This window comes from Wenzhouxiangella indolica (genome assembly GCF_042310355.1).
Taxonomy (GTDB): domain Bacteria; phylum Pseudomonadota; class Gammaproteobacteria; order Xanthomonadales; family Wenzhouxiangellaceae; genus Wenzhouxiangella.
This window is the reverse complement of sequence record NZ_JBHJMR010000008.1, coordinates 1-56857: the sequence shown is the minus strand read 5'-3', so window position 1 is coordinate 56857 and position 56857 is coordinate 1. Positions and strand designations below refer to the sequence as shown.

The 56857-nt window shown below is 66.2% G+C and carries 49 protein-coding genes (1 of these 49 cut by a window edge); 25 read left to right on the top strand and 24 right to left on the bottom strand.

Annotation, left to right across the window (positions count from 1 at the left end):
• On the bottom strand, positions 1–388 hold the start of the coding sequence (locus tag ACDC67_RS10195) for a choice-of-anchor J domain-containing protein (RefSeq protein WP_376692829.1). Its footprint begins 2393 nt before the window's first position; only the first 388 of its 2781 coding nucleotides appear in the window; its start codon is at positions 386–388; the stop codon falls past the left edge of the window.
• Positions 389–642: 254 nt separating this feature from the next.
• Here ACDC67_RS10195 and ACDC67_RS10190 point away from each other — a divergent pair, with 254 nt between their 5' ends.
• The gene (locus ACDC67_RS10190; RefSeq protein WP_376692827.1) at positions 643–2034 is read left to right on the top strand and encodes a hypothetical protein; all 1392 of its coding nucleotides are present in this window, start codon (positions 643–645) and stop codon (positions 2032–2034) included.
• 46 nt (positions 2035–2080) lie between these two features.
• Here ACDC67_RS10190 and ACDC67_RS10185 read toward each other — a convergent pair whose 3' ends face one another.
• Positions 2081–2938, bottom strand: coding sequence for an NAD(P)-dependent oxidoreductase (locus ACDC67_RS10185; protein WP_376692825.1), 858 nt, complete (start codon positions 2936–2938; stop codon positions 2081–2083).
• Between the two features lie 572 nt (positions 2939–3510).
• Positions 3511–5373 carry a biosynthetic arginine decarboxylase gene (gene speA / locus ACDC67_RS10180; RefSeq protein ID WP_376692824.1) on the bottom strand — a complete coding sequence of 621 codons (1863 nt, stop codon included), beginning with the start codon at positions 5371–5373 and terminating at the stop codon, positions 3511–3513.
• Positions 5374–5450: 77 nt separating this feature from the next.
• Between speA and speE the strand changes: the two genes are divergently transcribed.
• Entirely contained in the window at positions 5451–6287 is an 837-nt protein-coding gene (gene speE / locus ACDC67_RS10175; RefSeq protein WP_376692822.1) for a polyamine aminopropyltransferase, read from the top strand.
• 888 nt (positions 6288–7175) lie between these two features.
• Here the strand turns inward: speE and ACDC67_RS10170 are convergent.
• From ACDC67_RS10170 to ACDC67_RS10150, 5 genes are all read right to left on the bottom strand, one after another.
• Positions 7176–7610 (bottom strand): DUF3617 domain-containing protein, encoded by a 435-nt coding sequence (locus tag ACDC67_RS10170; RefSeq protein ID WP_376692820.1) that lies wholly within the window; start codon positions 7608–7610, stop codon positions 7176–7178.
• Between the two features lie 179 nt (positions 7611–7789).
• Positions 7790–9571 carry a M56 family metallopeptidase gene (locus ACDC67_RS10165; RefSeq protein ID WP_376692819.1) on the bottom strand — a complete coding sequence of 594 codons (1782 nt, stop codon included), beginning with the start codon at positions 9569–9571 and terminating at the stop codon, positions 7790–7792.
• Positions 9568–9969 carry a BlaI/MecI/CopY family transcriptional regulator gene (locus ACDC67_RS10160; RefSeq protein ID WP_376692817.1) on the bottom strand — a complete coding sequence of 134 codons (402 nt, stop codon included), beginning with the start codon at positions 9967–9969 and terminating at the stop codon, positions 9568–9570. The genes ACDC67_RS10165 and ACDC67_RS10160 overlap by 4 nt, the downstream gene beginning before the upstream one ends.
• Before the next feature lie 87 nt (positions 9970–10056).
• Positions 10057–12513 carry an ATP-dependent helicase HrpB gene (gene hrpB, locus ACDC67_RS10155; protein ID WP_376692816.1) on the bottom strand — a complete coding sequence of 819 codons (2457 nt, stop codon included), beginning with the start codon at positions 12511–12513 and terminating at the stop codon, positions 10057–10059.
• A gap of 160 nt (positions 12514–12673) precedes the next feature.
• Positions 12674–13231: a thioredoxin family protein gene (locus ACDC67_RS10150; protein WP_376692814.1), complete on the bottom strand. Its 558-nt coding sequence runs from the start codon at positions 13229–13231 to the stop codon at positions 12674–12676.
• A gap of 235 nt (positions 13232–13466) precedes the next feature.
• Between ACDC67_RS10150 and ACDC67_RS10145 the strand changes: the two genes are divergently transcribed.
• Positions 13467–16289 (top strand): endonuclease/exonuclease/phosphatase family protein, encoded by a 2823-nt coding sequence (locus tag ACDC67_RS10145; protein WP_376692812.1) that lies wholly within the window; start codon positions 13467–13469, stop codon positions 16287–16289.
• A gap of 6 nt (positions 16290–16295) precedes the next feature.
• Here ACDC67_RS10145 and ACDC67_RS10140 read toward each other — a convergent pair whose 3' ends face one another.
• Positions 16296–17195 (bottom strand): LysR family transcriptional regulator, encoded by a 900-nt coding sequence (locus ACDC67_RS10140; RefSeq protein ID WP_376692811.1) that lies wholly within the window; start codon positions 17193–17195, stop codon positions 16296–16298.
• Between the two features lie 140 nt (positions 17196–17335).
• Here ACDC67_RS10140 and ACDC67_RS10135 point away from each other — a divergent pair, with 140 nt between their 5' ends.
• The gene (locus tag ACDC67_RS10135) at positions 17336–17938 is read left to right on the top strand and encodes an FMN-dependent NADH-azoreductase (RefSeq protein ID WP_376692810.1); all 603 of its coding nucleotides are present in this window, start codon (positions 17336–17338) and stop codon (positions 17936–17938) included.
• A 22-nt stretch (positions 17939–17960) separates the two neighbouring features.
• Positions 17961–18830 carry a pirin family protein gene (locus ACDC67_RS10130; protein ID WP_376692809.1) on the top strand — a complete coding sequence of 290 codons (870 nt, stop codon included), beginning with the start codon at positions 17961–17963 and terminating at the stop codon, positions 18828–18830.
• A gap of 17 nt (positions 18831–18847) precedes the next feature.
• Here ACDC67_RS10130 and ACDC67_RS10125 read toward each other — a convergent pair whose 3' ends face one another.
• Positions 18848–19195, bottom strand: a complete 348-nt coding sequence (locus ACDC67_RS10125) for a c-type cytochrome (protein WP_376692807.1) — start codon at positions 19193–19195, stop codon at positions 18848–18850.
• Between the two features lie 248 nt (positions 19196–19443).
• On the opposite strand from ACDC67_RS10125, the gene ACDC67_RS10120 reads away from it, so the two are divergent.
• From ACDC67_RS10120 to ACDC67_RS10100, 5 genes are all read left to right on the top strand, one after another.
• A complete protein-coding gene (locus ACDC67_RS10120; RefSeq protein WP_376692805.1) occupies positions 19444–20514 on the top strand; it encodes a COX15/CtaA family protein in 1071 nt (356 codons plus the stop codon).
• A 348-nt stretch (positions 20515–20862) separates the two neighbouring features.
• Positions 20863–21339 (top strand): hypothetical protein, encoded by a 477-nt coding sequence (locus ACDC67_RS10115; RefSeq protein ID WP_376692804.1) that lies wholly within the window; start codon positions 20863–20865, stop codon positions 21337–21339.
• 81 nt (positions 21340–21420) lie between these two features.
• Complete coding sequence (locus tag ACDC67_RS10110; RefSeq protein WP_376692802.1) at positions 21421–22989, top strand: M20/M25/M40 family metallo-hydrolase; 1569 nt, start codon at positions 21421–21423, stop codon at positions 22987–22989.
• A 76-nt stretch (positions 22990–23065) separates the two neighbouring features.
• Positions 23066–24292 (top strand): threonine ammonia-lyase, encoded by a 1227-nt coding sequence (gene ilvA, locus ACDC67_RS10105; protein ID WP_376692800.1) that lies wholly within the window; start codon positions 23066–23068, stop codon positions 24290–24292.
• 29 nt (positions 24293–24321) lie between these two features.
• Positions 24322–24687: a DUF488 domain-containing protein gene (locus ACDC67_RS10100; protein ID WP_376692799.1), complete on the top strand. Its 366-nt coding sequence runs from the start codon at positions 24322–24324 to the stop codon at positions 24685–24687.
• Between the two features lie 402 nt (positions 24688–25089).
• On the opposite strand, the gene ACDC67_RS10095 is transcribed toward ACDC67_RS10100, so the two are convergent.
• Entirely contained in the window at positions 25090–25395 is a 306-nt protein-coding gene (locus ACDC67_RS10095; protein WP_376692797.1) for a zinc-finger domain-containing protein, read from the bottom strand.
• Between the two features lie 161 nt (positions 25396–25556).
• On the opposite strand from ACDC67_RS10095, the gene ubiM reads away from it, so the two are divergent.
• Together ubiM and ACDC67_RS10085 are read left to right on the top strand one after the other, a co-directional pair.
• Positions 25557–26771: a 5-demethoxyubiquinol-8 5-hydroxylase UbiM gene (ubiM, locus tag ACDC67_RS10090; RefSeq protein WP_376692796.1), complete on the top strand. Its 1215-nt coding sequence runs from the start codon at positions 25557–25559 to the stop codon at positions 26769–26771.
• Entirely contained in the window at positions 26768–27355 is a 588-nt protein-coding gene (locus ACDC67_RS10085) for an NAD(P)H-dependent oxidoreductase (RefSeq protein ID WP_376692794.1), read from the top strand. The genes ubiM and ACDC67_RS10085 overlap by 4 nt, the downstream gene beginning before the upstream one ends.
• Here the strand turns inward: ACDC67_RS10085 and ACDC67_RS10080 are convergent.
• Positions 27317–28990 (bottom strand): hypothetical protein, encoded by a 1674-nt coding sequence (locus ACDC67_RS10080; RefSeq protein ID WP_376692792.1) that lies wholly within the window; start codon positions 28988–28990, stop codon positions 27317–27319. The two genes, ACDC67_RS10085 and ACDC67_RS10080, sit on opposite strands and share 39 nt — an antisense overlap.
• Positions 28991–29099: 109 nt before the next feature.
• Positions 29100–30413 (bottom strand): META domain-containing protein, encoded by a 1314-nt coding sequence (locus ACDC67_RS10075; protein WP_376692790.1) that lies wholly within the window; start codon positions 30411–30413, stop codon positions 29100–29102.
• Between ACDC67_RS10075 and ACDC67_RS10070 the strand changes: the two genes are divergently transcribed.
• Genes ACDC67_RS10070 through ACDC67_RS10060 form a run of 3 tightly spaced genes read left to right on the top strand, consistent with a single transcriptional unit; the run spans position 30412 to position 34317 of the window.
• Entirely contained in the window at positions 30412–31557 is a 1146-nt protein-coding gene (locus ACDC67_RS10070; protein WP_376692789.1) for a trypsin-like peptidase domain-containing protein, read from the top strand. The two genes, ACDC67_RS10075 and ACDC67_RS10070, sit on opposite strands and share 2 nt — an antisense overlap.
• 58 nt (positions 31558–31615) lie before the next feature.
• Positions 31616–33067 carry an FAD-binding oxidoreductase gene (locus ACDC67_RS10065; protein WP_376692787.1) on the top strand — a complete coding sequence of 484 codons (1452 nt, stop codon included), beginning with the start codon at positions 31616–31618 and terminating at the stop codon, positions 33065–33067.
• Positions 33058–34317 (top strand): FAD-dependent oxidoreductase, encoded by a 1260-nt coding sequence (locus tag ACDC67_RS10060; protein ID WP_376692786.1) that lies wholly within the window; start codon positions 33058–33060, stop codon positions 34315–34317. The genes ACDC67_RS10065 and ACDC67_RS10060 overlap by 10 nt, the downstream gene beginning before the upstream one ends.
• Before the next feature lie 28 nt (positions 34318–34345).
• Here the strand turns inward: ACDC67_RS10060 and ACDC67_RS10055 are convergent, their stop codons facing one another.
• Positions 34346–35527, bottom strand: a complete 1182-nt coding sequence (locus ACDC67_RS10055) for a hypothetical protein (RefSeq protein ID WP_376692784.1) — start codon at positions 35525–35527, stop codon at positions 34346–34348.
• 93 nt (positions 35528–35620) lie between these two features.
• On the bottom strand, positions 35621–36724 hold the full coding sequence (locus ACDC67_RS10050) for a GGDEF domain-containing protein (protein WP_376692783.1): 1104 nt from the start codon (positions 36722–36724) through the stop codon (positions 35621–35623).
• 134 nt (positions 36725–36858) lie between these two features.
• On the opposite strand from ACDC67_RS10050, the gene ACDC67_RS10045 reads away from it, so the two are divergent.
• Entirely contained in the window at positions 36859–38058 is a 1200-nt protein-coding gene (locus ACDC67_RS10045; protein WP_376692782.1) for an aminotransferase class V-fold PLP-dependent enzyme, read from the top strand.
• Positions 38059–38098: 40 nt separating this feature from the next.
• Here the strand turns inward: ACDC67_RS10045 and ACDC67_RS10040 are convergent, their stop codons facing one another.
• Positions 38099–38617, bottom strand: coding sequence for a protein tyrosine phosphatase family protein (locus tag ACDC67_RS10040; protein ID WP_376692780.1), 519 nt, complete (start codon positions 38615–38617; stop codon positions 38099–38101).
• Complete coding sequence (locus ACDC67_RS10035; protein WP_376692779.1) at positions 38610–39737, bottom strand: hemolysin family protein; 1128 nt, start codon at positions 39735–39737, stop codon at positions 38610–38612. Before ACDC67_RS10035 ends, ACDC67_RS10040 begins: the two co-directional genes overlap by 8 nt.
• Before the next feature lie 252 nt (positions 39738–39989).
• Between ACDC67_RS10035 and ACDC67_RS10030 the strand changes: the two genes are divergently transcribed.
• Positions 39990–41231, top strand: a complete 1242-nt coding sequence (locus ACDC67_RS10030) for a DUF1611 domain-containing protein (RefSeq protein WP_376692778.1) — start codon at positions 39990–39992, stop codon at positions 41229–41231.
• Complete coding sequence (locus tag ACDC67_RS10025) at positions 41228–42337, top strand: alanine/ornithine racemase family PLP-dependent enzyme (protein ID WP_376692776.1); 1110 nt, start codon at positions 41228–41230, stop codon at positions 42335–42337. The genes ACDC67_RS10030 and ACDC67_RS10025 overlap by 4 nt, the downstream gene beginning before the upstream one ends.
• Positions 42338–42350: 13 nt before the next feature.
• On the opposite strand, the gene ACDC67_RS10020 is transcribed toward ACDC67_RS10025, so the two are convergent.
• Entirely contained in the window at positions 42351–43121 is a 771-nt protein-coding gene (locus ACDC67_RS10020; RefSeq protein WP_376692775.1) for an SDR family oxidoreductase, read from the bottom strand.
• Between the two features lie 49 nt (positions 43122–43170).
• Between ACDC67_RS10020 and ACDC67_RS10015 the strand changes: the two genes are divergently transcribed.
• Positions 43171–45084, top strand: a complete 1914-nt coding sequence (locus ACDC67_RS10015) for a DUF294 nucleotidyltransferase-like domain-containing protein (protein WP_376692773.1) — start codon at positions 43171–43173, stop codon at positions 45082–45084.
• Positions 45085–45088: 4 nt separating this feature from the next.
• Positions 45089–45808 carry a 3'-5' exonuclease gene (locus ACDC67_RS10010; protein ID WP_376692772.1) on the top strand — a complete coding sequence of 240 codons (720 nt, stop codon included), beginning with the start codon at positions 45089–45091 and terminating at the stop codon, positions 45806–45808.
• 106 nt (positions 45809–45914) lie between these two features.
• Here ACDC67_RS10010 and ACDC67_RS10005 read toward each other — a convergent pair whose 3' ends face one another.
• Together ACDC67_RS10005 and ACDC67_RS10000 are read right to left on the bottom strand one after the other, a co-directional pair.
• Positions 45915–47090 carry an alginate export family protein gene (locus ACDC67_RS10005; protein WP_376692770.1) on the bottom strand — a complete coding sequence of 392 codons (1176 nt, stop codon included), beginning with the start codon at positions 47088–47090 and terminating at the stop codon, positions 45915–45917.
• 80 nt (positions 47091–47170) lie between these two features.
• On the bottom strand, positions 47171–47899 hold the full coding sequence (locus ACDC67_RS10000; protein ID WP_376692768.1) for a helix-turn-helix domain-containing protein: 729 nt from the start codon (positions 47897–47899) through the stop codon (positions 47171–47173).
• 231 nt (positions 47900–48130) lie between these two features.
• Between ACDC67_RS10000 and fabA the strand changes: the two genes are divergently transcribed.
• Both fabA and ACDC67_RS09990 read left to right on the top strand, forming a co-directional pair.
• Positions 48131–48658: a bifunctional 3-hydroxydecanoyl-ACP dehydratase/trans-2-decenoyl-ACP isomerase gene (gene fabA / locus ACDC67_RS09995; RefSeq protein ID WP_376692767.1), complete on the top strand. Its 528-nt coding sequence runs from the start codon at positions 48131–48133 to the stop codon at positions 48656–48658.
• Positions 48655–49875, top strand: a complete 1221-nt coding sequence (locus ACDC67_RS09990) for a beta-ketoacyl synthase N-terminal-like domain-containing protein (RefSeq protein ID WP_376692765.1) — start codon at positions 48655–48657, stop codon at positions 49873–49875. The genes fabA and ACDC67_RS09990 overlap by 4 nt, the downstream gene beginning before the upstream one ends.
• A 19-nt stretch (positions 49876–49894) precedes the next feature.
• On the opposite strand, the gene ACDC67_RS09985 is transcribed toward ACDC67_RS09990, so the two are convergent.
• The 3 genes from ACDC67_RS09985 to ACDC67_RS09975 all read right to left on the bottom strand — a co-directional run bounded on the left by ACDC67_RS09985 (position 49895) and on the right by ACDC67_RS09975 (position 52203).
• Positions 49895–50401: a helix-turn-helix transcriptional regulator gene (locus tag ACDC67_RS09985; protein ID WP_376692764.1), complete on the bottom strand. Its 507-nt coding sequence runs from the start codon at positions 50399–50401 to the stop codon at positions 49895–49897.
• A gap of 108 nt (positions 50402–50509) precedes the next feature.
• Positions 50510–51145, bottom strand: coding sequence for a 7-carboxy-7-deazaguanine synthase (gene queE / locus ACDC67_RS09980; protein WP_376692763.1), 636 nt, complete (start codon positions 51143–51145; stop codon positions 50510–50512).
• Positions 51142–52203: a 6-carboxytetrahydropterin synthase gene (locus ACDC67_RS09975; RefSeq protein ID WP_376692761.1), complete on the bottom strand. Its 1062-nt coding sequence runs from the start codon at positions 52201–52203 to the stop codon at positions 51142–51144. The genes queE and ACDC67_RS09975 overlap by 4 nt, the downstream gene beginning before the upstream one ends.
• Before the next feature lie 883 nt (positions 52204–53086).
• Here ACDC67_RS09975 and ACDC67_RS09970 point away from each other — a divergent pair.
• A complete protein-coding gene (locus ACDC67_RS09970) occupies positions 53087–53434 on the top strand; it encodes a helix-turn-helix domain-containing protein (RefSeq protein ID WP_376692759.1) in 348 nt (115 codons plus the stop codon).
• Entirely contained in the window at positions 53394–54356 is a 963-nt protein-coding gene (locus ACDC67_RS09965; RefSeq protein ID WP_376692757.1) for a reverse transcriptase family protein, read from the top strand. Before ACDC67_RS09970 ends, ACDC67_RS09965 begins: the two co-directional genes overlap by 41 nt.
• Positions 54357–54863: 507 nt before the next feature.
• Here ACDC67_RS09965 and ACDC67_RS09960 read toward each other — a convergent pair.
• Entirely contained in the window at positions 54864–55694 is an 831-nt protein-coding gene (locus ACDC67_RS09960) for a hypothetical protein (protein ID WP_376692755.1), read from the bottom strand.
• 677 nt (positions 55695–56371) lie between these two features.
• Between ACDC67_RS09960 and ACDC67_RS15905 the strand changes: the two genes are divergently transcribed.
• Positions 56372–56587: an FDXHR family putative zinc-binding protein gene (locus ACDC67_RS15905; protein WP_459117372.1), complete on the top strand. Its 216-nt coding sequence runs from the start codon at positions 56372–56374 to the stop codon at positions 56585–56587.
• Positions 56588–56857: the final 270 nt, after the last annotated feature.

Below are 56857 nucleotides of genomic sequence, written 5' to 3'. Positions count from 1 at the left end.
CCTTGGGGCTGTAGACGTAGAGCCTTGCGCCCTCGGGCAGAAAGACATCGTCGAAGCCGAAGTTGAGAAGCACGGCTTCCTCGGCGCTGACGGCGATGCGCCAGATGGCGGTGTCGCCGTCGACTTCCCAGCGACCGGCGTCGGCCGTGCGGACACTGGTCTCGCGCGGAATGGCGAAGCGCGGCGGCTGGCCCATGGCTTCGCGCCCGGCGTCCTCGGCGGCGATGGCTTCGAGGTCGAGGGCGTCGTAGCGCAGGGTGTCGAGCTGGCGGATGTCGGCCAGGGTGTCGCGCTCCAGCGCCCAGCTGGCGGGCGGCGGGCGCTCACCGGCCGCCACTGCGGTGGTGGTCAGAATGGCCATCAGGATGGCCGCAAGTATTCGAGTCATGGCTGGTACTCCCTGTGTGCTTGTGTCCCGAACACGTTCGTCCCCCCGGCCAGGGTTCGGGTGTAATGATGTGTTTTGCGGGCTATCGTCACATTGAGGCGGATTTAATGGAACCGCTGATACTATCGAATCGTGTCGCTTGTTGCACGCTGGATCCCCAAATCCAGTACAAGCGCCGGGCAAGGCGCACGAGCGTCATGCCGTTCACGCGGGTGAACCAGAAGAGGGACAATCCGAATCCGGAGGGAGGATGCATGCACCAATCTCTTGTACATCGAATCGTCGCTGCGGCAGGCGCCGTATGCCTGTTTTGCACGTCCGGGGCCTCCGCGATCGAGCGCTCGGACGACGGCGCCGGCCAGTACCTGATCGTGCCGTTCGCAATTGCCAACAGCAATAACGAGTCGCTGGTCGAGATCAGCGACTCGACCGAGGAATCAGCCGCGCGGGCCCTGAAGCTGCGGGTGCTCGACCGCGACGGCGAGCCACGACTGACCGCCAATCTCTATCTCGCGCGGGGCGCGACCTGGGCCGGTGGCCTGACGCGGCAGGACGACGCAGCGCGGCTGCTGACTACGTCGGACTCTTGCTTGTTGGTCGAAGGCACGGACGGCATCGAGGCGACGGATGAGGTGGGCTTCGAGTTCAGCGCGGGTTCGCTGGAGGTCGTGGAAATGGGCATCGTGGTCGACCCGCCGCTGGCCGCGCACGTGAATGACCGCGACTGCGAGGCGATCGTGGATCTGTGGAACGACGATGCCTGGACGCCGGATGCCGCGCTGGCCCCGCCTGCCGGCGATATCCGGGCCGGTGCGCGGATCGTCAACGTGTCGAAAGGCACGCTCTACGGGGTTCCGGTCACGGCCCTGAAGAATTTCAGCAACATCGTCCAGCACAGCGGGCCGGGCGATGCCCAGCCGGACCTGGCCTCGACGCATGACGAAGGCACCTCTTCCGGGCAGACCCGCTCGGTGGTCTGCGTCGATGGCGAGTGCATCGAGGACTTCTGGGAGAACCCGATCGACGCGGCCTCGGCGGCGCTGATGACCTACACCGCCCGAGCGTCCTACGATATCTCCGAGTCGCTGAATGCCCGGAGTGAGTGGACTGTGACGCTACCCGCGGCAAGCGCGTATCCGGAAAGCCATGCGCTTTCGTCCGCCTCGGTCTCCATGCTGATTACCGAGCGGTCGGGCAGGTCGTGGACGGGGGTCAGCATTCCCACGCCGCCGGCCCTGCCTTTCTTCAACACGACGACGCTCTGGCTGGACTATGAAGCTGTCGTCAATCTTCTGGATTTCACCACCACGGTTTCGGAGGTCGGGTCGGTGCAGGACTCGCGGCTATTCGGCCTCAGTCATCTCGTCCAGTCGCCGGGAGAAGACCTGGACCAGATGAGTCCTTCGGCCACCGAGCGCCTGCCGGAAAACGGCCAGGCGAGATTCGGCTTTGACTGCGGCGACGGCGCCCCGGTCCTGGTCGCCTCCTCGGGCCGCAGGTATTGGGGCTGTCCGGCCATCGTGACGACCTTTGCCGAGTACACCAACGGTGTCCTGCCCGGCGAGGGCGGTGTGCCGCAACGCGCCAACTACGGTTCATCCGGAGCGGTGTCTACAAGCGTGCGCATCGACGCGACGGAAGACTGAAGCGCTGCATCCATCCATCCGCGCCGGGCGGCGCGGCTCGCCGGGTTCAGGCACGTTTTTGCCGGAACAGGGCCGAGATATCGCGGCCGGTTTCGCCGGCGTCGACGAGGGCCTGGTAGTCGGTCAGCGCCTGGGTGAGTACGGCCGAGTCGTAGCCGGCTTCCCGGCACAGGTGGTCGCAGATCTTCAGGTCCTTTAGCAGGAGTCTAGGGGCGAAGCCGGTCTCGAAGGAATCCTCGAGCATGGTGCGGCCGCGCTTGTCGAGGAACCAGTTACCGGCCGCGCCGCCGCCGAGCAGCTCCAGCATCGCTTCGCGCGGCAGCTCGAGCCGTTCCATCAGTGCGAGCGATTCGCACACCGCCTCGGCGATGCCGGCGACCATCAGCTGGTTGACCGCCTTGGCCGACTGGCCGGCGCCCGCGGGGCCCAGGTGGTGGACGAGGCGGGCGTAGCTGTTCATGACCGGCCGGGCTTTTTCGACTGCCTCGGCCTCGCCCCCGGCCATGACGGCCAGTTGTCCGTTCTTGGCGCCCTCCACGCCGCCGGTGACCGGTGCGTCGATAAAGGCGACGTCCAGTGCGGCCAGTTGCTCGGCGAGCTCGCGGGCGGTGGCGGGTGCGACCGTGGAGTGGTCGATCACGATCTGGCCGGCGCGCAGGGAAGCGCGCATTGCGGCGACGACCTCGCGCAGGTCGTCGTCTGCGGACACGCACAGGCAGACGACCTCGACCGCCGCGGTCAGCTCGGCCGGCGACCCAGCGGCTGAAACGCCCTCGTGCCCGGCGGCGAAAGCCTCCGACTTCTCTGCGCTGCGATTCCACACGGCCGCGAGATGGCCGTGGTCGTGAAGATGGCCCGCCATGGGCCAACCCATGGCGCCGAGTCCGATCCAGCCTGTTTTCATGGTGTCTCCTGTTTGGTCGTTATCCATATATTGAACCGCAGATCAACGCAGATGAACACAGATTGTGAGAAGGATGTGTGGCGCGCCAGCGCAATGCATGGTCTTCCGGCGTTGGATGATGCGTTACGGCCCTTCGGGCCTCCACGCATCCTACGATTTCATGTTCGATCGCTGGTGGGGCGCTCAATTGTCCGTAGGATGTGTGGAGCGTCAGCGCAACGCATCGTTTCCGGCGTTGGGATGATGCGTTACGGCCCTTCGGCCTCCACGCATCCTACGATTCCACGCCCGTTCGCCGGTGGGGCGTTCAATTGTCCGTAGGATGCGTGGAGCGTCAGCGCAACGCATCGTTCTTCCGGCGTTGGGATGATGCGTTACGGCCTTCGGCCTCCACGCATCCTACGCTTCCACGTTCGGTCGCCGGCTGGGCCACCGATCATCCGTAGGATGTGTGGAGCGTCAGCGCAACGCATCGTTTCCCGGCGTTGGGATGATGCGTTACGGCCTTCGGCCTCCACGCATCCTACGATCCTCGAGTCCCGAGTCCCGAGTCCCGAGTCCCGAGTCCCGAATCAAGTCTCCAGATACGTATACGCCGACAGCCCCTCCGCCAACAAGCGCTCGAGCGCGTCGGCTTCGTCGCGTGGCAGGCCGGCGGCGGCGACGCGGGCGCGGCAGGCGGTCATGAGTTCGCGCGGGTTGTAGCCGACCAGTTCCAGCAGCATGTCGGCGCTGTCGCCGGCGCGGGCGTTGTCGAGGCGGAAGCCGCCGTTGTCGAGGTGCACATCGATGCTGTCGGTGTCGCCGAAGAGGTTGTGGATGTCGCCCAGGGTTTCCTGGTAGGCACCGGCCAGGAAGATGCCCAGCAGGTAGGTCTCGTCGGGGCCGATGCGGTGGACCGGCAGGGTCGGTTCGAGCAGGCCGCGATCGACGTACTGGTCGATTCTACCGTCGGAATCGCAGGTCAGATCCTCGAGCACGGCGCGCTCGGTCGGTTCCTCGTCGAGCCGGCTCAGCGGCACGATGGGAAAGACCTGGTCGATGGCCCAGATATCGGGCAGCGACTGGAAGATCGACAGATTGATAAAGTACTTGGCCGAGAGCCGGTAGCGGATGCGCTCGCCGAGCTCGCGGTGGCGGCGATGCTCGGGATCGAGCTGCAGGGCGACACGCTCGAGGACGGCGTTGTAGATGGGTTCCAGGCGGGCCCGGTCGGGCAGCGGCAGGTCGCCGTAGAGAAACAGGTTGCGGCCTTCCTCGAGCAGGTGTTCGGCCTCGAGAAAGCTCTCCTCGGGTTCGCGCTCGTCGGCCTGGGCCAGCACCTCGGCCAGGCCGCGGATGACGGGCGGGTCGTCGGCGCTGCAGCCCTCGGCGTCGCGCGGCAGGGTCTCGGTCTCGGTGACGTTGGTGACCAGCACGGCGTGGTGCGCGGTCAGCGCCCGGCCGGATTCGGAGACCAGGTCGGGCATGGCCAGCTCGTGCTCACGGCACAGCTCGGCGATGCCGCCGACGATGGCGTGCGCGTACTGGCCGACCGAGTAGTTCATCGAGCAGAAGCTGCGCGTGCCGCCTCCCTCGTAGTCCACGCCCAGGCCGCCGCCGATGTCGAGGCGGCGGATGTCGATGCCGGCGTGGACCAGCTCGACGAAGTAGCGGCCGGCTTCGCGAACGCCGCGCTGGATGTCGCGCAGGTTGGAAATCTGCGAGCCCATGTGGAAGTGCAGCAGGCTGAGCCAGTCCAGGCAGCCGGCCTCGCGCATCGCCTCGGCCAGGCCCAGCACCTGGCTGGCAGCCAGGCCGAACTTGGCGCGCTCGCCGCCGGTGTTCTGCCAGTTGCCGCTGCCCAGCGAGGACAGGCGCAGGCGCACGCCGACTTCCGGGCTCACGCCCAGGCGCTCGGCCTCGCGCCGGATCAGCGGCCATTCGCCGGGTTTTTCGATCACGATGACCGGCTTGAGCCCCAGCCTGAGACCGCTCAGGGCCAGGCGGATGTAGGCGGCGTCCTTGTAGCCGTTGCAGATGATCAGCGTGCCCGGCCGGCTCACGGCCAGGGCGGTGATCAGTTCGGGCTTGCTGCCGACCTCCAGGCCCAGGCCGTCCACCCGGGAGAGCGTGCGAACCACGCTGGCCTGCTGGTTGACCTTGATCGGGTAGACCAGGGTGTAGCGGCCGCCGTAGTCCTGCTCGTCGATTGCGTTTTCGAAGGCCTCGCGCAACTGCCCGGCGCGCGCGCGCAGGATGTCGGGAAAGCGCAGCAGCATGGGCAGGCGCAGGCCGTCGGCGCGGGCGCGCTCGACGATGTCGGCCAGTGCGAGCCGCTGCGCCCGGTCGGGGCGCGCGAGCAGTTGCCCGTGGTCATCGAGATCGAAGTAGCCCTCCGACCAGCGGTCGATGGCGTAGCGGCGGCGGGCGCGGGCGATGGAGTCGTCAGTCATGGCGTCGATTGTAACGGGCAACCGTGGCGGCCATTCGGGTTAACATCGATGGTCGATTCCAGCCTGATCAAGACGCCATGCTTCCGACCGACCGCAAATGGTTTACCGAGGCCTGTTCCGAGGCCGGCAGCGCCCAGTCCTGGGCGATCGAATCCCGCCTGGCGCACGAGGTGACCGACTACCAGACCATCGACGTCTACCGCACCAGCCAGTGGGGCAACCTGATGGTCATCGACGGCTTCGTGATGCTGACCACGCGGGACAACTTTCTATACCACGAGATGATGAGTCACCCGGCGCTGTTCTCGCATCCGGCGCCCAAGCGCGTGCTGATCATCGGTGGCGGCGACTGCGGCACGCTCAGGGAAGTGCTGGCGCACGAGGCGGTCGAGCGCTGCACCCAGGTCGAGATCGACGAGCAGGTCACCCGCCTGGCCGAGAAGTTCTTTCCCGAGTTGTGCGAGCGCAACGACGACCCGCGCGCCGAGCTGGTCTTCGACGACGGCCTGGCGCACGTGAAGAACCTCGAGCCCGGCAGCATGGACGTGATCATCGTCGACTCGACCGACCCGATCGGCCCGGCCGAGGGCCTGTTCGGGCCCGAGTTCGTCGCCGACTGCCATTCGGCCCTGGCCGAGGGCGGCCTGTTCCTGCAGCAAAGCGAGTCACCCCTGCTGCACCGCAAGCTCATCGCCGGCATCCGCGACAACATGGAACGGGCCGGCTTCACCACGATCCGCACCCTGGGCTTCCCTCAGCCCTGCTATCCCTCGGGCTGGTGGTCGTTGACCCAGGCGCGCAAGGGCGGCGAGATCGAGGCGGTCACACCCGAGCGCTTCGAGGCGTCCGGCATCAAGACGCGCTACTTCAATCACGGGGTGCATGTGGGGGCGCTGGCGACGCAGTTGCCGTAGGTCGGGGTCGCGTCGCCGACGGACGACTTCACGCCCTGGGGCAGTGGGTGGGATGGCGCCCACCGGTCGCTGTGCGGGCCTCGACACGTCAACTGCGGTTTCGCCCGGCCTGCTTCGCAGGCTCTTTCGGCGAGTACCTTTTTTCCAAAGCGAAAAAAGATACGAAAAAGCGCTTTTCAAAGTCAAAGTCCCACGATCCGGGGTTTCAGGACTTGAGCCGCGAGGTGGCTGGCCCCTTCGTGGAGCGGGCTTCGCGAAGACTCGGTCGGAGGATCTGGTGGCGTTTGCAGGAATGGGACGAAGCCCGCACGAGGACGGCACGGCTTCGAAGGTGGCGCGCTGCGCGCGCGGAGGCTCGATCCAGATGCGTAGGATGCGTGGAGGCCCGTAGGGCCGTAACGCATCGGCTGATGCGTTGCGCTTCGCTCCACGCATCCTACGCTTCTCCGCAGCCGAGCAGATGGCGCGCGCTCAGCGCGCGGGGGTCAATCCGGAGCGTAAGCCAAAGATCCCGCCCATGGCCACTTTCGGAAATTATCCAGCGCACCACGCGATCAGCCGGGCCGTCGCGAAGCCCGCTCACCGAAGGGGCCAGCCCGCACAGTCGCCAAGCTCCTGAGATAACCGAGCGTTGGACTTTGACGTTGAAGCGCGTTTTTTGGTTACTTTTTTCGCGCGGGAAAAAAGTTACTCGCCGCAAGAGCGCAAAGCGCCGGGCGAAACAGAATTTGACTTGTCGAGGCCCGCACCGCGGCCGGTGATGCCAACCCACCCCACGCCCGACTCGTGAAGCACCCCGAGCACAACGGCGCCCGCCCGGTGGTCACCAACAAAAAAGCCGGGCGGTGCCCGGCTTCTTGCTGACTGACTCGGCTTGTTGGCGCCGGGTTACTCGGCCGGGCAGTCGCCGATGCGCTCGCCGGTGACGGTGATGGTCATCTGCATGGCGCCCATCGGGGTTTCCATGGTGCCGTCGATGGTGCCGTTGGCGGTGGTTCCGGCAAAGGCCATTTCGGCGTCCATGGTCATCTCGGTGCCGTCGGGCTGGGTGCACAGCATGGAGTAGTTCATGCCGTCGCGCCGCAGGTCCTTGTGCGTGATTTCGCATTCGTCGACGTCGTCGAGAAAGGCATCGCCCTCGGCGATATCCTCGGCGGTGACGCATTCCTCGCTGGTCTGGTTCTGGTCAGGAATCGGCACGTCGCCGGAGAACGTCATGCTGTTTTCGTATTTCCACAGGCCGGGCTCGATGTTGGGCGTCTCCGCGACGGCAACGGTGGCCAGGCCAAGCGCCAGGGCGGCGGCAAGGGTACGTACGATCATTGGTCACTCCTCGGTTTGGGGAATGCCGGGCCGGGCCCGGCGGTCTTCTTCGGCACGAATTACTGATTGGCGAAAGCTATAACGCAATTGGCCATCCAGTCATGCCACCCGCGCAATTGTACCGTGGCCGGTCGCGGCAACCTGAGCGGCGGCTGAATGCAATCTACATTGCCGCCGGGTTAATAGCAGCGCGGGATGCGCGATCCGGTTTCCCTGCGGCACTCGCCGCCGGCTTCGTCGCCCAGGTCGAACGCGAAGCCCAGGCGCATGCGGTGCTCGACGGGCTGGCCGTCCTGCTGGAAGGGCTCGAACCGCCAGTCGCTAACGGCCTCGCGCGCGGCCTCGGCGAAGGACTGGCCGCGCGGCGATTCGTCGAGCACGCGTACGTCGCGAACTTCGCCGCTGCGCGTCACCAGGAACTCCACTTCGACGCTGCCGTCGATGCCGCGCCGCATCGCGCGCGACGGGTACTCCGGTTCGATGCGTTCGATCAGCTTGCCGCCGGACAGACCGGGTTTCTGCCCGGCCGGTGCCGCCTTACGCGCGGGCGGCTCGGGCAGCATGGGGATGGTGAGGGCCGGCTGTGCCAGCATGGCCAGTTCCCGTTCGGCCGCGGGTTCGATCAGTTCGGATACCGGCGGCAGCCGGTCGGTTTCCATCTTTGGCAGGGCGGGCGGTTCGCTTGCTGCCGAAGCCGTGCCGGTGTCGTCGGTGGTTTCGGCTTGCTCTGCCGTCGGCTCGGGCAGCGGAGCGACCGCCGCTGCAAGCGAGCGGGTCGGTTGCGCCTGTTCTGTCGCGCTCGGCCGCTCGGCGCGGTCGATGGCGGCGGGTTCCGGTGCCTCGGCTACAGGGGCCGAGCCTTGCTGCTCCGGGTCCGGCTCGGGCTTGGGCTCCGGCTCCGGCTCCGGCCCTGTCTCCGACGGGGACGCTTCCGCAACGGGTTCGGCTTCCGGTTCGGGCGCTTCAGCTTCCGGCTCGACGAAATGCAGGCCGCCGGCGGTTGCAAGGATCAGCGCGAGCAACAGCGCCGGCCCGGCCAGGCCCAGCTGGCGGCCGGGCCGGCCGCGCTCGACCAGCCGCCGGATGCGGCTGAGGACTTGTCCGTCGTGCACGGCCAGCGCCAGCTTCGGCCCGCGGTAGCGCAGCTTCTCGATCGAGGCCAGCATTTCCACGTAGCTGAGGCGATCGCCGGTGACGGCCACCGCCAGGTCGTCGCAGGCGTTTTCGCGCTCGGTCCGGATGCGGCGAGAAACCCAGCGAACGACCGGGTGATAGAAAAGCGCCGTCTCGACGACGGTCTGGCCGAGGTTGACCAGGTGGTCGAGTCGGCGCACGTGGGCCAGTTCATGCGCCAGCACCATCTCGAGCTGGCGGGTCGGCAGGCCGAACAGGACCGCCGGCGGCAGCAGCACCAGCGGCTTCAGAAAGCCGATGACCACCGGGGAACGGATGCCGGCCGATACCGCGACGGCCGCGGGGCGGCCCAGCGCCAGTCGCCCGGCCAGCGCCCGAAGCAGGGGGCGCAGCGAGCGCGCCGCGTCGAAGTCGGCGCTGCGTCGCAGCTGGCGGAGGAAGCGCCAGCCGATCAGCAGGCGGGCGCTGAGGACGGTGACACCGGCCAGCCAGGCCATGACCACCCAGTGCGCGAAGCCGGCCCCGTCGCCCGTCGCCGGGACTGCGCCCGTTCCGAACCCGACCAGGACGCCCGCATCGACTGCGCCGGCGGCGGGCGCCGCGGCGGCGCCCGGGTTCGCGCCCAGCAGCAGCGCCAGCGTGATCGGTGGTGCCAGCGCGAGCAGGGCCAGGGTGGCAACGGCCACGAGGTAGCGCGACTGCGCCGAGCTAGCGCGCATCAGCGGCAGCGATGCGGCATAGAGCAGGCCGATGAGCGCGCCCTGCCAGAGAAAGTGGAGCAGCGACAGGCCGAGTGCGTCGACCAGGGCATGGTCAAGCCAGTTCATGTCCGGTCGCCCCCGCCGGTTTCGTGGCGCAGGCGCTGGACGAGCCGTTCAATCTCGGCGAGCTCATCCGCGCTGGCGGGTTTCGAGGTGCCCAGCGCCTGCAGCACCAGCTGCGAAGCCGATCCTTCGTAGACGCGATTCATGAAGTCGTCGAGCATCGCGCGCTGGGTGGACTCCTCGCCGCAGGCCGGCTGGAACACGTGGGCGCGCTGCGAGTCGTCGCGGCGGAGCAGGCCCTTGCCGTGCATGATCTGCATCTGCTTGAGCGTGGTGGTATAGCTGTGGCCGGCGTCGACGCCGATGGCTTCGTGCACGGCGCGCACGGTCGACGGACCCTGCTGCCACAGGTGCTTGAGGATCTTCAGCTCCGACGGCGTCGGCTTCGGGGGTTGGCTCATCGTGGACTCCCTGCGGGATACGGTGCCTTCGAATTCTGACGAAGCGATTCGTACGACGTTCCAATCTAGTCAACGGCCCGCGCGCTGTCAATCACCGCGCCGGCGCGTGCTTTCCGTGGGCCGTGCCGCGAGCGGATCTTCCGGCCAGGGGTGCTTGGGGTAGCGGCCGCGCATGTCGGCGCGTACGTCGCGGTAACCGTTGCGCCAGAAGCTGGCCAGGTCGGAAGTGACCGCCAGGGGGCGCCCGGCGGGCGAGAGCAGGTGAAGCGTCACGGCCACTCGTCCGCCTGCGATCGAAGGCGTCTCATGGCAACCGAACATCGCCTGCAACTTGATATTGAGTGCGGGCGGGTTCTCGGCCAGGTAGTCGAGGGTCGCCTGTCGACCGGTCGGGAGGGTCAGCCGCGCGGGTGCCAGTTCGCGCAGTCGTCGGGCCCGGTCGTGGCCGAGCAGGTTGGACACGATGGCGACCAGATCCAGGGCGTTCAGGTCCTGCCAGCGGCGCATGCCGGCCAGCCAGGGCGCGAGCCAGTCGTCGAGCGAACCGGACAGGGTGTCGTCGTCCACGGCCGGCCAGTCGTCCGGCCACAGCGAGCGCAGCAGGGCGACGCGGGCCTGGAGCTGGCGCGCCGCGGTATTCCAGGGCAACGCATCCAGCCCCTTTCGGCGGACCGCGGCCAGCAGGCCGGCCTGAAGCGTCTCGGGGCCGGGGCGTTCGAGCTCCGCCGACTCGAGCACGAGGGCGCCGAGACGACGCTCGCGCCGGGCCACGACCGTTCCGCGCCGCTCGTCCCAGTCGGCCGACTCGGCCGTCCGTATACGCGGTCCGAGCACCGATTCGATTTCGGCCCGGCTGACCGCCGCGGCCAGGTAAACGCGCGCCTCGCGCGCCTGCCCGTCGAGGTCACAGGCCACCAGGAATTCGCTGCCGGCCAGCGGGTCGGCGGCATCGACGACGGCGCCGCGGCCGTTGCTGAGCAGGAAGCGGCCGCGCTGGCGCGAACGTGCCTGCCCGACGCGATCGGGCCAGGCCGCGGCGAGAAGCGCGCCGATACCCAGGTCCGCGGCGGGGTCGTCGCGCCGGCCGCCGCTGATCCGCTCGGCCGCCCGGCGGATGCGCCCGAGCGGCCCGCCTGCGCGCTGCCCGGCCTGGCGCAGTCGCGCCAGGCGCAGGCCGATGTCCACCTCGTCGAACCCGCCGATGTCGCGTTCGCTGAGCAGGGCGGCCAGTTCGCCGGCGCTTCGGGGCAGGCCCAGGCGGCGCCCGGTCAGCACCATGTGTGCCAGGCGCGGATGAAGGCCCGGCTTGAGCATCGCCCGGCCCTCCGGGGTGATCCGGCCCTCGCCGTCGAGGGCGTCGAGGCCCTGCAGGAGTTCGACGGCCTGGTTCCAGGCGGCCGCCGGTGGCGGGTCCAGCCAGGCCATGCCGGACGGGTCGGTCACGCCCCACTGCGCCAGTTCCAGCACCAGCGGCGCCAGGTCTGCGGAGGCGATTTCCGGTGAGGCCTGCGGCTGCAGTCGGTCGTGTTCGGCCTGGCTCCACAGGCGGAAGCATCGGCCGGGCTCGAGACGCCCGGCGCGGCCGCGGCGCTGCTCGGCCGAAGCCTTCGAGACCCGATCGGTGACCAGGCGGGTCATGCCGCTGTTGGGGTCGAAGCGCGCCCGCCGCTGCTGCCCGGCGTCGACCACCAGGCGGATGCCCTCGATCGTCAGGCTCGACTCGGCGATGGCGCTGGCCAGAACGATCTTGCGCGAACCGGACGCTGCCGGGCGGATGGCCTCGTCCTGCTCGCGCGCGCCGAGCTGGCCGTGCAGCAGGTGAAGCTGCGTGTCCTTCGGCAGTCGGCCCTCGAGGCGTTCGGCCACCCGGCGAATCTCGCGCATGCCGGGCAGGAAAACCAGCACCGAGCCGGGCTCGTGCTCGAGCGCCTCGCGCACGGTGGTGGCGGTGTGCGCCTCCAGGCTGCGTTGTCGCTCGGGTGGGCGGTAGCTGACCTCGACCGGAAAGCTGCGCCCCTCGGCGACGACGGTCGGGCAGTGGTCGAGCAGGGCGGAAAGTCGTTCGCCGGGCAGCGTCGCCGACATGACCAACAGGCGCAGGTCCTCGCGCAGCGCCTGCTGCGATTCGCGCGTGAGCGCCAGCCCGAGGTCGGCCTGCAGCGAGCGCTCGTGGAACTCGTCGAAGATGACGGCGGCGTAGTCCGACAGCGCCGGGTCGGACTGGATCAGGCGCGTGAGGATGCCCTCGGTGACGACCTCGACTCGGGTCTCGGCCGACACGCGCGTGTCCAGCCGCGTGCGGTAGCCGACGGTGGCGCCGGCCTGCTCGCCCAGCCCGGAAGCCATGAAGCGCGCGGCCGAGCGCGCCGCCAGCCGTCGCGGTTCGAGCATGAGAATCCGGCGATCACCGCGCCAGCCGGCATCCAGCAGGGCCAGCGGCACCCGCGTGGTCTTGCCGCTGCCGGTCGGGGCCTGGAGCAACGCGGTTGAATGCTCTTCGAGCGTCGCGAGCAGCTCCGGGAGGACGGCGTCGATGGGGAGCATCGTTATTAAGGTTTCAGGGTTCAGGTTTCAGGGGCGCCGGGGTATATCTGAGCAGCGGTGGGCGGACAAGCCGCGCGAGGCCGCCTGGCTTCCCGAGCCCCGAACACCAACCCCTGTCTTGTTTTCCTGAAACCTGAAACCTGAACCCTGAAACCTTCTTTCACTCTCTCCACTTGATATTGCAGCCGATCGAGGGCTTCTGGTCTTCGGTGATCGGCAGTCCCGCCAGCAAGGCATCCAGGGCGGCGCGGACGTCGCGGCCGGTGACGGGTTTGTCGTTGCCGGGGCGCGAGTCGTCGAGCTGGCCGCGGTAGACCAGGCGGCGGTCGGCGTCGAAGACGTAGAACTCCGGCGTGCAGGCGGCGCTGAAGGCGCGCGCGACGTTCTGCGACTGGTCGAACAGGTAGGGGAAGGGGAAGCGCTTCGAACGGGCCAGCTCCGCCATTCGCTCGGGCCGGTCCTGCGGGTAGCCGGTGACGTCGTTGCTGCTGATGGCGACCACGCCCACCTGGTTGCGGTCGTAGTCGTTGCCCAGGCGCACCAGCTCTTCGAGCACGTGCTTGACGAAGGGGCAGTGGTTGCAGATGAACATCACCAGCGTGGCGTGCGTGCCGGCGATGTCTTCGAAGCTCAGCGTCTCCTGGCTGACGGTGTCGGGGAGCCGGAAGTCGGGCGCCGGCGTGCCCAGCGGGAGCATCGTGGATTCCGTTCTCGCCATGTCGTTCCCTATTGGTGATGGGTTGCATCCTCGGCCGGCGGACTTGCCAACCGGCTCTCGACAGTTTACAACCTGCAGCGCATGCGCCGGTACCAGCACGTTGAAACACCCCGGTCATGTGCGCGCAACCGTCCTGTCAGCCGATCCTGACATCATTGCGCTCCAAACGCTCGTGGCCGCGACCGGGAGGGTCCGCGGTGCCGGGTCTGTGCGAATCACAAGACAGGAAAAATCGATGAGAGCCATTCTTGCTGCGGCGTTGCTGTGCCTTGCCATCCAGGCCAGCGCGCAAACCGAGACCATTGCCTACTGGGCGCAGAACGCCAACGACCTGCCCGGCGGCGGGTTCGGCTTTACCACCACCAGCTTTCCGCAGGCCGCCGACGAGGGTGTCGGCGAACTGTCGCTGGCGAATTTCGACACTTCCGATACCGACGGCGTCTACGACTGCATTGCCAGCTTCGGCGGTACCAGCGACAACGCGCTGGGCGGCTATGGCTCGGGCGGCTCGCTCTCGCCGCAGGGCTGCTCGGGTCAGAGCAACAACGGCATGCACATCGATCTGGCCGTCGATACCAGCGGTTACGAGGATGTCGTCGTCAGCTGGGCGCAGCGGGGAACGAGTACCGGCTTCGACAGTCGCCAGGTTTCCTATTCCGTCGACGGCGGTTCCAGCTTCACGCCGTTCGAAACCGATTCGGGCGCGCTCGGCAGCAGCTGGAGCGTCGTCAGCTACGACTTCTCAGCCATCGGTGCGCTCGAAGGTAACAGCCAGGCCGTGATTCGCATCACGCTCGACGGCGCCAGTTCGAGCAGCGGCAACAATCGATTCGACAACATACTGATCGAGGGCACGCCGGGCACCGGGGGCGGCGGCCTGACGCTGAGCAAGACCGGCCCGGCAAACGTCGAGCCCGAAGAGACCCTGGTCTACGACATCTCGGTGGGTAATACCTCGGTCGAGAACGACATCACCGGCCTGGTCGTGACCGACACGCTGCCAGCCGATGTGAGCTACGTTTCCGACACCAGCGGCGTGACCCCGACCAATCCCTCGGCGGGCGTCTACGAATGGGATTTCGGTACGCTCGCGGCCGAGGGCAGCATCGACTTCTCGCTCACGGTCGAGGTGGCGGCCGGCGCCAGCGGCGACCTGACCAACCAGATCGAGGCGGCAGGCACGCTCAACGCCGAATCCGTAACGGCCAGTGACCAGCACGTCACCGGCGTGATCGCGCCGCTTTCGATTCACCAGGTCCAGGGCGAGGGCCTGCGCTCGCCCTTCGCGCCCGCCAGCGGCAACGGCGACGGCGATTTCGTTGCCCTCGACGACAACATCGTCACCGCCCTGGCCGACAACGGCTTTTTCCTGCAGATGCCCGACGATCGCGATTCCAGCGACCTGCCGCTGGCCTCGCGCGGCATCTTCGTCTACACCGCCGCCGCGCCGACCGTGGCCGTCGGTGACCGCCTGACGCTCGGCGGCAACGTCGCCGAGTTCTTCGACAGCACGCAGATCACCAATCCGACGGGTATCGATGTCCTCGCCTCGGGCGAGGCCTTGCCGGAAGTCGTCGACTTCGACGCGCAGCTGCCTTCGCCGGATCCGGAATCGCCCAGCTGTGGCGTCAACAACTTCGAATGCTTCGAGGGCATGCGCGTTCGCGTGGCCGACGCCTTCGTCACCGCGCCCAACCAGAGCTTCGGCACCGACCCGGTGGCCGAGGCGGTCATCACCGCCTCGGGCGAGCGCTCGCTGCGCGAGCCGGGCGTCGAGTACCCCGGCCTGGGCGGCACATGCCCGCAGTGCGCCGTCTGGGACGGCAACCCGGAAGCGTTTGAAATCGACTTCGACCGCCTCGGGCTGGCCAACGCCGAGGTCACGGGTGGTACGCGCCTGGAGGCGACCGGTGTGCTCGGCTACGAGTTCAGCGACTACGAGATCTGGCCGACGAGCTACCAGATCCTCGAGGAGCCGAGCCTGCCGGTGCCCGCGCCGGTTGCCGCGGCCGATCAGGTCAGCATCGCCTCCTTGAACGCGCTGAACCTGTTCGACACCGTGCAGGACGGCCCGCGTCCCATTCCCACCTGCGACGCCGGCTACATCGCCGAAGACCGCGAGACGCCCTCGCAGGCCGAGTACGACGCCAAGCTCGACAAGGTCGCCGGCACGATCATCGACGGCCTGGGCCTGCCCGACGTGATCGCCTTCCAGGAAGTTGAAAGCGCCGACGTGCTCGACGACCTGGCCGCGCGCATCGATTCGCTGGCTGCCAGCCCGGTCGGCTACGAGTCCTACCTGGTCTTCGGCAACGACCGCGGCAACATCAACAACGGCTACCTGGTCAATCCGGCCCGCGTGGCCGTCGACAATGTCGAGCCCATCGATCTTGACGCCTGCCTGAGCTCGGACAACACGCCGCTGCACGACCGCCCGTCGCTGCAGCTCGAGGCGCGCTTCATCGCCGACGGCGCCGACTGGCCCTTCGTGGTGATCAACAACCACATGCGTTCGCTCGGCGGCATCGAGGACGAGACCCGCACGCGCCTGAAGCGGCACGAACAGTCGCAGTCGGTCGCCGCGCGCATCCAGGCCCTGCAGACCGGTGATCCCTCGCTGCCGGTCGTGGTCATCGGCGACATGAATGCCTTCCAGTTCAGCGACGGCTACGTCGACGTCGTCGGTCTTCTGTCGGGCACCTCGGTGATCGACGAGAACCTCGTCAACATCGAGAACGACGGCGTGCCCGGATTCGACCCGGCCAACCAGGTCGACCCGGTCCTGCACAAGCCGATCGAGAGCCTGCCCGTCGGTGAGCGTTACTCCTTCATTTTCCGGGGTGTTTCGCAGGCCCTGGACCACGCGCTGCTCAGCGATGCGGCGCAGTCGCACCTGGCCGCCTTCGGCTACGCGCGCGGCAACGTCGATGTCGCTGAAGCGGCCGCGGAGGATGATTCCAACGTGCTGCGCAGCTCCGATCACGACGGCCTGGTGGTGATCCTGGATCCGGCCGGGATGGCCGATCGGATCTTCTCCGATCGCTTCGCGGCCGACTGATACCGTTCAGGCGGGTTTGCAATCAACCACCGCCTGGCCGAGCAGCTCGGCCAGGCGGCGGGTTCCGGGCCCGGCACCGTCGGCGTCGGCGAATACGAGGTAGAGGGTCGCGAATCGTTCCCGGCCCGTCTCCAGCGGCAGCGGCACAAGCTGCCCGCTGTCGAGTTCGCGCCGGATGATGTCCTCGGCGTACCAGGCAAAACCCAGGCCCATGCAGGCCGCTCGAATGGAGGTGGCCTTGCTGGTCACCGTCCAGCGCCGTTCGCTCACCCGGTAGGCCTCGCCGGCCGCCGGTTGGCTGCCGCTGTCCCGGACCACCAGGTGGCGGTGGGCGCGCAGGTCGTCGAGCGTCAGGCTGCGGCCCAGCTGGTGCAGATGGTGATGCGGTGCGGCCGCGGCGATGAAGCGCACCCGCATCAAGGGGTCGCCGACGAAGCCCGGCGGGATCGAGGAGGCGATGGCCAGGTCCACCGCCCCGCGGGTGAGCAGCTCGGTCGTGCCGCCGAGCACCGATTCATGCAGCTGGATGCGCATTTCCGGGAAGTCGCCCGAGAGCGCGTCCAGGCATTCGAGCAGCAGCCAGGTCGGGAAGATGATCTCGGCGGCCAGCCGCAGCTCGGCCTCCTCGCCGGCCGCAAGCCGGCCCGCCAACCGCTCGAGCTGCCCGGACTCGTCCAGCAGGGCCTTCGCACGCCGGTAAAGCGTCCGTCCGGATGCCGTGAGGACGGCCCGGCGTCCCTCGATTCGAAACACCTCCAGCCCCAGCAGTGTCTCGATGCGGTCGACGGCGTAGTTGAGCGTCGAGGCCGACTTGCTGACCGCCTCGGCCGCCGCCGCGTAGCTGCCGGCCTCCACCACCGCCACCAGCGCGCGCCACTGCTCCAGTGAAATCCTCGCGTGCGCCATGTTCGAACAGTTCGAATGAATCAGCCGTAATTCTGCGCTTTTTATCCGCCCCAGGCAAACGTATCGTGTAGTCCGTAAACCGTAAACCGTAAACCGGAACCCGGAACCCGGAACCCGAAACTCACACCGGAGTCAGCACCATGAAGACCCTACTCGTCATCAAATCGAGCCTGTTCAACGGCCAGGGCCAATCGAGCCAGCTGGCCGATGCATTCGCCGCGCGCTGGCGCGAAAACAACCCGAACGGCCGGGTTCTCTGCCGCGACCTCGCACTCGAGACCGTGCCGCACCTGGACGCCGAGGCCTTCAAGGGATTCCAGGCCGACCCGGCCGAGCGAACGCCGCAACAGCACGCGGCCGTGGCGGTGTCGGACTCGCTGATTGCCGAGCTCAGGTCCGCCGACGAGCTTGCCCTGGGCCTGCCGATGTACAACTTTTCGGTGCCCTCGACGTTCAAGGCCTGGATGGACCACGTCGCGCGCGCCGGGGTGACCTTCCGCTACACCGAGAACGGCCCCGAGGGCCTGATCGACGACAAGCCGCTGTACGTTTTCGCCGCCCGCGGCGGCCAGTACCAGGGCACGGAAATGGACACCCAGACGCCGCTGGTGCGCATGTTCTTCAGCATGCTGGGTATCCGCGACATTCGCTTCACTTATGCCGAGGGCCTGGCAATGGGGCCCGAGCAGGCCGAACAGTCCCGCGCGCAAGCGGTCGAAGCCATCGAACGACTGGCGGCCTGAAGGCCGCAGAGGAGAACGCATCATGACCACGACACGTACGCTCGAACGCATCATCGAATCGCTGCCGACTTCCGACGGTGCCGGCGTCAAGCTCCGGCGCAGCCTCGGCCAGCAGGCCAGCGACGCGGTGCGGCTCGATCCCTTCCTGATGCTCGACGAGTTCTATTCCGACAATCCGGATGACTATCTCTCCGGCTTTCCGCCGCACCCGCATCGCGGTTTCGAAACCGTGACCTATATGCTCGAAGGCCGCATGCAGCACAGCGACCACCTGGGCAACACCGGCGACCTCGGCCCCGGCGGTGTGCAGTGGATGACCGCCGGGCGCGGTGTGATCCATTCCGAGATGCCGCAGCAGTCGTCAGGCGGCATGCGCGGCTTCCAGCTGTGGATCAACCTGCCCGCGGCCGAGAAGATGAAGCCGGCCGACTACCGCGATATTCCGTCCGAGGCCATTCCGACGGTCGAGCTGTCCGCCGGCGCGGTTCGCGTCATCGCCGGTCGCCTGGCGCTGGACGGGCGCAGCATTGCCGGTCCGGTCAACGGCGAGGCCGGTCGCATGGCAACCGACCCGCTGTATCTCGACGTCCACCTCGAGCCCGCCGCCGAGATCGAGCTACCGGTCACGTCGGGACACAGCGCCTTTGTCTACCTGTACGAAGGCGGTGCGGAAATTGCCGGGAAGACCTTGCCCCATCGTGCCGCCGGTATCCTGGGCGACGGCGAGCGCGTTCGGATTGCCGCGGGCGGCCAAGGCGCGCGGTTGCTGCTGCTGGCCGCACGCCCCATCGGCGAGCCCGTGGCCCAGTACGGACCCTTCGTGATGAATACGCGCGAGGAAATCGAGCGCGCCGTGGCGGACTACCGTTCGGGTCGGCTGACGGAAGCCTGAGTGCCCGTTCGGGGCTCTCAGTCGTCGAGGCTGCGGATGTAGGCGACCAGGTTGTCGATGTCTCCATCGCCCAGGTGACCGAAAGCGGTCATCATCGGCGACAGGCCGACGGCCGGGCCGCCCTCGGTGATGACGGTGCGAATATGCGCGTCATCAACCGATTCCTGCCACTCGCTGCTGCTCAGGTCGCGCGGCTTGGGGTTAAGGCTGGCCGAAGCGGGTCCGTCGCCTTGTCCCGAAGGTCCGTGGCAGGTGGCGCAAAGCTGCTTGAACTGGGTTTCGCCGGCAGTCGCGTCGGCCGCGAGCGCAGAATCGGCCAGCAAGATGCCGGCGGACAGTACCAGGACGATCATCGGAATGCGCATTTCGATTCTCCTCATCTAGATGGTTTAGTGAATGCTTATATATTGTACGCCCAGTCGAGGCCCGGCAATCGCGGTCGTCGGGGTCGCCAATACATTCATTTAATATACAAGATAAGGCCCGGCGCCGGGAAGGCGATGGCTCGAGGCGCGAAACCTGCGCGGCGTGGACATGCCCCGACTTATAATCGCGAGCCTGCAAGCTTGCACGAGTTTGCGCACCCGACCACAGGCAGGAAGGCGCTTTTGCAATGAACTTGATCGAACAACATCATCAACGGCGCATCGGCATCTGGCTGATGGTCTGCTGCCTTGTGCTCTTCTTGCTCGTGATGCTGGGCGGTGCCACGCGGCTGACCGGCTCCGGGCTTTCCATGGTCGAGTGGGAGCCAGTCACCGGCGTGATCCCGCCGACCACCGAAGAGCGCTGGATGCGCGAGTTCGATGCCTACCGTGCCAGCCCGGAGTACCAGCAGGTCAATCGCGGCATGTCGCTCGACGCGTTCAAGGTGATCTACTGGTTCGAGTTCGGGCACCGCTTGCTGGCTCGTTCCCTGGGCCTGGTCTTCGCCCTGCCGCTGGCGTGGTTCTGGTGGCGGGGCTGGATTCCGCAGCGGTTGCGCTGGCCGCTGCTGGGCCTGTTGGGGCTGGGTGCGCTCCAGGGCTGGATGGGCTGGTACATGGTGCAAAGCGGGCTGGTCGACATTCCGCGCGTGAGCCCCTATCGACTGGCCGCGCACCTGAGCCTGGCGCTGATCATCTTCGCCTTCATGTTCCGTATGGGCCTTGGGTTGTTGATGCCGTCCGAGCATCGGCCGCATCCCATGCGGCGCTGGACCCTCTCTCTGCTGGTGCTGACCTCGCTCACGGTCTTTGTCGGCGCATTCGTGGCGGGTCTGCGTGCAGGCTTCGTCTACAACGACTTCCCGCTCATGGCCGGGCGTTGGATCCCGGAAGGCATCCTCGGGCTGGAGCCGCTGTGGCGCAATTTCTTCGAGAACACCGCCACGGTGCAGTTCATGCACCGTGTGCTGGCGCTGTCCACGCTGGCGGTGGCCGTCGCCGCCTGGTGGCGGCAGCGTCGCCACGCGCTGGACGTTGGCGCCCGCCGCGCTTTCCATATCCTGCTCGCCTTTGTCGGTGCGCAGGTGGCGCTGGGTATCGCCACGCTGATGCTCTACGTGCCGGTGGTGCTGGGCACGCTGCACCAGGGCGTGGCGGTGCTGGTGCTGGGGGCGGTCATCGCCGCCGACTATCGCGTCAGTCACGCGCGCCCCTCCGCCGCTCATACCGGGCGCCTAGCGGGCCATGCGGCTAATTAGTTGACACTCAGCCGCGGCACAAGCGCCTTGGGCAGGGCAGGCGGAGCCGCATAGCGACTTTCGCGAAGCGAATGAAGCCTTGCGAGCGCAGCCGTCGCCCGTGTTCCACTCGCTTGAATTGGCGACGGCCAGTCCTGCGCTCGCGCGCCTTGTCCGGCCCGCCCGGCGGGTCGATATTGGCGTATAGTGAATAAAGCAGGATCTGGTATACCTCTTTTTGCCCGAAATCAATCCTTGCCGCTACCCATGAACGACAACCGGCACGACGAAGATCAACTGATCGATTGGCTCAGCCCGGTTTTCCCGGGCTCGTATGCCGAGAACAACGAGCTGTTAAGGAGTACCGCAATGAGGATCGCACTTTTTCGTATCGCAGCGCTCGGTCTGCTGGCGCTGCTGGCCGCCCCCGTCGCTGCCCAGTCCGAGGACCATGAGCATGAGCACGGGGCCATGCACGGCAGCGGCGAACTGGACCTGCAGCGCCCCGACGATGGCAAATGGGCCAGCGACGCCTCGCTTCGACAGGGCATGAGCGATCTGCGGAAAGCCTTCCGGCCCGCCCATGACGCCTATCGCAACGACCGGTTCGACGCTGAACAGGCCGCCGAGCTGGCCGACGCCGTCGAGGAAGCCGTCAACTTCATGTTCGCCAACTGCCAACTGCCGGCCGACGCGGACGCCGAACTGCACAAGCTGCTGGCCGCCGCCCTGGGCGCGGAAAAATCGCTGCGCGAATCCGACGATCTGCACGAGGGGCTGCATCGACTCCACCGCGTGCTCCAGGCCTACGGCGAGCACTTCGAGCATCCGGGCTGGGCCGGTTGAGACGAGCCTCGGCGGGGTAAACTGGGTTCCTGTGCGACGGTCTCCGACCGTCGCTTGATATTCACTACCCAGGAGCCGCACTTGGTTTTCCGTAATCCATTCCTGATCGCTGCCATCGCGCTGGCCCTAGCGCCGATTTGCGCACAAGCACAGAACGAGCACGACGTCCGCCCGGTGCACGCCTTCGAAACCAGCGAGGCATTCGATGCCGGCGATATCGCGCCCTATCGCGGCTCGCACGAGGCCGTCCACGCGCGCATCGATGCCGATATCGATCGCCACGTCAACGAGCTCCGGCGATGGGTCCGGCAGCGATCGATCAGCGCCCAGGACGACGGCATCGACGAGATGGCGGAAATGGTCGCCGGTGACCTGCGCGATATCGGCTTTGGCGAGGTCGACATCGTCGAAACCGACGGACACCCCGGCGTCTTCGGCCACTACGACGCCGGCGCCGACAAGACCCTGGTGGTCTACATGATGTACGACGTGCAGCCGGTGGAAGACAACTGGCAGATCGACGATCCCTTTGCCGGGGAGCTGGTCGAGACCGACCTCGGCACGGTGTTGATGGCGCGTGGCGCGACCAACCAGAAGGGTCCCCAGCGGGCCTTTCTCAACGCCCTCGAGGCGATCATCGCGACCGAGGGCGAGCTGCCGGTCAACCTCTTCGTCGTGGCCGAAGGCGAGGAAGAACTGGGCTCGTCCCACTTCGGCCAGGTGCTCGCACCCTACCTCGATCGCCTGCGCGAAGCCGACGGCGCCTATTTCCCGATGAACCTGCAGGGCCGGGACGGTTCGGTCGCACTCAACCTGGGCGTGAAGGGCATCGTCTACTTCGAGCTGCAGGCGCGCGGCGGCGATCACGGCGGCCCGCGCGATCACGAGATCCACGGCTCGTACAAGGCCACGGTCGATTCGCCGGCGCTGCGCCTGGTCAACGCGATCGCGTCGATGACCAGCGCCGACGGCAACACGGTACTCATCGACGGCTGGTACGACGGCCTGCGCGGCCCGACGCCGGCCGAACAGCGCCTGATCAACGGCCTGGTCGCCAGCGAATCCTGGGGCGACCACGGCGAGGCCATGGGAGTCAGCCGCTGGGTGGACGATCTCGAGGGGCGCGATCTGGCCGTGCGCGGGCTGTTCGAGCCGACGCTCAACATCAACGGCATGTGGTCGGGCTACACCGGCAATGGCGGCAAGACCATCCTGCCGCATGTGGCCACGGCCAAGATCGATTCGCGCCTGCCGCCGGGGCGTGATCCCGAGGATATCTGGCGGATGATTCGCGACCACCTCGACGCCCATGGCTACGAAGACCTCGAAATGGTCCAGATCGAAAGCCGCGGTTACCCGGCAGCCGCCACCTCCGTCGATTCGGGACTCGTGCGTACGGCCCTGTCGGTCTTCAACCATTACGGTCACACGCCGACCGTCTCACCCTGGCTGGCCGGCAGTGCGCCGTTCTACCAGTTCACCGACCATCTCGACCTGCCCTTCGTATTCGGCGGGCTCGGGTACGGTACCGGCGCCCATGCGCCCAACGAGTTCATGCTGATCCATCCGGCCGAGGGCGTCGAAGCCGCCGGCCTCGCGCAAGTCGAGAAGTTCTACGCTGACCTGCTGTTCGCCTTCGCGGCCGACTGAGCCGGGGTTGCGATCTCGCACCAGCGTGTCCGGGCCGATGTCAGAATAGGCTTCGTTCCTTTTGCAGGATCCACCCATGGCCGTCGAACTCGACCTTGAAGACCTGATCGCCGCGCACGAGCGCATTCGCGACCAGGTCGCCGCGACACCGCTGGCGCACAGCGAAGCCCTGTCCTCGCGCGTGGGCGCCGAGCTGCGACTCAAGCACGAGAACCTGCAGCTGACCGGCTCGTTCAAGTTCCGCGGCGCCAGCCACAAGCTGGCCCGGCTGGTCGCCGAAGGCGAGCGGCCGGCCGGCGTTGTGGCGGCCTCGGCCGGCAATCACGCCCAGGCCGTCGCGCGGGCGGCGCGCAGCCGCGACATCCCGGCCACCGTGGTCATGCCCGAAACCGCGCCGATGACCAAGGTGGCCGCCTGCCGCGCCCTGGGCGCGCGCATCGAGCAGGTCGGCACCACGCTCGAAGAGGCCACTGAGCGCGCAAAGGAACTGGCCGACGCGCAGAAGCTGGTCTTTATCTCGCCCTACGACGACTGGGACATCATTGCCGGGCAGGCGAGCTGCGGCCTGGAGATGCTCGAAGCCATGCCCGAGATGACTATGGCGGTCGTATGCCTCGGCGGTGGCGGCTTGCTGTCGGGCATCGCCCTGGCGCTCAAGCTGCAGCGCCCGGACATTCGTCTCATCGGGGTGCAGGCCGACGCGGTCGCACCCTGGCGTCACTATCTCGACGACGGCGAGTTCGACGCGATCGAGCCGGGATCACGCACCATTGCCGACGGCATCAGCGTCAAGGCGCCGGGCAAGCTCACCCGCCAGGTGATCGGCAAGTACGTCGACGAGATCGTGACCGTCGACGACAATGCCATCGCCCGTGCCATCGTCACCCTGCTGGAGACAACCCGAACCATCGGCGAGGGTGGGGGCGTGGTCGGCCTGGCCGCCCTGCTCGAGGGCCGGATTGCGCTCGCCGCAGACGAGCGCGTGGCCTGCGTGATCTCCGGCGGCAATATCGACATGTCCCTGGTCGGGCGCTCGATCGACTACGGGCTGAGCGCCAGCGGCCGGCTGATGAGTATCGCCGTGACCCTGCCGGATCGGCCCGGCAGCCTGGCCGGCCTGATCACGCTGGTGGCCGAGCTGGGCATGAACGTCCGCGAGGTCCGCCATCGCCGCGGTGAAACGCACGTGCCGGTCAGGCTGACCGAGATCACCCTGGAACTGGAAACCCGCGACTCGGATCATCAGTGCCAGCTCCTGGAGCGACTGCGGGAACAAGGCTTGAACATCCGTATGCTGGCATAGTGACCCGAAGGCCCAAGCTGGAGGAACAAATGTCCGGTTCGAACATCCGTCTGCGCCGAATCTACGATGAACCCGAGGACGGCGAGGGCACGCGCGTTCTGGTCGACCGCGTCTGGCCACGTGGCGTTTCGAAGGACGAGGCGGAGCTCGACTACTGGTTCAAGGGGCTGGCGCCCTCGACCGAGCTCAGAAAGTGGTTCGGCCACGCCCCCAAGCTGTGGGCTGCCTTCAAGCAGAAATACCGCAAGGAGCTTGGGGAAGACGACAAGCGTGAAAAGCTGGAGGAACTGTTCGAACTGGCGGCTTCAGGGCCGGTCACCCTGCTGTTCGGCGCCAGGGACACGACGCACAACCAGGCGGTCGTGCTCCGCGAACTTCTGGAAGAGATGCTTTAGAGTCCCCGATAGGGGCTCCTAAAACCCCTCGCTTCTAGGCGATGGATCGAGCTCGAAAAATTCCAAATCCCAATCACCAATTGCCAAACAAATCCCGAAGGATCGAATTTTTAATGACCGAAACGAGCATGGAGCCGAAGTGTCAGTTTTGTGTGCATGAGCAGGTGCAGGCACCCAATTGCAAGGTCGGTAAGAGTCGAGCCGGCCCGAGATTGCGGCAAGTCGCGTGATCTGGCTGTTCTCGCGGCTTGGGTCTTTGGAATTTCGTTCATTGAGAATTGTTTGTAAATTGGTGCTTGTAAATTGGTGCTTCAACCAGTCGACCATTTGGCCGATCGATCCGGCTTTGAGCAGTAACAGCAAGCCACCGGCTTTAGCCGGTGGTCGTTGGCGTGTGATCTCTTAGTCCGACTGACCGCGCTCGTCGCGCACGCGTTGCTGGGCGCGGCGGAAGGCGTCCTCGATCTCGGAGTTGTCGAACATCGGCATGGGCTGGTCGGGATCGGGGTCGTGCAGCACGAAGACCGAGCCGCAGTATTCGCACATCTCGCGCCCGGAGCGGTGGACCGGCACGTAGACGCGCGGGTGGGCATTCCAGACCTTCATCGCCGGGGTCGGGCACGACAGGGGCAGGTCCTCCCAACGTACTTCGTACTCGTCCTGCTGGCAGGCCGGCTTGAGTTCGCCTTCCTTGCGTTTGGCGACCATGAGCTTGTCTCCGCGGTGGATCCGTTACAAGCGCAATATGGTACCCGCTTCAAGGCCCCGATGGTGGCAATGCTTCGTCATCACGGCCCTGATCAATGTCAATTTCGCGCCCTCGCCGGCGTGCTAACTTTCTCGTTCCCACCCACCGGAGTCAGCGCGACATGAGAATCGATGTGGCCATCGTCGGTGCCGGACCCGCCGGTCTGTGCCTTGCCCGTGCGCTCGATGGCATGGGTCTGTCCATACGATTGTTCGAGGGCAGCCCGAAAGAATCCCTGGTCGAGCCGGCCGAGGACGGGCGCGAAATCGCCCTGACCCACGCTTCGCAGGCCGTTCTCGAACGGCTCGGCATCTGGCAGCGCCTGGATGAGGCCGAACTCAGCGACCTGCGCGACGCCGTCGTCTACGACGGAGAGTCCGCGCGCCCGATGCGCATCAGCCATGCCGATGGCGACAGCGAGTGTCTCGGAACCCTGGTTTCGAATCACCGCATCCGAAAGGCCGCCTGGGAAGCGGTGGCCGGGCAGGACGGCGTCGAGGTCGAGGCCGGCGTTCGGGTCGAGGGCACGCAGATCACGCCCACCGGTCGGAATCTGCTGCTGTCCGACGGTCGCGAAATCGAGGCGGCCCTCGTCATCGCCGCCGACTCGCGTTTCTCGGGCCTCAGGCGGGCCGCCGGCATCGGCGCGCGCATGCGCGATTTCGGCCGCAGTATGCTGCTGGCCCCCGTGACGCTCGAGGCTGATCACGAGCACGTTGCCTGGGAATGGTTCGGCTACGACCGCACCCTGGCGCTGCTGCCGCTCAACGGTCGTCGCGCTTCGGCGGTGATTACCCTGCCGCATGAGCAGGCCCGGCGCTTGTCCGAACTGGACGAGGCCGAATTCGATCGTGAGGTCACCGGAATGTACCGCCACCGCCTCGGCGCGATGCAGCTCGACGGTCAGCGCCATCTCTATCCCCTGGTGGGCGTGTGGCCCGATCGCCTGGTTACCCAACGCCTGGCCGCCGTGGGCGACGCCGCCGTCGGCATGCACCCGGTCACCGCCCACGGCTTCAACCTGGGCGTGACCGGCATCGACATCCTCTCCGGCGAACTTCGGCGGGCCCTGGGGCGCGGCGCCGGCGTCGCCGATCGTTCGGCGCTGTCGGCCTTTGAGCGGCGCCACCGCCTGGCCAGCCTGCCGCTGTACCTCGCCACCGCCACCGTGGTCGGGCTGTATACCGACGACCGCCTGCCGGCCCGTTTACTGCGTCGTTCGGTGCTGCGCGTGGCCAATCGGGTGACGCCCTTCCGCCAGGCCGTGGCAAGGCAGCTGACCGGTCGAGGGGGACTGCCCGGTCCGCTGGCGATGCTGCGCGGGGTCGGTCGATGAGCCGGCGTATCCTGATCATCCAGGGTCATCCGGACCCGGCCGGCGGTCACTTCGGCCACGCGCTCGCCGCCGCCTATCGCAAGGGCGCAGAAGCAGCCGGGCACCAGGTCGAGGAAGTGCGCCTGGCCGAACTCGACTACCCCATGCTGGCCAGCGAAAAGGAGTGGACCGAGGGCGAGGTGCCCGAGTCCCTGCGGCCGGTACAGGAAAAGATCCGGGCCGCCGATCACCTGGTGTTCGTCTTCCCGCTCTGGCTGGGCACGCTGCCGGCCCGGGTAAAAGCCTTTCTGGAACAGGTGCTGCGGCCCGGTTTCGCTTTCGCCGCCGAAGCGCGCGAGGGCATTGGCGAGCGGCTGCTCAAGGGCAAGTCGGCACGGGTGATCATCACCATGGGCATGCCCGGCCCGGTCTATCGCTGGTTCTTCAGCGCCCACGGCTACCGCAACTTCAAGCGCAACATCCTGCACTTTTGCGGCATCCGGCCGGTGCGCCGCTGCTTCGTGGGCGGGGTGGCGGGCAAGAACGATCGCCACCGGCAACGCTGGCTAGAACGGCTCGAGTCGATTGGTCGGCAAGGCCGATAACCCTGCGGTCGCGACCAGGCCCAGGACCAGCAGCAGCCAGGCGGGCCAGCCGCCGACCGGAACGGCCCGGGCCGCGGGTGCCGCCTGGCCGGCATTTTCCAGCTTGAAGCTGGTCGTCACTTCGCCGTCGACGAGCTCCACGCCCACCCCGTGGCTCCCGGCCGCGCTGTTGGCGCGGGCCGACACCACGGCCCGGCCTTCGGTGTCGGTCGACACCGTCTGTGTCGTCTCGCCGTTGCCGAACACGGCCCCCGGGCCCGTTGCCCGGCTGGTGAACCGGACCGTCCGCCCCGGCACGCCGACGCCCCACTGGTCGTGAAGGCGCACGGCCAGGGGTTCGGCAAAATCCGACTCCACCGACGTGATCTGGCGGTCTCCGTTCTCGGGCGACAGGGTCGCCGCCGTCGGCCCCGCGAAGCGGCGACCGAAGATCCCGAATCCCGATTCGTCCTGGCCGATCGACTCCCAGACCGCGAAGAACCCGCCCCCGGGCAGCGTATCGACGGCCGGGAAATCCTGGAAGGCCTCGCGTTCCTGGTTGACGCGGATTTCGTCGCCGTAGAAGTCGCCGTTGGCGTCGATTCGCCGGGCATAGATGCCCTGGTCCTCGAAGTCCTCGGGCAGGCTGTGCCAGACCAACACGTGACTGCCGTCGTCCGCCGCCGCGATGTCGGGCAGATCCTGGATGCCCTGGTCGAACTGGTTGACCTGGCGCTCGTCGCCCAGCGGCTGACATTCACGATCGAAGTGGCGCAGCATGACGCGCCGGTATTCGAAGGTGCTGCGGCCGCGATTGTCGTGCCAGGTCACCGCGAAGCCCCGCTGGCCCATTGCGGCGACGCGGGGCTGGCTTTGCGCACCCTCGGTCGACTGGTTGATCTGGAATTCTTCGCCGGCGCTGCCGTCGTCGGACATGCAGCGCCCGAACACGCCCCAGCTGTCGCCGTCCTGTTCGCTGCTTTGCCACACGAACATGTAGTCGCCGTCGGGGCCCCGGGCCAGGTCGACCCGGCGCTGCTGGGTGTCGTCCTGCTGGCTGATCCGAAGCAACGGGCCGCTGGGCGTTCCGTCCGCGGACATGAACTGGCCGGGGATGCTGAAGGTGTCGCCGAACAGGCCGCGGCCTTCCCAGGCCACGAGGTAGCCGTCGTCCGCCGCCGCGGCGACGCGCGGGAGGAGCTGCAGCTCCTCGGACAGGCCGCCGACGGGACGGTCGGAGCCCAGCGGCGTTCCCTGGCCGTCGACCCGGCGCGCGTAGATGCCCTGCGACTCGCCGCTGCGGCTCTGTCCGTGCCAGGACACCACGAAATCGCCCTGCGGCAGGGCGGCCACGTGCTGGCCCTCCTGCCGGCCGGCGGCAAAGGCATTGATTCGCAGTTCCGGTTCGGTTGCCGCGCCGCTGGCATCAAGGCGCCGGGCGAAGACATCCCAGCCGTTTTCAGGCTGCTGCTGCGATTGCCACACCACCAGGCTGTTGCCGCCGGTGTCGGTGGCCACGCCGGGAATCCGCTGGTCGTTGAGTTCCCAGGTGTTGATCTGGAACTCGTCCCCGGCGAAGCGCTCGGGCTTCGGGCCGGCCAGGCCGGTCTGGGTGAGGCAGCAGGCGAGCAGCAAGCATGCGGCCTGCATCTTCATGCAGCGAAACAGTGAGCCATCGCGGCGGCTCCCCCTTGTGGACGTGCAGGCCGCGAGATTAGCATGCCGCGCCCGGCCCGGCCCGGCCCGGCGACGCGAGCGGGACCTCCTATGAACGCCCGGGCACGGCCGTGATGCGGCCAGCCGGCGTGATCAGTATCAGCTCGCCATCGTTGCCGATATCGAAGCGCCGCACCTTCGAGAGCAGCTCGAAGAAGCGCGCCTCCAGCGCCATGCGCGGCTCGGGGCAGGCCATCTTGGTGGCGGCGGCGCGGCCGATCGACAAGCCCTCGCCGCCGAGCTCGAATTCGGCCGAGTAGCTGTTGCAGGCAGCGCGGCCGCCGACACGGCCTTCGTCGTCGAACCGCATGCTGATCTCGATTTCCTCGCCGTCGCGGCCGCTTTCGGGCGCGGCCTCGTCACCGAGTTGCGTGACCCGCCAGTCATGCCCGACCAGCAGGTCCAGCGGATCGCCGCCGCAGCCGCGCAGCGTGCCGTCTTCGAACTGCACTTCCACTTCGTGCGGATGCGGCATGCCGGTCGCCGAATCCCGGCAGATCCGGGGGCTGAAACTCGCCAGGACGGGGCCGTTCTCGCCCGCGCCGCGAAAATGCGTGGCCGCGCCGCTCGAATCGGCGCCGATCAGCGTCGCCTGCGTGACGGTCTGGCCGTAGTCGCTGACGAGCTCGATCGATGCCTCGTCGATCTCGACATGCCAGCCGGGCTCGTTGCCGCCGCCGGACAGCGGCGGCTCGAGCGCTTCGACCCGGCGGCAGCCGACGACGTCGTCTTCCCCGCGCAGCAGCAGGAGCTCGCCGCTTTTCTCGTGCAGCGCGAGCGAGGAGTCCTGCTTCGAGCGATAGCGCGCGCCGGACGCCGCCGGAACGGCTTCGAGCGTGTGCAGGGCCTCGTCCACCGCCATGAACGCGTCGCTGCCGATGGTGCCCAGGAACACCCGCTCCGAGGCGCATTCCCAGGCCTGGCCGAAGCCCGCTTCCAGCGGCGGCTGCAGCCGGATGCGACCGAGTCGCGCCGCGCCGTCGCGCGGCTCGACGATCACCGGCCGGGTCAGCCGCAGCAGCTCATCGCCGGCGACGACGGCGGCGTTGAGCTCGTGAATGACGCGACTCCCGGCCCGGGATTCGAACGTGAAGCGCAGCGGAATCGGCACCTGGCGGCCGTCGAGCCGCGTGGAGAAACGGGTCAGCGACCTGCGGCCGTTCGCATCCACCGCATCGACCGACACCAGCACCCTGCTGTCGCCGGGCAGGGCAATCCGTTCCGGGTAGAAGAGTTCGGCGTCGACGCTGACGGTCGGGCCCGCCGGCGCCTCGTCCTCGGATCGAGCGTCTCCTTCGGGCCGGATGTCGAAGGTGCAGGCGGTGGCCAGGCCACAGAACACAAGGGCGAGAAGTCGGGTCATGCTGGCTCTCCTGGTGGCAACCCTGCGCGGGCCGATCGATTCGGGCTATATTGCAGGCGGGGAATCCATATCGTTGCTTTTGATGAATACGCTCGCGCTTCGTTCCATTCTGCTGCTGATCCTGGCGCTGGGCGCCGTCGATGCCCAGGCGCAAAAGATCTATCGCTGGGTCGATGAGTCCGGCCAGGTGCATTTCACCCAGACGCCGCCGCCCGATCGCGATGCGGCTGATACGAGCGTGATCGAACACGGCAGTTCCGGCCAGGTCGATGCGGCCTGCTGTGGGGAAGTCTACCGATTCGCGCTGCAGCTCGTCGGCCACATGCGGCGCGGCATGAGCAGCCTGGAGATTTACGAGATCTTTCCGCCGCACAGCTATCCGAATGTCGTCGAGGTCTCAAACCATATCGCCGCGCGGGTCGACAGCGACCTGTCGTCGACCGCCATCGCCGCCCTGACGCGCGACGCCTGCCTCAATCGATCTTTCCAGGCCTGCCGTGTCGATCCCGATGGTGCGGGGCCGGGTGGCCGGGGCGGCTCCGGAAGCGGTGTGGCGATCGCCGCCGGCCTGGTCCTGACGAACCATCACGTGGTCGACGGCTGCGGCGGGGTTCGGGTGGGTGCCGACGGCGACGAGGGCACGATCCTGGCCACTGACGGGGATGCGGATCTCGCCGTGCTGCGCACCGGCGGTCGCTTCGCCGGTTTCGTATCGGTCAGCGCCTCGCGCGCGGCTCGGCTCGGCGAGTCGGTCGTGGCCGCCGGCTATCCGTTGGGCGACTTGCTGGGCTCGCTCAATGTCACGACCGGCTCGGTCAGCGCCGACACCGGGGCGGGCGGCGACCCGCGGCGGTTCCAGCTCACGGCGCCGGTCCAGCCCGGCAGTTCCGGCGGGCCGGTTCTCGACGGCCGCGGCGCCCTGCTCGGCATCGTCGTCTCCCGGCTCAACGACGCCGCGACGCTCAGGGCGACCGGGGTCGTGGCCCAGAACGTCAACTTCGCCATTCAGCCGGGCGTCATTCGTGATTTTCTCGACCGCAACGATATTCCGTACAACACCGGTTCGAGGGCTTCGAGCGAGATCGGCGGCCAGGAGATCGCCGAGCGCGCGCGACGCTACACGACCCGCGTTTTCTGCGATTGATCCCGCGCTGTCCGCGCTGAGGCCGGGCACGGGCAGGGGCATCTGAGATAATGGGCCCATGACCGGGTCCCGTCCGAGCCAATTGTTCGAACGCCTGAAGGCCTTGCTGGGCGCTTCCGGATGCCTGATGGGCGAAGACGTCGACGCCTATTCCCGCGAACCGAGAGGGCGCTACCGCGAACGTCCGCTCGCGGTCGTCCGCCCGGCCACCACCCTCGAAGTCGCCGCCGTATTATCGCTGTGCCGAGAGTACGCCGTTCCGATCGTGCCGCAGGGCGGCAACACCGGCCTGGTCGGCGGACAGAGCATCGGCAGCGCCGGGCGTGAAGTGATCGTCAGCCTCGAGCGCATGCGCGCGATTCGCCGGGTCGATGCCGAAGGCGCCTGCATGACCGTCGAGGCGGGATGCCCCCTGGCCACCGCGCAGAACGCCGCCGGGGGCGCCGGCCTGCTGTTGCCGATGAGCCTGGCCTCGGAGGGGACGGCGACCATCGGCGGCAACATCGCTACCAATGCCGGCGGCCACCTGACGATCCGCTACGGCAACATGCGACAGCAGGTGCTGGGCCTGGAGGTCGTGCTGGCCGACGGCCGCGTTCTCGACGGGCTCAAGGGCTTAAGAAAGGACAACAGCGGCTACGATCTCAACCAGCTGTTCATCGGCAGCGAGGGCACGCTGGGCATCGTCACCGCCGCTTCGCTCCAGCTGGTCTCGCTGCCCAGGCAGAGCATGACGGCCATGATCGGGGCGGCCGACCTGCCGGCCACGCTGACGCTGCTGCGACTGCTACGGCGCCATCTCGGCGAGACGGTTTCGGCGCTCGAGTTGATGCCGCGCCTGGCCATGGACTACGCACTCGACTACCTTCCCGACGCCCACGATCCGCTGGTGCGCGAGCATCCCTGGTACCTGCTGCTCCAGGCCGACACGGCGGTGGCCGGCGACTGGCTGCAGGCGGCCTGCGTCGAGGCGCTCGAGCGTGCCCGGGACGAGGGCGTGGCCGCCGACGCCGTGGTCGCCGGCAACGATTCGCAGTCGAAGGCCCTGTGGCGGCTGCGCGAGGCCGTCTCTCCGGCGCAGAAGGTCGGCGGGGTCAGCCTCAAGCACGATATCTCGGTGCCGGTGGCGGCCATTCCCGAGTTCGTCGAGGAGACCTGTGCCGCGCTGGCCGAGCGCGTGCCGGGCATCCGGCCCTGCGTGTTCGGGCACGTCGGCGACGGCAATTTGCACTTCAATCTCAGCCAGCCCGAAGGCATGGCGCCCGAAGCGTTCCGTGCCCTGGAGGGCGAGTGCAATCGCATCGTCTTCGACGCGGTCATGCGCCATCGCGGCTCGATCGCGGCCGAGCACGGCATCGGCCAGCTGCGCGCGGGTGAGCTCGCCCGCCGCGGCGACCCCGTCCGGCTCGAGCTCATGCGCCGGCTCAAGCGTGCGTTCGACCCCGATGGGCTGCTCAATCCAGGCAAGATCCTGGCCGAAGGCGGTCACGGGGAAACCCCGTGCGGGTGATCGTCATCGGCGCCGGCGTTGTCGGCGCCGCCACCGCCCTGGCGCTGGTCGAGCGCGGCCTGGATGTGACCCTGATCGACAAGCGCGAGCGGGTGGCCGACGACACCAGTCACGCCAACGGCGGCGGCGTCACGCCGCTGCATTCCGAGCCCTGGAACGGCCCCGGACTGTTCGGCAGCCTGTTCGAGTATGTCGGCCGGCAGGACGCGCCGTGGCGGCTGCCGCCGCAGATGCTCCCCAAACTGGGCGGCTGGGGCCTCCGCTTCCTCGCCAACTCGCGCCGTGCGCGCTTCATGGTCAACGCGAGCGCCAACATCCGCCTGGGCCTGCATTCGCTCGAGCGGTTGCGCGACTGGCGAGGTCGGTACGGCTTCGACTACGCCCAGACCACGGCCGGCTCCATGCAGCTGTACTTCTCCCGCGACGCGCTCGAGCGCGCCCTGGCCCTGAGGCGGCAGCTGATCGCGGGCCTGGGCGAGGTCGAACCGCTCGACGCCGCGACCGTGATCGAACGCGAACCGGCGCTGGCCCCGGTGGCCGATCGCCTGGCCGGCGGCCTGTTCTATCCGACCCATGAATCGGGCGATGCCGCCGGCTTCGCCCGGTGTGCGGCCGATGAGGCTGAGCGTCAGGGTGCAAGGATCCGGCTGGGCGAGTCGGTTTGTCGGCTGGTTTGTGACAACGGGCGATTGACGGCAATCGAGACGGATCGTGAAACGATCGACGCCGATGCCTGCGTAGTCGCTGCCGGGCCCGGGGCGCCGGAACTGCTTCGCCCGCTCGGCATCCGCGTTCCGATCGAGCCGGTGCGCGGCTACTCGGCCAGCTTCGAGTTGCCCGATCCCGACGCCTTGCCCAAGCTGCCCCTGCTCGATACCGCCCATCGCTTCGTGACGCTTCGCCTCGGCGAGCGCGGGCTGAGAATCGCCGGCCTGGCCGACTTCGCCGGCCATCGTCGCGCCATCCCGCCGGCGCGCATGGATGTCCTGTTGAACAGTGCGCGCGAGCTGCTGCCGGCGCTTGCCGGACAGCTCACACCGGCCGCGGGCCGGTTATGGGCCGGGTTGCGGCCGGTCACGCCCGATGGTCGCCCGCTACTGGGGGTCACGCGAATCGAGGGCTTGTATCTCAACGTCGGACACGGCCCGATGGGCTGGGCCATGGCCTGTGGAAGTGCTTGTGCCCTGGCGGACAGCATCGAGGGGCGCGCGCCGGAAATCGATCTGGCGCCCTACGATCCTGCCCGCTGATGCGCGACCGGGCGAGGGACGGCGTGATTCATTGCTCGGGATGGGCCTTGAGCATGAAGCCGTCGTTGCCGATCAGAACCAGTTCGCGTCCGCCGGGACCCGTCGTGACCCGGCCGCGGCCGGCGTAGGAGTCGATGGGGTAGTCCTCATCCTCGGGTCGGTTGATCACGAAGTCGAGCAGGCCGACGCCGCCGTCGTCGATGTCGTCGATCCAGCCTTCGAAATGACACTCCCCCTGCGGTTCGTAAATCGGGTGCATATCGACGCAGGCGTGTCCATCGCCATCGATGATCATCCGGGCCCGGGTCGGAAAGTACGGGTCGCGCATCGGGATCTCCCAGCTGCCGGCCAGGCTTTCGGCATCGACGGGCGTGAGCAGCGAGCGCTCGTCCTCGGTCGGCCAGATGGTCAGCGTGCGCGTGCGATCCTCCGATTGCGATTGCCAGGTCATTTCGGCGCCGGTTTCATCGTCGAACCACTCCCCGAGCAGGTCCCAGCTTTCGGGATCGGCCGCGACGCGGGTCCATCGCGCCAGGCTCGCGGTTCCGGTGATCTGTCCGTCACCCGCTAGCGGCTGGGTGACCACCGTGTGATGAGCGCGGGTCGCCATGGGCTGGCCACCGAAGAGGGGAATGCCCTTGTCCTCCACGCCCCAGAGCCGTCCCTCCAGATCGAGGAAGCCCGTGAAGCCCTCCGGCCCATAGGGGTCGCTGGAGACGATCTCGCCGCTGTAGCGTCCGAACTCGGCCGTTTCGACCGGCGGCAGGGTGCAGTCGGCTCCGACGATGCCGGCCAGCCTGTGCAGCTGCATGGCGCCTTCGCCGTACTCGGCGTCGTTGGCATCCCAGCTCAACTCGGCCCGATCACAGCTGCTGAATGCCACCGCCACCTCGCCCCAGACCGGCACCTGGTTGTCGGCCGGGTCGAATTCGCCAAAGCGCATGCCATGCGGTGCGTAGGCGTTGCCCTGGAAGCCGTGCCCGGATACCTCGCCCTCGACGACGAGCGTGAGCGGATTGCCTTCGGGGTCGTAGACGTGCCAGACCGCCTGGGCGAAATCCGGCCGGACCAGGAGTATGGTCAGGCCGTGGCCGGACTGGTCGGGGTTGTACCAGTGCCCGCTGATGCCGCCGGGCAGGGCGGCGGTTGCCGTTTGCATGGATGCGAGAACGAGCGCCGCGAACGCCAGATTGCGGATAAAGCTTTTCATTCCAATACTCCAATCGCCTTTGTACCAACTCCCCTCTCTGCACTTTAGTCTGACTTGCGCCGGCACGGCAAACCGCGCCCGCCGGGCCGGGGTTCAGGCGCAGACGCGATTGCGGCCCTGAGACTTGGCGCGGTACATGGCGTCGTCGGCGCGGCGGACGAGATGGATGATCTCGTCGTCGTCGCGCAGCTGCGCCACACCGAAACTGACCGTCACCGAAACGCGCTGGTCGCCACAGCTGACGGGGCGTTCGGCGATGGCCCGCCGGATCTTTTCGGCGACCTGGACGGCCTGTTGGTCGTCGGTGCTCGGCAGAAGCAGCAGAAATTCCTCGCCGCCCCAGCGCACGGCCAGGTCTTCCGTGCGGAGGTTGTGACGAATGCGCTCTCCCACCGCCCGCAGCACGTCGTCGCCCACGGCGTGACCGTAGTCGTCATTGACCCGCTTGAAGTGGTCGAGATCGCCGATGACGATCGACATCGGCTGGCCGTGGCGGCGGCTGCGCGACATCTCTTCGCCGATGCGCGACTCCAGGTCGCGCCGGTTGTGCAGCCCGGTGAGCACGTCGATGCCGGCAAGCCGGTGCAGCGCGCGTTGCAGGGCGAACTGTTGTGCCCGGATCCGGTAGAAAAGCTCCGAGGCGATCATGGCGATGGCCAGCATCATCAGTGGATCGGCCAGGCGGTAGATGGTCTCGGGCAGGTCGGCCCCGCGCAGGGCCAGCCATCCCAGGCAGAACACGAAGGGCAGGCTGAAATAGGCCAGTACCTCCCGGCCGCCCTTGAGCGACAGCAGGGAAACGGCGAAGGTCGCCATGATGATGCCGCGGGCCATCTGTTCCGGATTGCCGCCGGCGTGCAGCGTGTCGGTCGCGAACAGGCCGAACATCATGAGCATGACGCTGGCCGCCAGAAGCCGCAGCATCAGCTGGATGGTCCGGGCCCCGAGATCGAACAGGCAGCTCGACAGGCTGACCAGCGCCAGAAGGATGACCGGCGCGCGCCAGGCCGCGTGCATCCACACCAGTTCGGTCGGCGTTCGCCCGGCGAAGATATCCACCAGCTGGTACACCGGAACGACCAGGAGCGCCAGCGCGCCGGCCGCACAGGTGGTTGCCCGCATGATCAACAGCCCCGCATCGCCCTGCTGGATGTCCAGGTCGCTGCTGTTGCTGTTGAACAGGTTCCGACGATCCACCGTTTTCCCCTTTTATGAAACGCTGCATTTTAATGCTAGCCGGCAATCGCGGTCGGCATGTTGATCCCGGACAAGATCGTGCCGTCGGATATGCCATGCTGTTGCGCTTGTCACTACTCGAATGAGGGCCAGCCATGGAGCAAGGCGCACAGCTGGGCAGCCGCGCGCTGTTCGATGATCTCGAAACGGTGGTCTACGCCAACCATGCCTCCCTGTCGCCGCCCTCCCGCGCGGTGATCGAAGCGGTTACGGCGACCTTGTCGGGCTACGCCCGCAAGGGCATGGCCTGGTACGTCGAGGAGGTCGAGCGTCGCGAGCGCCTGAGGCGTCGGCTGGCCGGCCTGATCGGCGCGGCCGACGACAGCGTCGCCCTGGTGCCCAACACCTCCGCGGGGGTGCTCGACATTGCCCTGGGCCTGCCGTGGCGTCGTGGCGACCGCGTATTGCTGTTCGACGGCGAGTTCCCGACCAACGTCACGCCCTGGCAGCAGGCCGCGCGTCGCCACGGCCTGGAACTGGTCTGGATGACGGCCGATGACTTCCGCACGGATCGCGAACCGGCACTGGCGCGCCTGGAAGCCGAACTCCAGCAAGGCGTTCGCCTGGTGGCTGTCAGCGCGGTGCAGTTCACGACCGGCCAGCGCATGCCCCTGGCCGAGATGGGCGAATTGTGCCGGGCCCACGGCACCGAGCTGTTCGTCGACGCCATCCAGGCCGTCGGTATCGTTCCGCTGGACGTGAAGGTAATGGGCATCGACTACCTGGTCTGTGGCAGCCACAAGTGGCTGATGGCGCCCGAGGGCGTCGGATTTCTCTACGTGGCGCCCGAGTGCGCCGACGCGCTCGAGCCGAACATGGCCGGCTGGCTCAGCCACGAGGACGCCTTTGCCTTCCTGACCCGCGCCCCCGGAGAGTTGCGCTACGACCGCCCGTTTCGCCGCGGTGCCCTGATGGCTGAAGCCGGCACGCCCAACACCATCGGCGCGGCGGGCCTGGAGGCCAGCCTGGGCCTGATCGAGCAGATCGGCGTGGCAGCGATTCTCGAACACGTCCAGGCCTGGCACGATGCGCTCGAGCCGGGCCTGGTCGAGCGCGGATTCGAGAGCGCGCGGATGGCTCAAGCGGGCGGGCGTTCCGGCATTCTGAGCGTACGTCCCGATGATCCTTCGCAATCACCGGCCTGGGTCCAGGCCCTGGCCGGGCAGGGGGTGGCTTGCGCCAGCCCCGACGGCTGGCTGCGTTTTTCCCCGCACTGGCCCAACGCGCTCGACGAGGCGCCGCGCGTGCTGGCGGCCATCGACGCCATTCTCGCCCGGGGTGGTCCGGAGGCCTGAGCGCTTCGGCGCGCCCGTTGACCCCGGGGCATTGATGCCGTCAGATGTCGAGCTTTTCGCGAACCGCGGCCTCCAGGCTGGTCAGACCGTGCGCCTTGCCGGTCTCGATCGCGGTCTCCGGGCTTTCGCCCTCGATCCACGCCGCGCGCAAGGCGTAAAGTGCGCCGATGCGATTGCCCGACGCGCAGTGCAGCAGCGCCGGGTCGTCGCCGATTTCGGCCAGGATGCGGTCGAAGGCTTTGACGGCTTCGCGGTCGAGGTCCTCGGTGCTGCCGATCGGCACCCGGTGGTACGTCATGGCCAGCGATTCGACGAGCTCGTCTTCGTCCCAGGCGTCGAATTCGCCGATATCGCGCGCGTTGACCACGTGCTGCACGCCGGCCTGCTCGGCGGCGACCAGCTCGGCCGGCGTGGGCTGGCCGGCGATCATCCTGTTGGCTTCGGGCTTGAGCGATCCGCTGATGTCCGGCCAGCGATCGGATTCGGGTGTCGTGGCGCAGGCGGCGAGCATCAGCACGAGTGTTGGCAGGGTGATGATCCTGTGGTCGAGTTTAATCATGGCGTTCCTCCTCGCTTCGGGCTAGCTTCGATTCCCCTTGTGCTTCGCGTTCGGCATCGGCATCGCCATCGGCGTGGGGCCATTCCATGCCCAGCTTGCGGGCCCGGGCCTTCCATTTCTCGCGCGCGGCGTGGCGCAGGTCCTCGACCGTATCGCTCTCGTCGACGATCTCCATGCCCAGCAGGGTTTCGAGCACGTCCTCCATGGTGACCACGCCGGCCAGCCCACCGTATTCGTCGACCACCACGGCAAAGTGTTCCTGGCGGGAAAGCATCTGACTGAACAGCGCCTGGAGGGAGACGAACTCGGGCATGAAAAGGACTTCGCGCTTGAGCGCTTCCAGGGGCGTGTCGCCTTCTCCGCGGGCCTGGGCCAGCATGATGTCGGTCTTGAGCACGTAGCCGCGGATGTCTTCGTCCGAGTCGCCGTAGACGGGGAAACGCGAGAAGGGCAACGCCCGCGATGAGTCCATGACGTCGCTGACTTTCCGGTCGCTACGCATCATCTCCACGGCCACGCGCGGGGTCATGATGTCCTCGACGCGGATCGCGCTGAAGCGGATCAGGTTGGCGAAGATGTTCGACTCCTCTTCCTCGAACACGCCCTCGCGCGTGCCGGTCTGGGCGAGAACGCGGAACTCCTCGCGGCTGACCGTCGGGGCATCCTTGTCGGCGGCCAGCCAGCGCGTGATCAGCTTGGAAAGCTGCACCAGCGGCCAGGTCATGTAGATCAGGACGATGCAGGTGCTGGCGGTAAAACCGGCCAGGGTCTTGGCATGGCTGGCGCCCAGGGTCTTGGGAATGATCTCGGAGAAGACCAGGATCAGCAGGGTGACCACCGCCGAGGTCACGCTCACCCAGGCCTGTCCGAACACGACCTGCGCCTGCGCGCCGACGCCGGCAGCGCCGAAGGTATGCGCGATGGTGTTTAGGCTGAGGATCGCCGCCAGCGGCTGGTCGATGTTGCGCTTGAGCCGCCGCAGCCGCTTGCCGGTGCGCGAGCCGCGCTCGTTGAGCACGGCGACATGCGCGGGCGTGATGCTCAAAAGCGCGGCCTCGAGAATGGAGCACAGGAACGAGACGCCGACAGCCAGGAAGAGATAAAACAGCAGCAGGGTCATGAATGATCCGCCTTCAGGGAGTGGCGATTATTCTACAGGCCCGCTGCATTACGATTATGACGAGGCGGAAGCGCGCAGGCGGGCCGGACCGGTATACGTGGTACTGTGCCCTATTGCTCGCCGTCGACCCCGTGTCGATCGGCCGGCAACCCCACCGCTTAGTGGGGACGATCTTGAGTCGGTCGGCAGCGTCAGTCCGGCGATCAACATACCGCTCCCTCTGGGCCCCTGGTTTTCGCTCATGGAGTCACGATGTACACACCCATTTCCGGGCCGTTCCGCCTTCGCCCGTATGCCCTCGCGGGCCCGCCGGTAACAACCGCGGCCGCCCCCATTGCCGATCACTTTTCCGTCGCCGGGGTTGCAGCGCTGCCGCGCGCAAGCGCTTCCCACGGCGCGGCGCCCGGGGCGTCGGAGGCGGCGATTGTTTATTGCGAAGGCAATTTCGGCGCCATCGACGGCAAGACCGCCAATGGCCTGGTCCGGCATTCGGAGAAGTACCGCATCCTGTCGGTCATCGACAGCGAGCGGGCCGGTTCCGATTGCGGCATGCTGCTCGACGGTCGGGCGAACGGCATTCCGGTTGTCCGTGACCTGTCGGAGGCGCTGGCCCGGGCCGACACCGTCCCCGGCTATTTCATCTACGGCATGGCCCCGGCCACCGGCATGCTGTCGCTCGACGAGCGCGCCCTGGTGCTCGAGGCCATCGGCCTGGGGATGAACATCGTCAACGGGCTGCACGAGTTCTTCACCGACGATCCGGAGTTCCGGGCTGCGAGCAAGGCCGCCGGGGTGGCGCTGATCGACGTGCGCAAGCCGCGCGCCAAGAACGAGCTGCGGCTTTTCAGCGGCCGGATCCACGACGTGGATTGCGCGCGCATCGCGGTACTGGGCACCGACTGCGCGATCGGCAAGCGCACCACGGCCACGGTGCTCGCCCGGACGCTCAACGAGGCCGGTCTGAAGGCGGTGCTGGTGGGTACGGGGCAGACTGGCCTGATCCAGGGCGCGCGCTTCGGCGTGGCGATGGATTCGGTACCCTCGCAATTCTGTGCCGGAGAACTCGAGGCGGTCATCGTCGAGGCCTACGAGACCGAGCGGCCCGATGTGATCGTCATCGAAGGCCAGGGCGCGTTGAGCCACCCGGCGTTTTCGACCACCTCGTTCATCCTGCGCGGCAGCTGCCCGGACGCGGTCATCCTGCAGCATGCGCCCGGGCGCGCCTGGCGCTGCGATTTCGAGCGCATGCCCATGCCGTCGCCGGCCAGCGAAATCGAACTGATCCAGGCGTTCTCGCGTACCCGGGTCATCGGCGTGACGATCAATCACGAACACATGAGCGATGCCGGGGTCGATGCGGCGATCGCCGCCTACGAGGCCGAGCTCGGTATTCCCGCAAGCGATGCGCTCACCCGCCCGCCCCAGCGGCTGCTGGACATGGTCCTGGCGGCCTATCCCGGACTCGAGCGGAAGCTGCTTGCAAAAGCCGGGTGAACGCGCCCCGGCTGGAGATCGATCTCGGCAGGATCGAGCACAACGCCCGCGCCCTGGTCGAGCGCCTGGCCGCCCGCGGCATTTCGGTCACGGGGGTAACCAAGGCGGTTCGCGGCTCGATCGAGATCGCCGATGCGCTTTTGCGCGCCGGTGTCAGTGCCTTGGGCGACTCGCGCATCGAGAACATAGAAGCCATGCGCCGCGGGCATGTCGAGGCATGCATGACGCTGATCCGCTCGCCGATGCTCAGCCAGGCCGAGCGGGTCGTGCACTCGGCCGATATCAGCTTCAACACCGAGCTGGCGGTGATCGGGCGGCTTGCCGACGCGGCCCGCCGGCGGGGACGAGTGCATGAAATCGTATTGATGGTCGAACTCGGCGACCTGCGTGAAGGGATCATGCCCGCCGAGCTCGAGGCCACCGTGCATGCGGTGCTGGGAATGCCCGACATTGTCCTGGCGGGTATCGGCGCCAACCTGGCCTGTCACGCCGGCATCTCGCCCGATGCGAACAACATGGCCGAGCTCTCGGCGCTGGCCGATTCGATCGAGCGCAGGTTCGATCTGCGCCTGGGGCTGGTCTCCGGCGGCAATTCGGCCAACCTGGACTGGGCCCTGGGTGGCGCCGATACCGGCCGGATCAACAACCTGCGCATCGGCGAGGCCATCCTGCTCGGCTGCGAGACCTTGCAGCGGCGCCCGATCGAAGGGCTTTTCACCGATGCGATCGTGCTGGTCGCCGAAGTGATCGAGTCAAAGCGCAAGCCGGCCAGGCCCTGGGGCACCGTCGCGCAGGCCGCCTTCGCTCGCATGGAACCCGTGTCAGGCACCGAGCGCATGCCGCGCAGCATCCTCGCGATCGGCCACCAGGACGTCGATCCCGCCGGTCTCCTGCCCCCTGCCGGTGTCGAAATCGTGGGGGCCAGCGGCGATCACCTGATCGTGTGTGCCCCGCAGGGCCGCCTGGCGGTCGGCGATGAAGTGGGGTTCGGCGTGAACTACAGCGCGCTTCTTCGCGCGATGCATTCCCCGTTCGTGGGTAAGGATTTCCGCGAGACCGCGCCGATCCCCGAAAGGGCGCCGGAGCAATTGATTTCCAGGGCCTGATGCGCCCTAGGGGTCAGAACCCGAAAATGCTGAAGCCGCCGTCGACCGCCAGCACCTGGCCGGTGATGTAGCCGGCCGCCGGCAGGCACAGGAAAGCGACCGTCGCGGCGACTTCCTCGGGTCGCCCGATGCGCTTAAGCGGGGTGCGCGCGAGCACCTCGGCGAGAAAATCGGCATCGTCGAGCACCTGCCGGGCCAGTGGCGTGTCGATATACCAGGGTGCGACCGCATTGACCCGGATGCCGTCGCCCGCCCACTCGGCGGCGAGGTTGCGCGTCATCTGGTTCATGGCCGCCTTGCTCATGGCATACGGTGCGCCGGTGCGCAGATGCGTCGATCCGGCCACTGATGAGACATTGACGACGCTGGCCGATCCGGCGGCCTTGAGTTGCGGATGGGCCGCCCGGGCCAGCTCGAAGGCGGCGACCAGGTTGGTGTCGAGAATGCCGCGCAGCTCATCTTCGGAATACGCCAGCGCCGGCTTGCGCCGGTTGTAGCCGGCGTTGTTGACGAGGATGTCGAGCGGCCCGTCCAGGGCGTCGAGCAGGGCTTGACGCGCCGCGGGATCGGTCACGTCGGCGGGGAGTGCGTGGGCCGTATAACCGCGCTCGGTCAGCGCCGACACGGCGCCGTCGAGGCGCTCGCGGCCGCGCGCACTCAGCCAGACCTCGGCACCGCGCTCGCACAGGGCCGCGGCGATGGCCAGGCCGATGCCGCGGCTTGCGCCGGTCACCAGCGCGCGTCGACCGGCCAGTGTCCACATTTGATCACGCTTTTCGCTCATGCCGGCATTATCGGCTGTTCGTGTTGCCGGCTCAACGGCTCGCGGTACCATGAAACGGAGCGACCGAAGCGGGGACTTCATGGAAATCGAACAGATCGAGATTCGCGACCACCTGGGCCAGCGCGAGCCGTTCAGCTTCCTGACCGGCGAAGAGCTCGATCAGGTTGCCCGGTCGGCCGAGGTGGCTTATTTTCGCGCCGGCTCGGACATCCTGGCCCTGGGCGATGAAATCCACAACCTGCACTACATCCGCAGCGGTTCGGTGGAACTGTTCCGGCGCAGCGGCGAACTCTACAACCGTCTTGGCGAGGGCGATATCTTCGGCCAGCTCGGGCTGCTGTCGGGTCGCAACGCGCGCTTTCCCGCGCGCGCGCTCGAGGACACCCTGATCTACTTCGTTCCCGCCGAGACCTTCCGCGAGCTGTTCGATACCAACCCGGCCTTTGCCGACTTCGTCGAGGTCGAGGATCGCACCCGCCTGCGCCAGGCCGCCGCGCAGAAGGGGGGTGACAATCCCCTGCTGACGCTCACCGCCGGCAAGCTCGTCAGTCGTACGCCGGTGGCCGTCAGCGTCTCGACCAGCGTCGAGGCGGCCGCGCGCCTGATGACCGAAGAACGCGTCACCTCGGTGCTGGTCCTGCAGGAATCGACAGAGGATGAGGAAGCCGCGCCGGCGCGCCTTGCCGGCATTCTGACCGACAGCGACCTGCGTCGGCGCGTCCTCGCGGAGGGGCTGCCGGTGAGCACGCCCGTTGGTGAAGTCATGTCCGAGGACGTGGCCTGCGTGCGCGACGATCAGTTCCTGTTCGAGGCGCTCTTGCTGATGCTGCGCCAGAACGTGCATCACCTGCCGGTGCTCCACCGGGAGCGACCGGTGGGCGTGCTCGACCTGGCCGACATCGTTCACCACGAGACCCAGAACAGCCTGTTCGTGGTGCGCAACATCTTCCACTGCAACTCGCACGAGGAACTCGAGGCCCTGCGCCCGGCGGTGGCGGCCAGCTTCATCCGCATGGTGGCCGAAGACGCCAGCTCGCACATGATCGGATCGTCGATGGCCACCATCGGTCGCGCCTTCAAGCAGCGGCTGCTCGAACTCGGCGAGGAGAAGCTCGGCCCGCCGCCGGTACCCTACTGTTTCCTGGCCCTGGGCTCGATGGCGCGCGACGATCAGTTCCTGTATACCGACCAGGACAACGCCATGGTGCTCGACGACGACTTCGACCCGAAGCGCCACGACGAGTACTTTCGCGAACTGGCCCAGTACGTCAGCGACGGCCTGCACCGGGCCGGCTACGTCTACTGCACCGGCGACATCATGGCGACCAACACCCGGTGGCGCCAGCCGCTTTCGGTCTGGAAAAAGCAGTTCATGGAGTGGATTCACCGGCCCAACGCCGAGCGGCTGCTGCACAGCGCGATCTTTTTCGATCTCGACGGCGTGGCCGGAAAGACGAGCATGGCCGAAGCGCTCAAGACCCTGATCGCGAAGGAAGCCAGCGCCGAGCCCGGCTTTCTCGGTTGCCTGGCGATCAACGCCAACAATCGCACGCCGCCGCTGGGTTTCTTTCGCGATTTCGTGCTCGAGCAGGGCGGGCGCCACGAGAATTCGATCAACCTCAAGCGCCGCGGTACGGCACCGTTGACCGACGTCATCCGGGTGCACGCGCTGGCGGCGGGCTCGACCGCACAGAACTCGTTTCGCCGGCTGGAAGATACCGTGGCCGCCGGTTACCTGACCGCCAGCATGGCCGCCGACCTGCGCGATTCGCTGGAGTTCATCGCCATGGTTCGTGCCCGCCACCAGGCCTGGGATGCCGAGCGCGGCGGGGTGCCGAACAACAACATCGACCCGGAAACGCTGTCGGCTTTCGAGCGGCGCAGCCTCAAGGACGCCTTCAAGGTGCTGGCCAACGCCCAGAAATTCATCCGTTTCCGCTATCGGCCCGTTCGGACAGGTTAGCGCGATGCTTCCTTTCCGGCAGAAGCCGCAACCATCGACCGATTGGCCGCAGCGCTTCGGGGAGCTGGCCCGCGAAACCCGCACGGACGCGATTCGGCGCTACTACGAGCAGGGCGTTCCGGTGGGCGAGACGCCGCTGTCGCAGCTCCCGCTGGTCGCGCTGGACCTGGAGACGACCGGGCTGGATCCGAAACGGCACGGCATCGTCAGTATCGGGATGGTGCCCTTCACGCTCGAGCGCGTCCGGCCCGCCGCCGGCTATTACCGGGTCATAAGACCGCGCCGGGAGATCGACGAACATTCCATCACCATCCACCAGATCACGCACGACGAGATCGACGATGCGCCGGACCTGGAGGATATCGTCGACGAGCTGCTCGCCGCGCTCGCCGGGCGGGTGGTCGTGGTGCATTACCACGCCATCGAGCGGCGCTTTCTCTACCAGGGTTTTCTGCGTCGTTTCGGCGAGGGGCTGTTGTTTCCGCTCATCGATACGCTGGCGATCGAGAAGCAGATCAGCCAGCGCACGACCCTCAACCCCGCGACCTGGTTCCGGAACAGGCGCGTGTCGCTTCGCCTGGCCGACGCCCGGCGTCGCTATCACCTGCCCGAATACTCACCCCATCATGCCTTCACCGATGCGCTGGCTACGGCCGAGTTGTTCCAGGCGCAGGTGGCCTACCATGGAAGTCCCGACGACGCCGTATCGGAATGGTGGCTATAGGGGTTTGCGAATTCGAAATTCCAAGCACCAAATCACAAACAAACTCGAATGACGGAAATTCGAATGTTCTAAACGGTCCAGGTGCTGGACGTCCGCGGAGTGTCTCCTACCAATTTCCGTTGAGGGTGAACCAGACCTTTTGCACGTCCGCCCGGTTGTTGTCGCCTTCGAAATGTGCCGCCTTGAGCTCGAACGAAAGACCCGCAACGAGCGGACGCTTGATCATCATGCCGTACTCGCGGCCGTACTGGCGTGAGCGTCGATCGCTGCGGAAGTCGTGCAGTTTCACCAGGCCGGTCCACTTGCCCAGTTGGGTTCCCGCCGCCGCGTAGGTGTCGACCAGGCCGTCGGCCGGGGTGGCAAGGAATTGGTCGGTCCAGCCGTTGTGGGCGTGCAGGGTCGCCAGCGGAGTCTGGAAAGCGTATTCGCCGTCGCCGCCCAGGCGTTCGTGACCGGCGAACCAGTGCCAGCGCTTGAGTTTGTGCGCAATCCGGGCATGGATATAGTCCTGGCCGTTGACGTCGTCGAGTTCGCGGATGCCTTCCTGGCGGGCGAATTCGAAGCGGTAGCTGAAGTTCGTCGTGCCGGGCAGCGGCCCGATCAGTCGCAGGCCGAGGTTGCGATGCGAGGCCGCTCGATCGTCGAACGCGATGCGGTGGGCGTAGACGGCCAGGGTGCTTTCTCCGATCGATCGCGCGAGCGTGCCCATCCAGGTGTTCAGCTCGGCTTCGGCCAGCAGGTCGTTGGGGTTGTCGGGGCCGAAGACCCGGTGCGCCCGGTCGAGCCAGCGCAGGTCGACCTGCCAGTCCTGCGGCTGAAGGCGGATCGTGACGGCGTCGAAGGTCTGTTCGAGCTGCCGGAAACCGACGTTGCCGAGGAAGCGGACGTTGTCTTCGGTCAGGCGCTGACGGCCAGCGCGAACGTTGAATGCGTCGGGCCTCGTGTAGCCGATCCAGGCCTCGGAGATGTTTTCGTCGTCGGGGTCGGCCACCACCGGAAAGCGATTGCGGCCGTTGGCGGTTGAATTGAAGTCTTCGCTCCCGAGGTGACGGTTGGCGTGGGCCGTGGCCCCGAGCTGCCAGCCGGACCAGTCGGGGCTGACGACGCCGATCCGGGCACGCAGCGTCGAGGCGGTGGCGTCTTCGTTGAAGCGATCGTCATCGACCCGTTCGATGCGGTAGCGCAGGTCGAGCGAAGGCTGCCACTGGTCGCTCTGGGCGACTGCAGTGGCGCCGGACAGGGTCAGGGTGAGTGCCAGGCAGTATCGGATGGGTGAGCGCATAACTGTATCCCGAATGCATCAATAGGGGAGCCAGTATCTCAGGCACGCAATAGAAGAATTTGATCCCTATCAAAGGGGGATCAGCAGTCGCCGAGTTCCTTGAGGCCGGGCATGTCGAGAATCTTTATCTGGCGCCGGCGCACTTCGATCAGCCCCATGTCCTGCAAGCGGCCGAACAGGCGGCTGACGGTTTCGAGCACGAGGCCGAGATAATTGGCAAGGTCGGCCCGGGACATGCTCAGGGTCAGCTGATCGGGGCTGCGTCCCAGGCGACTCTGGCGCTTGCTCAGGCTGTGGAGGAAAAGCGCCAGGCGGCTGATCGCCTGGTTGCGGCCCATCATGGCCATGTGGTCGTGGTCGTCACCGATTTCGCGGCTGACCAGGCGCATGAACTGGCGCTGCAATCCGGGCACCGCCGCGCAGATTCGTTCCAGCTCGGCGTAGGGAAGCCGGCACACGCTCGAGGCTTCGAGCGCTTCGGCATCGCACTGGTGACGCTCCGTGGCGAGCGCGTCGAAGCCCATGATTTCGCCCGGCAGGTGAAAGCCGAGCACCTGGAGTTCGCCGCCTTCGGAGACGGCTTGTGTCTTGAACGCCCCCGACTTGATCACGTAGAGGGCGCGGAAAGGCGAACCGGCGTGGTAGAGCACGTCTCCCGACTTCAGGCTGGTCCGGTCTGCAACCACCTGGTCGACGCGGTCGACGTCGGCGCTGTCGAGACCCGCGGGAAGGCACAGCTCACGCAGATCACAGCGCGCACACTGGCGCCGGACCTGGTTCAGGTCGAAGGCCGAGTTGGTGACAGTCATTGAGGCCCCAGTCGCAACGGTGACGGCAATATTTGCACTTTATCATATGAGCTCGGCACAACGGCGACATCAATAGTCGTTGCCAGGCCCTCTGCGCCGACCGAACCACTCCCGCTGCCACCGTGATAACACCGGCAATCTGACCAACGGTCAAGAACTCGGCACCCAGGGTCAAGCGTGAGCGGTGTCCGCTCGCTAGGGTGGTGGCTTTACGAACAGGAATCGCCCTTCATGGATCGACCTGACCAATACGACAAGGCGGCGCTGGTTGCTTGCGGTCACGGCCGCCTGTTTGACGGCGACATGCGGCTGCCCATCGACGAGATGCTGATGTTCGATCGCATCACGCGCATCGACGACAGCGGTGGCGCCTACGGCCGCGGCGAGGTGGTGGCCGAGTTCGACTTGCACCCGGACCTGTGGTTCTTTCGCTGTCATTTCGAGGGAGACCCTGTCATGCCCGGCTGTCTGGGCCTGGACGCGCTGTGGCAGCTGGTCGGCTTCTACCTGGCCTGGAACGGCGGCAAGGGTCGCGGCCGCGCGCTCGGAGTCGGCCAGGTGAAGTTCTTCGGCCAGGTGCTGCCCGACAACGGCCTGGTTCGCTATCGGCTCGACATCCGGCGCGTGATACAGCGCGGTCTCGAGATGGCCGTCGCCGACGGCACAGTCTCGGTCGACGATCGAGAAATCTATTCCGCGCGCGATCTCAAGGTATGCCTGTTCACGTCAATGGAAGCATTCGGAGGTTCGACGTCATGAGGCGCGTGGTGGTAACGGGCATGGGTATCGTTTCCAGCCTGGGTGTCGGCCTTGAGGCCGTCGATGAGTCTCTCCGTCAGGGGCGCTCCGGCCTGATGTTCAGCGACGAAGCGCGCGAGGCCGGCCTGCGCAGCCATGTCTGCGGTGGGATCGACTTCGATCTGGAGGCGAATATCGATCGCCGCCTGAGGCGTTTCATGTGCCCGGCCGCAGGCTATGCCTGGCAGGCCATGCGCGAGGCGATCGAAGGTTCTGGTCTCGACGAGCAGCAGGTGCGTTCGGATCGGACCGGCCTGGTCGCCGGTGCCGGCGGCAATTCCAGCGTGGAGTTGCTCGACGCGATCGACACCCACCGCGAACGCGGCATTCGCAAGGTGGGGCCGTTTCGCGTGCCCAAAACGATGAGCAGTTCGATCAATGCCTGCCTCAGCACGGCCTACGGCATTCGCGGCGTCAACTACGGCATCACCTCGGCCTGCGCGACCAGCGCGCATGCGATCGGCCATGCCGCCGACCTGATTGCCTGCGGCCGCCAGGACATCATGTTCGCCGGCGGTGGCGAGGATGTGCACTGGAGTCTGAGCATGTTGTTCGACGCCATGGGTGCGCTGTCGACGCGCTACAACGACACGCCCGAGCGCGCATCGCGAACCTACGATGCCGACCGCGACGGCTTCGTCATCTCCGGCGGGGGTGGCATGCTGGTGCTCGAATCGCTGGATCACGCGCGCGAGCGCGGCGCCGAAATCATTGCCGAGCTCGGCGGTTTCGGCGCGACTTCCGACGGGGCCGACATGGTCCAGCCCAGCGGCGAAGGCGCGGGTCGCTGCATGCGCCAGGCGATGGCCGGCCTCGATCAGCCGGTTTCCTACGTCAACACCCATGGGACCAGCACGCCGGCCGGCGATATCGTCGAGCTGGAATCGCTTGCCGAGGTGTTCGGCGGCGACATCCCGCCACTGAGTTCGACCAAGCCGCTGACCGGGCACGCCCTTGGCGCGGCCGGTGTCCACGAGGCGATCTATTGCCTGCTGATGCAGCGCGGCCGCTTCATTGCGCCATCGGCCAACATCGAGCGGCTCGACGAGAAGGCCGAGGGCTACCCGATCGTGCGCGAACGCCGCGACGACGTCGACCTGCCGGTGGTGATGAGCAACAGCTTCGGCTTTGGCGGCACCAACGCCAGCCTGATTTTCAAACGGCCGGCGCTGGAATGACGGGCCACCCGGGCGAGTGCTACTTCGCCTGGGCTTCTCGAAAGCGCGCCGGTGACTGGCCCATCCAGCGCTTGAACGCGCGGCTGAATGCGCTCAGCTCGGAAAAGCCCAGGTGGTGGGCCACCTCGGTGAGCGTGTGCCGGCGATCGCGCAGGTAAACCAGGGCCTGTTCCCGACGCGCCTGCTCGAGCAGTGCCTCGAAGGTCTGGTTTTCGTCTTTCAGACGCTTGTAGAGGGTCTGTCGACTCATGTTGAGCTGATCGGCAATCACCGCCACCTGAGCCCGGCCGGTTTCAAGTTGCCGGTCGATCAGCGCGCGGACCCGTGCGCTGAAGCCAGGCTGGGCGCTCATCCGGTCCTGGACGAGCTGCCACAGCTGCGCCATCTGGGACGGCGACAGTTCGGGGTTGTCGGTAGCCAGGCGGTCTGCCGGAATCCGGGTCTGCTGCGCCAGTTCGCGCGGCGAGATGCCGGCTGAAACGAGATAGCGCAGCATGGCATCCGCCAGTTCGTTGATCGAACTCACGATGTGTTGCCTCCACCGGCCAGGGGCCGGGATCGCAAGGAGGCGATGATGGTACACCCTCGCGCACAGCGGCGCGAATCGGTTGCCGGTCGAAGCTGGCGAGCACGTTCAGGCAATACCAAGCACCTTGTGGGTTTGCAGGCTCAGGCGCCAGCGTGGATGCGCGAGGCAATAGGCGACGGCCGCCTGTGTGTTTTCCGCCCGTTCGGGGCCGTCCATGGGCTGGAGCAGAAAATGCCGGAAGTCCAGGTCTTCGAAATCGGTCGGCTCGGCGCCGTCTTGCGGATAGACAAGCTTGAGTTCGTCGCCCGATTTCTGCACCAAGCCGGCGCCGGCCTTGGGGCTGACGCACAGCCAGTCGATGCCCATGGGTGCAGCGATGGTGCCGTTGGTCTCGACCGCGACCTCGAAGCCCGCGGCGTGTAGCGCGTCCAGGGCTGCCGAATCGAGTTGCAGCAGCGGTTCGCCGCCGGTGCACACGACCAGTCGGGGGCCGTCGGCGTCGTGCGGCCAGCGTCGGGAAACGGCCGCGGCCAGCGCCGCGGCATCGGCGAACTTGCCGCCGCCGGGCCCGCCCGTGCCGACGAACTCGGTGTCGCAGAACTGGCAGATGGCCAGGTGGCGATGCTGCTCGCGGCCGGACCAGAGGTTGCAGCCGGCAAAGCGCAGGAACACCGCCGGGCGGCCGGCGTTGAGGCCCTCGCCCTGCAGCGTGTGGAAGATCTCGCGCACGGTGTAAGTCATGGCACCAGCAGCCCGCGATCGTCCGGCTGACGACAGAGCAAAACGCCACAGCCGGGTGTTTCGAGCACGTCGATGCGGCTCAGTCCGGGCAGCGCGTCGGCCATCTCGTGATGGATCCAGCGCGCGATCGACGCCGGGTCGTTGTCGGCCAGGCCGGCTTGTTCGTAGAGCGGGCGGTGATCGAGCGCCCGGAACACCGGGTCGAAGCGCTGCTTGACGTCGCCGTAGTCGTGCACCCAGCCAAGCACCTGGTCGAGCCCGCCGGTCAGGTGCAGCCGCGTGATGAAGGTGTGGCCGTGGATCATGCGGCGGCGATCGCCTTCCGGTGCCGCGGCCAGCCGCACGGCGCTGTCGAAGGACATCGATTTCCAGATGCGCCACTGCGCACCGTCGAAGTGACAGCCGGCCGAGCCGGTCTCCATCACGGTCACGCCCGCCAGGTCCGGCAGCTTGTCCTGCAGTCCCTGCCAGATCCATTGCGCCAGCGCTTCGCTGGTCGGATTCTCAAGGCCGGGCAGGTCGTTGAGGCAGCTCAGGTGCAAGCGCCCCTGCAGCGGATCCCAGGCGCCGGTGATGGATGCCTGGGCGCTTGCCGCATCGTCCCGGGATCCGAGCGCGGCGAAAAGGGTGACTTCGAATCCGTGCCCGTGCATTCGGCCGCACTTGTGCCCGGCCGGCACATTCGGCAGGCAGTGCGCTGCCTCGAAGCGGAAGCCTTGCCAGGCCAGTCGCGGTTGCCGGGCCTGGATTATGGCGCCGCGATCCGGTGCGCTTCGCAGCGCCATTCCGGCGTCGCCGGCCAGGCCGGACTCCGCCAACAGCCACTCGGCGATGCCGGCATCGTCGGCCGGGGCGATCCGATCATTGACCAGGCGGTAGTCGAGCGCGTCGACCGCCGGGGCCAGCGCAGCCTGCAGGGCACGCGTCTCGTCGCCTCGGAACTTCGGCCGGCACGCAGCCTCCGGCGCGACAAGGCGTGCTTCGAAGCCGTGCCCGTGGAGCGGCGCCTGCGTCGAATCCGCAGTCGGTAGACGCCGCGCGGCCTGAAAGGACCGCATGGCAGAGAAAGAGATCGAGGGGGCGTTCATGCCGGGTGCTGCCGTAGGACCACGCCGGGTATGGAACACGCCCGGTGTGCAAAACGATGGTGGCTACGGGTGGACTAGAGCAGCCACTCGGCGCCTACGTCTGCTAACCATTTGAATGTCATAGGCTTTCATCCGAAAGGAGTCTGCGTATCATGGCCAGCATTAGCTATTAAGTGTACCAGAATGCGGGCCAAACAGGGCCCCGGCCCCCGGGTCGCTACGATGGGATACCCCTTTGTTGAAGCGCTGATACCAGAAGGAACTACCCTAGGTCTGGACACTGCCCATGCCCGCTCTTCAATGTTGCTACAAAAAAATTATTCGCTATTTGCGAACTTTGTTCGCTTGTGCTAGTCTTATGGTTAAGCACTGGATGGTCAGCCTTCGGGCAATACCTCGCACCAGTGGGGCCGATTCCGGCCTGTGGGAGCCTAGCTCCTGCCTTCCCCGGGGCTAAGCCTCGGGGCGACGACACATTCGAGCTCGGAGTCGATGCAGATAGGTGACGACGAGCGAGGTCGCGTCGTCAATTAGGAAGGAGGGGTGGAGCACGCCGTCCGACCCAGTCTCCTTGGTTTAGCGAGGCGACATTGGGAATTCCCCCAGTGTTGAAACCAAGGAGGTGCTTACTATGGACGATCAAGTAAGGTCCAGTGCAAGACGGCGTGCTCGACGGTCACAATTTGTTCGCTGGTTGAAGCGGCGATTGCGAGATCCAATCGTTTTCCGATGGCTGCTCTTGAGCCTGAAGTTTATAGATTCGGTTCGTAAATGGCTTGGCTAATGCGGGACAGGATGTGAGCGTAACACCCCTTTTTTCCGAAATCTTATCAGCTAGGAAACAAACTATCTAATGATTAGCAGAGCGCTTAAGGTGACAAGAGAGTTCCACCGCATGAAGCAAGTGGAGTTAGCGCGATTACTCGAAATTTCACCCTCTTTCCTATCGGAAATCGAGTCCGGTCAGAAGACGCCCTCTCTGCCACTACTTGAGAAGTACGGGCAAGTATTCAAGATTCCTCCATCGACTTTCCTGTTGTTTGTCGAAAAAAATAATGATGCTAGCAGTAGGTCGTACTCTGCCAAGAACGCTGAGCGCCTTCTGAAATTTCTGGATTGGGTGATGGAAGAAGACCCGGACGAGGCAGGTATGACACGGCATGGCGGAGAAGATGAAAGGGCCAAAACGCTCTCGGCTTGAAAAGCCGCGGAAGCAATATTCGATTGATCAGTGCGCCCTATACGGGCTCAAAGGTGTTGGTCAGCTTATTGAGGTTCTCCGTTGGCCCGACAGTCTAGGTAAGCTTGAGCGGCTGGCCTCCAAGAAATCGTCCTACCGAGTTTGGTTTCATGAGTCGGGGCGGCGCATTGAAGAGCCCGTTGGAATGCTGCGTCGGGTTCACGTACGAATTGCAACTCTCTTGCGCAGAATTGAGCCACCTAGCTATCGCCAGTCAGGGGTTCGAGGTAGGTCGTACGTAACAAACGCCGAAAGGCATGTGGAGCCAAATCCTTCTATCAAGCTTGATGTTTCAGCCTTTTATCCCTCAACATCATTTGCGCATGTCTATGCACTTTTCTTCGAGAGGCTAAACTGTGCGCCGGACGTGGCTTTAATCCTAGCCCGGCTATGCTGCTATCAGGAGGATCACTTGCCAACTGGCGGAGTTCACAGCGAGGTTGCCGCCTTCTATTCGCATAAAGGACTTTTCGATAGGCTCAATGCCAGGGCCGAAGCCAGAGGAGGGAGTTTCTCAGTATATGTCGATGACATGATGCTTACCTTTGATAAGGCTTCTGCGACTGATTTGAGGTGGGCCGTTCGACTGATTGAAGCGCATGGCTTAGAAGTGAATCGGAAAAAATCGCGGCTGATTCCGAAGCGTAGCGAGAAAGTTCTTACTGGGGTGCGAATTTCTGGGGGCGAGATGCGTGGTACGCAGAAGGCTCATAGAAACGTGCTCAAAAAATTTGTCGAGCTTGATTCCGCGAGCGAAAATGCCCTTGAGAGTGCCGCCCTAAGTTTGCTTGGTCACCTCGATCACATTGCTCAAATCGACGAAAGGTTTAGACAAAAAGCAAAGGGTAATCGCGCTCGCTTAGGGCCTGTGGTTAAACGCTAAGACTGGCCCTCGGGTAGTCGGCTAAGGATGCGCCGAACGAGCTGGTTGTTTAGTTCCTTACGGACAGTAGTCCGCTCCCCTTGCGGAATCAAACGATAAACGGAAGCAATCGCCTTCCGTAAAGAACTCACGGCATCGGCTAGGCCGAGCTCTTCAAACTCTCCGGCCAAGGGGGTCTCTACGCCCATGATCCGACCGGAATATGCGCCAGCGAATACCTTTCCGGCGTCTGTTACGAATTGGTCGGAGGGCTCTGAATCAGAGGGGTACTCGAATCGGGCAATCGCGACGCAGGAACCGATTTGGTCAGCCTTCGGTGGGATGATGCCAATTTCGACTCGAGTTGGGATGTCAGTTGGAGTGGGCCTCAATGAGGCTTTGCGGGGGCCGTGCCCAACTTCGCGCGTCGGGGCCTCCTTGAACGAGGTCTCTGGATCTCCGTCGTACAATGGAGAGGCCGAAGATCTATTAAAGTCTAGGAGTTGGTGCGCCATAGCATTCACCTTTTCACAGCTCGGATGTAAGTTGACTGATAGCTGTTTGCGCAATAACGCTGGCCTTGTCGAAGTCGCCGTAGCTTTCGATGCCATCGCCATGGATGCTATCGACAACTATGACCCCCCAAGGTTTCCCGCCTTTCTCGATAGGAAATCCAATCATGGAGCGTGGGAATGTCTCCGTTGCTCGAAGTTTGGCCTTTACGTACTCTTCGCTCACATAGGTTTCCTGAGCATAGTTTGATATGGAATCGGGATCATCGAGTGTTGGAGGGTCGATGTCCCTCACCTCAAACGTCGTCAATCGGACCCACGTTTGGCCTGCCACGCCTTCAGCCAATTCCGCATAGTCGGGAGCGCAGAAAGTCCGTTTTGTGTTCTGAGTAGTATGGCCTGAACGAGCCACCTGCACAAGCCAGCCCTTCCAGGGCCATCTCCACGGCTCTCCTTTACGCCATAAGCGTCTGATTCCAGGGTCTAGTTTAAACTTCTGGTGTCGAAATAGCGTGACTCTGTGATGGTGGAGCGGCTCTCGCAGGTACTTGTCGGCGATCAGGTGCTCCCTTAGCTCCCCGAGAAGAGTCTCAACGGTTTCCCAAGCCCATGGGTTCCCAAATCTGCCCCTGAATAGTTGTGCGAAGAGAGCGACGGCGGCCGCTAGTAGCAAAATGACGGGAGCGTGAGCCTCTAGAAAGGCCACAGGGATTCGAATCAGAGCCACGGTCTCGTCGTCGACCGGGAACTGCAGGCTGAATCCGACTAATGTGCTGAAAAAACCGGCTGTTGCGAACCCCCAATTTGACCAGCGCCAGATTAGTTGGTGTCTGCTACTTTCCTTCACGCTTTCCTCTCCCTAACCCCGGAACTGCAGACGTGCCGGACTCCGCCCTCGGCATGCCAACGGGATACCCTTGCCCAAGGGATGCTAGGCCGGTCGCCTTCCCGCTGCAAGCTCTTGTCCCCCAATTTCGACCCCGAGACGAGCCGAGTGCCCTATTAGAGACCGCTCGGGGGGACGTCCCGTCCGCTCCACGGGAGCTCTCAGGGCTCAAGCCGCAAATCTAACCTCTCCCGGTCGCATTTGCCGCTGCAGGGCCTGCTCGGAAGTGTTCTCAGGGATTCACACGTTTGAAAGGCACCCGGAACCTCGATCACTGTGTCGATCCCCTCCCGGAGCTTCTAACCCTTTAATGGAAGATGATTTTGCTGCCATAAGGTTCGTAACGAGCATCCAGCAGCTCTGCATCTGTACCTCCTGCTTTGAATTTCATATGGGCGTCTCAGTGTTGGTCTTGGATAGCAGCAAGCACTCTAGTATTTCTACCGGCTCTCAGATCGTATTGTAGCTGGTTGGACGGCGGGCCTATTCGTGGTCCGTCAGAAGCGCTCACAGGGCATTGTGACTCAGGCCTTGACCCCACCTCAAGCTGATGCTTTATACGGCGCTCGCGGGCTCTGGGGCTGTCTGGAGTAGAGCCTCCTAGAGAGCCAATTGGGCTTGTAACGAGTACAGTCAGAATGCCTCAGACCAATCATCCTCTCAGCGCCAACCGGTTTTGCCGATGCAGTTCCTGTTCGGAAGTGTTCTCAGGAGTGGCTCAATTCGCCCGTCACCGTCGAAAGTTCGGTTGCCTCAATCCTGAGGTCGTGGGTTTGGTAATCGGTTCCGACTCATTCGGGACGTTTTGGGCCGACCCAGTGTCCAGGACACGCCTTAATAAGACCTTGAGCTAGGTAGCGTCCGAGGGAAAGTCAGCGTTTTGAGGGCCGATCCAGGCAACCCTAGGGGGTCGGCCCTCAAACGCGCCCTGAGGCCGAATCAGGTTGAGCGACATGCTATTTCAAGGCAGCGACAGAACGACAGACGAGACAAATGAAGGACCTAGAGGCTGATTCGAAAACAGGCCCCCTCTGTCAGGATAGTTGTGTGTGCCGCAGCAATGCGGTTTCGGTCGGCGAGAGCTGACCGGGCAGCATGAGAAGCTGCCGAAGTGATGGCGGAAC

Coding starts and splice junctions, on each gene's coding strand:
- ACDC67_RS10190 (WP_376692827.1), top strand. CDS start 643: ATGCACCAATCTCTTGTACATCGAATCGTCGCTGCGGCAGGCGCCGTA.
- ACDC67_RS10185 (WP_376692825.1), bottom strand. CDS start 2,938: ATGAAAACAGGCTGGATCGGACTCGGCGCCATGGGTTGGCCCATGGCG.
- speA (WP_376692824.1), bottom strand. CDS start 5,373: ATGACTGACGACTCCATCGCCCGCGCCCGCCGCCGCTACGCCATCGAC.
- speE (WP_376692822.1), top strand. CDS start 5,451: ATGCTTCCGACCGACCGCAAATGGTTTACCGAGGCCTGTTCCGAGGCC.
- ACDC67_RS10170 (WP_376692820.1), bottom strand. CDS start 7,610: ATGATCGTACGTACCCTTGCCGCCGCCCTGGCGCTTGGCCTGGCCACC.
- ACDC67_RS10165 (WP_376692819.1), bottom strand. CDS start 9,571: ATGAACTGGCTTGACCATGCCCTGGTCGACGCACTCGGCCTGTCGCTG.
- ACDC67_RS10160 (WP_376692817.1), bottom strand. CDS start 9,969: ATGAGCCAACCCCCGAAGCCGACGCCGTCGGAGCTGAAGATCCTCAAG.
- hrpB (WP_376692816.1), bottom strand. CDS start 12,513: ATGCTCCCCATCGACGCCGTCCTCCCGGAGCTGCTCGCGACGCTCGAA.
- ACDC67_RS10150 (WP_376692814.1), bottom strand. CDS start 13,231: ATGGCGAGAACGGAATCCACGATGCTCCCGCTGGGCACGCCGGCGCCC.
- ACDC67_RS10145 (WP_376692812.1), top strand. CDS start 13,467: ATGAGAGCCATTCTTGCTGCGGCGTTGCTGTGCCTTGCCATCCAGGCC.
- ACDC67_RS10140 (WP_376692811.1), bottom strand. CDS start 17,195: ATGGCGCACGCGAGGATTTCACTGGAGCAGTGGCGCGCGCTGGTGGCG.
- ACDC67_RS10135 (WP_376692810.1), top strand. CDS start 17,336: ATGAAGACCCTACTCGTCATCAAATCGAGCCTGTTCAACGGCCAGGGC.
- ACDC67_RS10130 (WP_376692809.1), top strand. CDS start 17,961: ATGACCACGACACGTACGCTCGAACGCATCATCGAATCGCTGCCGACT.
- ACDC67_RS10125 (WP_376692807.1), bottom strand. CDS start 19,195: ATGCGCATTCCGATGATCGTCCTGGTACTGTCCGCCGGCATCTTGCTG.
- ACDC67_RS10120 (WP_376692805.1), top strand. CDS start 19,444: ATGAACTTGATCGAACAACATCATCAACGGCGCATCGGCATCTGGCTG.
- ACDC67_RS10115 (WP_376692804.1), top strand. CDS start 20,863: ATGAGGATCGCACTTTTTCGTATCGCAGCGCTCGGTCTGCTGGCGCTG.
- ilvA (WP_376692800.1), top strand. CDS start 23,066: ATGGCCGTCGAACTCGACCTTGAAGACCTGATCGCCGCGCACGAGCGC.
- ACDC67_RS10100 (WP_376692799.1), top strand. CDS start 24,322: ATGTCCGGTTCGAACATCCGTCTGCGCCGAATCTACGATGAACCCGAG.
- ACDC67_RS10095 (WP_376692797.1), bottom strand. CDS start 25,395: ATGGTCGCCAAACGCAAGGAAGGCGAACTCAAGCCGGCCTGCCAGCAG.
- ubiM (WP_376692796.1), top strand. CDS start 25,557: ATGAGAATCGATGTGGCCATCGTCGGTGCCGGACCCGCCGGTCTGTGC.
- ACDC67_RS10085 (WP_376692794.1), top strand. CDS start 26,768: ATGAGCCGGCGTATCCTGATCATCCAGGGTCATCCGGACCCGGCCGGC.
- ACDC67_RS10080 (WP_376692792.1), bottom strand. CDS start 28,990: ATGAAGATGCAGGCCGCATGCTTGCTGCTCGCCTGCTGCCTCACCCAG.
- ACDC67_RS10070 (WP_376692789.1), top strand. CDS start 30,412: ATGCTGGCTCTCCTGGTGGCAACCCTGCGCGGGCCGATCGATTCGGGC.
- ACDC67_RS10075 (WP_376692790.1), bottom strand. CDS start 30,413: ATGACCCGACTTCTCGCCCTTGTGTTCTGTGGCCTGGCCACCGCCTGC.
- ACDC67_RS10065 (WP_376692787.1), top strand. CDS start 31,616: ATGACCGGGTCCCGTCCGAGCCAATTGTTCGAACGCCTGAAGGCCTTG.
- ACDC67_RS10055 (WP_376692784.1), bottom strand. CDS start 35,527: ATGAAAAGCTTTATCCGCAATCTGGCGTTCGCGGCGCTCGTTCTCGCA.
- ACDC67_RS10045 (WP_376692782.1), top strand. CDS start 36,859: ATGGAGCAAGGCGCACAGCTGGGCAGCCGCGCGCTGTTCGATGATCTC.
- ACDC67_RS10040 (WP_376692780.1), bottom strand. CDS start 38,617: ATGATTAAACTCGACCACAGGATCATCACCCTGCCAACACTCGTGCTG.
- ACDC67_RS10035 (WP_376692779.1), bottom strand. CDS start 39,737: ATGACCCTGCTGCTGTTTTATCTCTTCCTGGCTGTCGGCGTCTCGTTC.
- ACDC67_RS10030 (WP_376692778.1), top strand. CDS start 39,990: ATGTACACACCCATTTCCGGGCCGTTCCGCCTTCGCCCGTATGCCCTC.
- ACDC67_RS10020 (WP_376692775.1), bottom strand. CDS start 43,121: ATGAGCGAAAAGCGTGATCAAATGTGGACACTGGCCGGTCGACGCGCG.
- ACDC67_RS10015 (WP_376692773.1), top strand. CDS start 43,171: ATGAAACGGAGCGACCGAAGCGGGGACTTCATGGAAATCGAACAGATC.
- ACDC67_RS10010 (WP_376692772.1), top strand. CDS start 45,089: ATGCTTCCTTTCCGGCAGAAGCCGCAACCATCGACCGATTGGCCGCAG.
- ACDC67_RS10005 (WP_376692770.1), bottom strand. CDS start 47,090: ATGCGCTCACCCATCCGATACTGCCTGGCACTCACCCTGACCCTGTCC.
- ACDC67_RS10000 (WP_376692768.1), bottom strand. CDS start 47,899: ATGACTGTCACCAACTCGGCCTTCGACCTGAACCAGGTCCGGCGCCAG.
- fabA (WP_376692767.1), top strand. CDS start 48,131: ATGGATCGACCTGACCAATACGACAAGGCGGCGCTGGTTGCTTGCGGT.
- ACDC67_RS09990 (WP_376692765.1), top strand. CDS start 48,655: ATGAGGCGCGTGGTGGTAACGGGCATGGGTATCGTTTCCAGCCTGGGT.
- queE (WP_376692763.1), bottom strand. CDS start 51,145: ATGACTTACACCGTGCGCGAGATCTTCCACACGCTGCAGGGCGAGGGC.
- ACDC67_RS09975 (WP_376692761.1), bottom strand. CDS start 52,203: ATGCGGTCCTTTCAGGCCGCGCGGCGTCTACCGACTGCGGATTCGACG.
- ACDC67_RS09970 (WP_376692759.1), top strand. CDS start 53,087: ATGATTAGCAGAGCGCTTAAGGTGACAAGAGAGTTCCACCGCATGAAG.
- ACDC67_RS09965 (WP_376692757.1), top strand. CDS start 53,394: ATGGCGGAGAAGATGAAAGGGCCAAAACGCTCTCGGCTTGAAAAGCCG.
- ACDC67_RS15905 (WP_459117372.1), top strand. CDS start 56,372: ATGCCTCAGACCAATCATCCTCTCAGCGCCAACCGGTTTTGCCGATGC.